This is a genomic window from Vibrio sp. 10N.222.54.E6 (genome assembly GCF_041473955.1).
Classification (GTDB): domain Bacteria; phylum Pseudomonadota; class Gammaproteobacteria; order Enterobacterales; family Vibrionaceae; genus Vibrio; species Vibrio tasmaniensis_A.
In genome coordinates this window covers 180006-237676 of the sequence record NZ_JBFRTD010000010.1, presented here as the reverse complement: position 1 = coordinate 237676, position 57671 = coordinate 180006, and the positions used below count along the sequence as shown (strand labels likewise).

Annotated in this window: 51 protein-coding genes and 1 pseudogene (2 of these 52 cut by a window edge); 25 read left to right on the top strand and 27 right to left on the bottom strand. The window is 44.2% G+C overall.

Annotated features, from left to right (window positions below; genetic code table 11):
• Positions 1–68 carry the beginning of an ABC transporter ATP-binding protein gene (locus AB4513_RS05970; RefSeq protein ID WP_017104133.1) on the bottom strand. Its footprint begins 700 nt before the window's first position, so the window shows 68 of its 768 coding nt (coding positions 1–68); it begins with the start codon at positions 66–68; the stop codon falls past the left edge of the window.
• Positions 69–220: 152 nt separating this feature from the next.
• Between AB4513_RS05970 and AB4513_RS05965 the strand changes: the two genes are divergently transcribed.
• Complete coding sequence (locus AB4513_RS05965) at positions 221–1426, top strand: MFS transporter (RefSeq protein WP_102257813.1); 1206 nt, start codon at positions 221–223, stop codon at positions 1424–1426.
• Positions 1427–1545: 119 nt separating this feature from the next.
• Here AB4513_RS05965 and AB4513_RS05960 read toward each other — a convergent pair whose 3' ends face one another.
• The 4 genes from AB4513_RS05960 to AB4513_RS05945 form a co-directional block, all read right to left on the bottom strand.
• Positions 1546–2232, bottom strand: coding sequence for a hypothetical protein (locus AB4513_RS05960; protein ID WP_102257814.1), 687 nt, complete (start codon positions 2230–2232; stop codon positions 1546–1548).
• A complete protein-coding gene (locus tag AB4513_RS05955) occupies positions 2135–3736 on the bottom strand; it encodes an IMCp domain-containing protein (RefSeq protein ID WP_198592098.1) in 1602 nt (533 codons plus the stop codon). The genes AB4513_RS05960 and AB4513_RS05955 overlap by 98 nt, the downstream gene beginning before the upstream one ends.
• A complete protein-coding gene (locus AB4513_RS05950) occupies positions 3736–4713 on the bottom strand; it encodes a hypothetical protein (protein WP_102257815.1) in 978 nt (325 codons plus the stop codon). Before AB4513_RS05950 ends, AB4513_RS05955 begins: the two co-directional genes overlap by 1 nt.
• Positions 4714–4932: 219 nt before the next feature.
• Positions 4933–6642, bottom strand: coding sequence for an amidohydrolase (locus AB4513_RS05945; protein ID WP_102257816.1), 1710 nt, complete (start codon positions 6640–6642; stop codon positions 4933–4935).
• Positions 6643–6964: 322 nt separating this feature from the next.
• Here AB4513_RS05945 and AB4513_RS05940 point away from each other — a divergent pair, with 322 nt between their 5' ends.
• Positions 6965–7483: a lipocalin family protein gene (locus AB4513_RS05940; protein WP_009847187.1), complete on the top strand. Its 519-nt coding sequence runs from the start codon at positions 6965–6967 to the stop codon at positions 7481–7483.
• A 98-nt stretch (positions 7484–7581) separates the two neighbouring features.
• On the opposite strand, the gene AB4513_RS05935 is transcribed toward AB4513_RS05940, so the two are convergent.
• A complete protein-coding gene (locus AB4513_RS05935) occupies positions 7582–7956 on the bottom strand; it encodes a hypothetical protein (protein WP_009847186.1) in 375 nt (124 codons plus the stop codon).
• Positions 7957–8026: 70 nt separating this feature from the next.
• Complete coding sequence (locus AB4513_RS05930) at positions 8027–8332, bottom strand: monooxygenase (RefSeq protein ID WP_012604433.1); 306 nt, start codon at positions 8330–8332, stop codon at positions 8027–8029.
• A 156-nt stretch (positions 8333–8488) separates the two neighbouring features.
• Here AB4513_RS05930 and AB4513_RS05925 point away from each other — a divergent pair, with 156 nt between their 5' ends.
• Complete coding sequence (locus AB4513_RS05925; RefSeq protein ID WP_102257817.1) at positions 8489–9400, top strand: LysR family transcriptional regulator; 912 nt, start codon at positions 8489–8491, stop codon at positions 9398–9400.
• Between the two features lie 22 nt (positions 9401–9422).
• Here the strand turns inward: AB4513_RS05925 and AB4513_RS05920 are convergent, their stop codons facing one another.
• Positions 9423–10037 (bottom strand): TetR/AcrR family transcriptional regulator, encoded by a 615-nt coding sequence (locus AB4513_RS05920; protein WP_004736309.1) that lies wholly within the window; start codon positions 10035–10037, stop codon positions 9423–9425.
• Positions 10038–10273: 236 nt separating this feature from the next.
• Here AB4513_RS05920 and AB4513_RS05915 point away from each other — a divergent pair, with 236 nt between their 5' ends.
• Together AB4513_RS05915 and AB4513_RS05910 are read left to right on the top strand one after the other, a co-directional pair.
• Complete coding sequence (locus AB4513_RS05915) at positions 10274–11389, top strand: efflux RND transporter periplasmic adaptor subunit (RefSeq protein WP_102257818.1); 1116 nt, start codon at positions 10274–10276, stop codon at positions 11387–11389.
• A gap of 8 nt (positions 11390–11397) precedes the next feature.
• Positions 11398–14496, top strand: coding sequence for an efflux RND transporter permease subunit (locus tag AB4513_RS05910; RefSeq protein ID WP_102257819.1), 3099 nt, complete (start codon positions 11398–11400; stop codon positions 14494–14496).
• 91 nt (positions 14497–14587) lie between these two features.
• Here AB4513_RS05910 and AB4513_RS05905 read toward each other — a convergent pair whose 3' ends face one another.
• From AB4513_RS05905 to AB4513_RS05885, 5 genes are all read right to left on the bottom strand, one after another.
• Positions 14588–15076 (bottom strand): hypothetical protein, encoded by a 489-nt coding sequence (locus tag AB4513_RS05905; RefSeq protein WP_102257820.1) that lies wholly within the window; start codon positions 15074–15076, stop codon positions 14588–14590.
• 168 nt (positions 15077–15244) lie between these two features.
• On the bottom strand, positions 15245–17221 hold the full coding sequence (locus AB4513_RS05900) for an alkyl sulfatase dimerization domain-containing protein (RefSeq protein ID WP_102257821.1): 1977 nt from the start codon (positions 17219–17221) through the stop codon (positions 15245–15247).
• A 255-nt stretch (positions 17222–17476) separates the two neighbouring features.
• Positions 17477–18466 carry an efflux RND transporter periplasmic adaptor subunit gene (locus tag AB4513_RS05895; RefSeq protein ID WP_017096900.1) on the bottom strand — a complete coding sequence of 330 codons (990 nt, stop codon included), beginning with the start codon at positions 18464–18466 and terminating at the stop codon, positions 17477–17479.
• On the bottom strand, positions 18466–19107 hold the full coding sequence (locus tag AB4513_RS05890; RefSeq protein WP_017096899.1) for a hypothetical protein: 642 nt from the start codon (positions 19105–19107) through the stop codon (positions 18466–18468). Before AB4513_RS05890 ends, AB4513_RS05895 begins: the two co-directional genes overlap by 1 nt.
• A gap of 633 nt (positions 19108–19740) precedes the next feature.
• Complete coding sequence (locus AB4513_RS05885; protein WP_017096898.1) at positions 19741–20670, bottom strand: hypothetical protein; 930 nt, start codon at positions 20668–20670, stop codon at positions 19741–19743.
• Positions 20671–21000: 330 nt separating this feature from the next.
• Here AB4513_RS05885 and AB4513_RS05880 point away from each other — a divergent pair, with 330 nt between their 5' ends.
• The 4 genes from AB4513_RS05880 (at position 21001) to AB4513_RS05865 (ending at position 24614) form a co-directional block, all read left to right on the top strand.
• Positions 21001–21936 carry a LysR family transcriptional regulator gene (locus tag AB4513_RS05880; protein ID WP_012604424.1) on the top strand — a complete coding sequence of 312 codons (936 nt, stop codon included), beginning with the start codon at positions 21001–21003 and terminating at the stop codon, positions 21934–21936.
• Between the two features lie 217 nt (positions 21937–22153).
• Positions 22154–22531 carry a lactoylglutathione lyase gene (gene gloA, locus AB4513_RS05875; protein ID WP_012604423.1) on the top strand — a complete coding sequence of 126 codons (378 nt, stop codon included), beginning with the start codon at positions 22154–22156 and terminating at the stop codon, positions 22529–22531.
• A gap of 14 nt (positions 22532–22545) precedes the next feature.
• Entirely contained in the window at positions 22546–23643 is a 1098-nt protein-coding gene (locus AB4513_RS05870; RefSeq protein ID WP_102257822.1) for an alkene reductase, read from the top strand.
• Positions 23644–23753: 110 nt separating this feature from the next.
• Positions 23754–24614: a DMT family transporter gene (locus AB4513_RS05865; RefSeq protein ID WP_102257823.1), complete on the top strand. Its 861-nt coding sequence runs from the start codon at positions 23754–23756 to the stop codon at positions 24612–24614.
• Between the two features lie 94 nt (positions 24615–24708).
• On the opposite strand, the gene AB4513_RS05860 is transcribed toward AB4513_RS05865, so the two are convergent.
• The 6 genes and pseudogenes from AB4513_RS05860 to AB4513_RS05835 all read right to left on the bottom strand — a co-directional run bounded on the left by AB4513_RS05860 (position 24709) and on the right by AB4513_RS05835 (position 27801).
• The gene (locus AB4513_RS05860; protein WP_017101603.1) at positions 24709–25137 is read right to left on the bottom strand and encodes a MarR family winged helix-turn-helix transcriptional regulator; all 429 of its coding nucleotides are present in this window, start codon (positions 25135–25137) and stop codon (positions 24709–24711) included.
• Positions 25138–25154: 17 nt separating this feature from the next.
• Positions 25155–25259: pseudogene (locus AB4513_RS05855) on the bottom strand (hydrogenase); the annotation flags it as partial.
• Entirely contained in the window at positions 25260–25754 is a 495-nt protein-coding gene (locus AB4513_RS05850; RefSeq protein ID WP_012604419.1) for a peptidylprolyl isomerase, read from the bottom strand. It lies immediately after the preceding pseudogene.
• A gap of 238 nt (positions 25755–25992) precedes the next feature.
• Positions 25993–26592, bottom strand: coding sequence for a thiol:disulfide interchange protein DsbA/DsbL (locus AB4513_RS05845; protein WP_009847171.1), 600 nt, complete (start codon positions 26590–26592; stop codon positions 25993–25995).
• A 91-nt stretch (positions 26593–26683) separates the two neighbouring features.
• Positions 26684–27043: a hypothetical protein gene (locus tag AB4513_RS05840; protein WP_102257824.1), complete on the bottom strand. Its 360-nt coding sequence runs from the start codon at positions 27041–27043 to the stop codon at positions 26684–26686.
• 149 nt (positions 27044–27192) lie between these two features.
• A complete protein-coding gene (locus tag AB4513_RS05835) occupies positions 27193–27801 on the bottom strand; it encodes a TetR/AcrR family transcriptional regulator (protein ID WP_009847169.1) in 609 nt (202 codons plus the stop codon).
• Positions 27802–27968: 167 nt separating this feature from the next.
• Between AB4513_RS05835 and AB4513_RS05830 the strand changes: the two genes are divergently transcribed.
• A complete protein-coding gene (locus tag AB4513_RS05830) occupies positions 27969–28955 on the top strand; it encodes a glycosyl transferase family protein (RefSeq protein ID WP_017096890.1) in 987 nt (328 codons plus the stop codon).
• A gap of 238 nt (positions 28956–29193) precedes the next feature.
• Here AB4513_RS05830 and AB4513_RS05825 read toward each other — a convergent pair whose 3' ends face one another.
• Positions 29194–29424 (bottom strand): hypothetical protein, encoded by a 231-nt coding sequence (locus AB4513_RS05825; RefSeq protein ID WP_009847167.1) that lies wholly within the window; start codon positions 29422–29424, stop codon positions 29194–29196.
• A gap of 286 nt (positions 29425–29710) precedes the next feature.
• Here AB4513_RS05825 and AB4513_RS05820 point away from each other — a divergent pair, with 286 nt between their 5' ends.
• The 4 genes from AB4513_RS05820 (at position 29711) to udp (ending at position 35380) form a co-directional block, all read left to right on the top strand.
• Positions 29711–30127: a CBS domain-containing protein gene (locus AB4513_RS05820; protein ID WP_009847166.1), complete on the top strand. Its 417-nt coding sequence runs from the start codon at positions 29711–29713 to the stop codon at positions 30125–30127.
• 188 nt (positions 30128–30315) lie between these two features.
• A complete protein-coding gene (locus tag AB4513_RS05815; protein ID WP_009847165.1) occupies positions 30316–31779 on the top strand; it encodes an MATE family efflux transporter in 1464 nt (487 codons plus the stop codon).
• A 171-nt stretch (positions 31780–31950) separates the two neighbouring features.
• On the top strand, positions 31951–34308 hold the full coding sequence (locus AB4513_RS05810) for a zinc/cadmium/mercury/lead-transporting ATPase (protein WP_009847164.1): 2358 nt from the start codon (positions 31951–31953) through the stop codon (positions 34306–34308).
• 313 nt (positions 34309–34621) lie between these two features.
• Positions 34622–35380, top strand: coding sequence for a uridine phosphorylase (gene udp, locus AB4513_RS05805; protein WP_009847163.1), 759 nt, complete (start codon positions 34622–34624; stop codon positions 35378–35380).
• A 327-nt stretch (positions 35381–35707) separates the two neighbouring features.
• On the opposite strand, the gene AB4513_RS05800 is transcribed toward udp, so the two are convergent.
• Entirely contained in the window at positions 35708–36874 is a 1167-nt protein-coding gene (locus AB4513_RS05800) for a DUF1887 family protein (RefSeq protein ID WP_009847162.1), read from the bottom strand.
• Between the two features lie 196 nt (positions 36875–37070).
• Positions 37071–39062 (bottom strand): methyl-accepting chemotaxis protein, encoded by a 1992-nt coding sequence (locus AB4513_RS05795; protein WP_009847161.1) that lies wholly within the window; start codon positions 39060–39062, stop codon positions 37071–37073.
• A gap of 276 nt (positions 39063–39338) precedes the next feature.
• Between AB4513_RS05795 and hinT the strand changes: the two genes are divergently transcribed.
• From hinT to AB4513_RS05760, 7 genes are all read left to right on the top strand, one after another.
• The gene (hinT, locus tag AB4513_RS05790; RefSeq protein ID WP_009847160.1) at positions 39339–39689 is read left to right on the top strand and encodes a purine nucleoside phosphoramidase; all 351 of its coding nucleotides are present in this window, start codon (positions 39339–39341) and stop codon (positions 39687–39689) included.
• A 228-nt stretch (positions 39690–39917) separates the two neighbouring features.
• Positions 39918–41309, top strand: coding sequence for a COG3014 family protein (locus tag AB4513_RS05785; RefSeq protein WP_009847159.1), 1392 nt, complete (start codon positions 39918–39920; stop codon positions 41307–41309).
• On the top strand, positions 41309–41692 hold the full coding sequence (locus AB4513_RS05780; protein ID WP_009847158.1) for a YcfL family protein: 384 nt from the start codon (positions 41309–41311) through the stop codon (positions 41690–41692). The genes AB4513_RS05785 and AB4513_RS05780 overlap by 1 nt, the downstream gene beginning before the upstream one ends.
• A 139-nt stretch (positions 41693–41831) precedes the next feature.
• Positions 41832–42422, top strand: a complete 591-nt coding sequence (lpoB, locus tag AB4513_RS05775; RefSeq protein WP_009847157.1) for a penicillin-binding protein activator LpoB — start codon at positions 41832–41834, stop codon at positions 42420–42422.
• Positions 42423–42574: 152 nt separating this feature from the next.
• Positions 42575–43441: a phosphotransferase gene (locus AB4513_RS05770; RefSeq protein WP_009847156.1), complete on the top strand. Its 867-nt coding sequence runs from the start codon at positions 42575–42577 to the stop codon at positions 43439–43441.
• 96 nt (positions 43442–43537) lie between these two features.
• Positions 43538–44077 carry an alpha/beta hydrolase YcfP gene (gene ycfP, locus AB4513_RS05765; protein ID WP_009847155.1) on the top strand — a complete coding sequence of 180 codons (540 nt, stop codon included), beginning with the start codon at positions 43538–43540 and terminating at the stop codon, positions 44075–44077.
• A gap of 512 nt (positions 44078–44589) precedes the next feature.
• A complete protein-coding gene (locus AB4513_RS05760) occupies positions 44590–45879 on the top strand; it encodes an NAD(P)/FAD-dependent oxidoreductase (protein WP_009847154.1) in 1290 nt (429 codons plus the stop codon).
• Between the two features lie 111 nt (positions 45880–45990).
• Here AB4513_RS05760 and AB4513_RS05755 read toward each other — a convergent pair whose 3' ends face one another.
• The 4 genes from AB4513_RS05755 to AB4513_RS05740 all read right to left on the bottom strand — a co-directional run bounded on the left by AB4513_RS05755 (position 45991) and on the right by AB4513_RS05740 (position 51542).
• A complete protein-coding gene (locus AB4513_RS05755; protein WP_009847153.1) occupies positions 45991–46536 on the bottom strand; it encodes a GNAT family N-acetyltransferase in 546 nt (181 codons plus the stop codon).
• 137 nt (positions 46537–46673) lie between these two features.
• A complete protein-coding gene (locus AB4513_RS05750) occupies positions 46674–47441 on the bottom strand; it encodes a peptidoglycan binding protein CsiV (protein WP_009847152.1) in 768 nt (255 codons plus the stop codon).
• A 63-nt stretch (positions 47442–47504) separates the two neighbouring features.
• Positions 47505–50966, bottom strand: coding sequence for a transcription-repair coupling factor (mfd, locus tag AB4513_RS05745; RefSeq protein WP_102257825.1), 3462 nt, complete (start codon positions 50964–50966; stop codon positions 47505–47507).
• 6 nt (positions 50967–50972) lie between these two features.
• Positions 50973–51542 carry a hypothetical protein gene (locus AB4513_RS05740; protein ID WP_009847150.1) on the bottom strand — a complete coding sequence of 190 codons (570 nt, stop codon included), beginning with the start codon at positions 51540–51542 and terminating at the stop codon, positions 50973–50975.
• A 227-nt stretch (positions 51543–51769) separates the two neighbouring features.
• Here AB4513_RS05740 and lolC point away from each other — a divergent pair, with 227 nt between their 5' ends.
• Genes lolC through lolE form a run of 3 tightly spaced genes read left to right on the top strand, consistent with a single transcriptional unit; the run spans position 51770 to position 54908 of the window.
• Positions 51770–52978: a lipoprotein-releasing ABC transporter permease subunit LolC gene (gene lolC / locus AB4513_RS05735; RefSeq protein WP_170962710.1), complete on the top strand. Its 1209-nt coding sequence runs from the start codon at positions 51770–51772 to the stop codon at positions 52976–52978.
• Positions 52971–53663 (top strand): lipoprotein-releasing ABC transporter ATP-binding protein LolD, encoded by a 693-nt coding sequence (gene lolD / locus AB4513_RS05730; protein ID WP_009847148.1) that lies wholly within the window; start codon positions 52971–52973, stop codon positions 53661–53663. The genes lolC and lolD overlap by 8 nt, the downstream gene beginning before the upstream one ends.
• Positions 53664–54908 (top strand): lipoprotein-releasing ABC transporter permease subunit LolE, encoded by a 1245-nt coding sequence (gene lolE / locus AB4513_RS05725; RefSeq protein WP_009847147.1) that lies wholly within the window; start codon positions 53664–53666, stop codon positions 54906–54908. It abuts the gene before it with no gap.
• Positions 54909–55120: 212 nt separating this feature from the next.
• Here the strand turns inward: lolE and AB4513_RS05720 are convergent, their stop codons facing one another.
• Positions 55121–55633: a DUF2062 domain-containing protein gene (locus AB4513_RS05720; protein WP_009847146.1), complete on the bottom strand. Its 513-nt coding sequence runs from the start codon at positions 55631–55633 to the stop codon at positions 55121–55123.
• Between the two features lie 215 nt (positions 55634–55848).
• Between AB4513_RS05720 and AB4513_RS05715 the strand changes: the two genes are divergently transcribed.
• Positions 55849–57671, top strand: the 5' portion of a protein-coding gene (locus tag AB4513_RS05715) for a DNA internalization-related competence protein ComEC/Rec2 (protein ID WP_372069756.1). Its footprint extends 310 nt past the window's final position; 1823 of the gene's 2133 nt are visible here — the first part of the coding sequence; the start codon lies at positions 55849–55851; its stop codon lies off the right edge, out of view.

Below are 57671 nucleotides of genomic sequence, written 5' to 3'. Positions count from 1 at the left end.
GTCAAAGTCGTTGGCGAAAGGATTTTCTTACCGTCGATTTCGAACGAGGCATTGGTAAGTGTGTACATAATGCAATATGAAGTTGAGTTATGGGCTGCTAGCCGCTAATGTAACACAGTGAAATCAAAATGATAATTATTCGCTAAATCAATCTGTTTATCATTGTAATGTGCTCGTGCCCACTACGAACCTACCAACCTTATCTAGCGCCTTCGAGTTTATGTCTGTGATACAAAATAAAAAATTTCAACTATTGGCTATTGGTCTTGCTTCGGCTCTTATGGGAATTGGGCAAAACGGCTTACTCGTTTCCCTGCCTTTTCTTGTGGAACAGTCTTCATTTAGCTTGCCTACGTGGTCGATTCTTATCGCAATAGGAAGCATATTATTTCTGCCATCTGCGCCTTTTTGGGGAAGGCAGAGCGACAAATATGGACCTAAACAAGTCGTCATTCAGGCATTGGTAGGCATGGCCGTCAGCTTTGCTTTTTTGTTTTTTTTTGCGATGAATAGTGACCAAGAAAAGGCGCTAGTGTTTTGTTTGATCGGACTGGTGGTGGCGCGAATAATTTATGGTTGTACGGTGTCTGGAATGGTGCCCGCGAGTCAACATTGGGCGATATTGTTGTGTGGTGAGAGAAACCGTTTACAGGCTATTACTTCGGTGAGTCTTGGCCTAAGTGTTGGTCGATTAATTGGGCCTTTGGTCTCCATTTTAGCGTTAAAGTTATCGCCTTTTGCTCCCCTGATCGTGATGATCTTTTTGCCGTGTGTTGCTTTACTTGTCACGATGTTGTTACCAACCCCTAAAGAAGAAACTCGGAAGGCAGAAGGAATAGGGCAAGCACCTTGGTTACCGAATAAAACATTACTGCCTTTTTTATCTTGCGGGATGTTGTTGTGTGCCGCAGTCGCGTTGTTGCAATACAGTTTTTCTCCACTGATCTATTCGATCACCCGTTGGCCTACCGATCAAATAAGTGACACGATCGGGATTCTTTTGACTATCAGTGCTGCCTGTACTTTTGCTACTCAACTCTTGGTTATCAAAAAAGAAAAGCTGACACCGTTTGTTATGTACCGTTGGGGGGCATTGGGTTTGCTTGTCGGCTTTGGAGTGTTCTTGATTCCCAGTATGTGGGCGTTAGCTGTGGCGATGGTACTGACAGCGATTGGCGCAGCGTTGCTTGTTCCTGCTTACACGTTGTTTGCCACTGAAAAGCAAAGTGGTACACCGGGCGCAGCCGCAGGGTACATCGCTATGTCTCATACTCTAGGCTATGGCGTCGCTTCATTACTTGCGTTTACTTCAACCTTGAACCCTCAGTATCCCATCTACTTATGTGGGCTATTTTCTCTACTGATTTTCGCGACGACTTATGTTGTAAAAATAAAGGGAAATACCAAGCTCGCTGAGCAAGCTTAATGGTGATTGTTTAAAATTTGTGGGTACGTACTGATTATTTATTTACGTATTGAGGATCGTTTAGCATGGAAAAGCCCGGTATTACTCCGGGCTAAGTAGTCATTTATGCGTCAATAGTTTTATTGCTCTATGAGGTCTGGAATCTCGTCAACGCCACTTTCTGCTATCGTTGGAGCCCCTTTAACAGTAACACCATCGCAACTAACGTAAACTTTTCCATTTCTTCTTACTTGAGTACATTCTTCCGGAATCACTTCCTTTTCAACGGTTTCAGTAACGGTTTCTGTTACTGTTTTTATAATTGGTTCTTCTGTAACCAATCTAAATAAGTAGTAAAGTCCTAAACTAGCAGCTATGAAAATTGCTAGGAGTAAAATAGCCAGAAAGGCTACTTTTAGCCAACGTAGCGCTTTGTCTACTCTGCTGTTCCAATTGTTATTGTTGCTATCTTGTTGAGCTTTTGATTCAGCAGCAATTGCTTTTGCGTTTGCTTGCGCTGCACGGTTGTTAGCCTCCGCTGCTTTTCTCTTCTCGTTGGCAATTTGAAGCTCTACATGCGAGTTTCTGTTCTTAACTTTGTTTAATTTCGACTTCAGTTCTTCGGCTGTCGTTTCATTTTGAACTTGCTTAATTTCAGTAGACGATTCGTTAGAAAAAAATCCTTCTGAATTTACTTTTGGATTTTGATCGGCGTTAAGTGTTTGTTCATCAATTGGTTGTGCTGAGTTCTCTGTTTGGTTCGTGAACTGAGATATTATCTTCTGTCTCCGAATTTCGTGTAGTTGTGTTAAGTCGAGGCTGCGCATTAATTAATTCCTCTAGTTCTTTACCGGTTATATCTGCAGGTACTGGAATAATTCGTTCATGAATAATCACTTGCGGATCGTTAATGAACATAGGTTCAGGTATTGTTTTAATTTTCTCTACATACACAGGAATTTCTGTTGGAACTTCTACAATTTTATCTACTTCAACAGCAATCTCTTTTACGACTATTTTTTCAACTTCTACGATTCTTTCGACTTCAACTTCGACTTCTACGATTTTTTCGACTTCAACAATTTTTTCGACTTCTACTTCTTTTTCAACCTCGATCTCAACAATTTTCTCAACCTCGACTTCAGTTGGAACTTCTTTGATCTTCTCTACTTCAATGTTTTTAGTCTTTTTCCGGCGATGCGCCCAGACTTGAAAGTATCGGATCATTTTTTTATAGACCAGCTCGCGACGAGATTTCCTTTTTCTTCTCAATTTGAAGCTATCTGCGAGGTTCGCTAAGCTTGTTTTTTTCTTACGAAGCATTCTGGAACGAATGTATCTAGTAATGCTTTGCAGTAGCATGTGCCTTATTTTTTTGCTTTCTAAACGTTTTTCACGCGCAATTCTATTTTCTTCAGAATTTAGCGATAAGAAGAGGTTTAATAAAAAGTAAACAGGATAAATAAGCCCGGAGACAAGCATCATGAAGAGGTCGAATGGCTTTTCAACTTTTACTCCGAATGGAGAAAATATTGATAAAACAGCTTTTTCGTATGCTGATTTTTTCAGAATGAATCCAGATTCTGTCCCTGCAAACTCATTCATACTCAAAGTGTTCGCTAGCTTTCGCTTGTCTATTTCGCTTTGAGATGAATCTAAGTCATCTTGAAGTTTTGAAAGCCTTTCTTGATTTTGATTTCGTGTAATATCAAGGCTTTGAACGTCACTAGCGATTCGATTTGATTGGTTTTCAAAGGCTAATACAGATGAAGCACAGTCAGGAACGGCAGAGCAATCTATAGCTTTTAGACGCCGCGCACTTGCTTGATCGTTTAGAATTTGGATTTGATTGTTTTTTAGTGAGATTTGTTCATTGATAGAGGCTTGGACTGCTCTAAGTTCTGTCAACTGTCTCTCAAACTTATTAACATTTTGATTTAGTGTTGCTAAGTATTCTTCATTGTTTGAAGTAAGTTTCTTCGCTGCCTCTACTTTACGAATCTCTTCGGTCGCCAAAGAATCTAGGTAGCTATTTACACCTGAATAGCAAAGGAACCAAAATGCTGGAACCAAGGCAAACATAGATATTTTTAGAACCCGACTTGATACGCTCCATTCTCTGATTACAGCTGATGTCCAAGCTAGAACTGCAATTTCTGCGCAACCAAGTAAGACTCCAAAAGGAGAAATTGGGATGAATGGAATCAATGGCTCTGCATGAAATAATACTTCATAACCTTTGACGTTAAAAAGAATAATCATTGCTCCCATGACGAAGAGCATAACTCTAAGCCATATATGTTCAGGTAATTTTATTGTGTTAATGGGCATCAATATTTCTCTACAGGAATATAATTGTCGATATTGTTGGTTTTGAGTATCAGCATTTCATCTCGACCGTACTCAGACATAAATTTGTCATACAAGCCTTTGTTACCATCTATAGCTGCCCAATAAGCTTGGTATTTTTTATAAACCTCATCAATAAACTCAGGAGTATCCGCAACTCCTGGAATATATGGACGGTGAAATCCAACTTCGGCACCTGTTTGAATGTACTTTGTAGAACCAGCTGCATAAATGAAACCGCAAGTTGAATAACAGCGCATGTATTTATCAGCGTCAGTATTCCAGTTATTTTGGAGTATATATTCTCCAATTTTTAAGCCTTCATCTAGTACACCACCAGGGCTATGAAGCATAAACCTTTTTAAATCAACGCCTTGGCTTTTATAGTGTTCGACATAAGCAATGAATTTTTTGAAAGCGCCAGGCACGATAGGACCTTCACCATACAAGTAAGAACCCTTACTATCTTCGCCAATCATGAAGTTGAGTTTCTTTGAGTGACGTAGTGGGTGTTTATACTTTTCAGGCGCATAAAACTCAGGGAAAACTAAAGGTTGGTGGCTAGAGTTATTGTTTTCTTTTTCTACTTGTAACTTCTTTGGTGTCTTTTGTTTCTGCTCTAATGGTTTTTCATTTGCTAATTTGGGCTCTTTTTTTATAGCGTCTTTCTGTTTTTTAGTTTCTTTTGGATCTTCTGCGGTAGAGGCCTTCTGTTTCTGCGAAGGTTTGGGAATCGACTGAGTCTGCAGATTGTCCTGCTCTTTTTCATGTGACTCTAGTGAACTTTGAGAAGCCGTACTTTCCGTTGTGGGAGCCTGTATATACGTATTGTTAGGCGTAGTGTCTTTTATGTTCGTAACATCGTGTGATTTTTCGCTACTAGAAGTAATAGCTTTATCTGTGCATGCGGATAACAAAATGCTCAGCACAATGACTATTGCGCCAATCAGTATTCTCATGTCAAGTAAATCTCAGTGGAGGTTAATTATTGCGCGCACTATACGGTGTAGCGTATGCAATATCAATAACGTATTTGGACAAATATAACGCCTACAGATATTGATCTTATAATTGCATTCACTTGTTACCTTTATGTTTTAATATTATTGATGCTTTTTTATGTTTGTGTTTTTTGGTTGTCTTGGAAAAGATAATGTTCAGTGATTATTAGCTATTTTTTACTTACCTTTGGTTATACGCTCGAAAACCACATCCCCTCTTAACACTGTCATCAACACCTGAGTCTTGGCTATTTGTCTTGCCGATACTGTAGTGATGTCTTTGTTGAGAATCGCGAAGTCCGCTGATTTTCCAACCTCAATAGACCCCGTGACGTCTTCGATACCAAGGCTCTTTGCTGCATTGAGCGTGTAAGCGTCGATAGCTGTGTAGATATCAGTTAGGCCTGTTTTACCCATGATTAAGCTATTTGCGATTCCAACTAGAGGGTTGATGTCGTGTACGTTCCAGTCACTGCTCAAGGTGATATTGGCATCAGTCTTAAGTATCGCGTCTAGGTTCATCATGGCTTTGGCACGGCGAGCACCAAGGAAGGCTTCAGCCCATTGGTGTTGATGCTTGGCTACATAATCGGAACCGACTTGGAAATCCGCCGAGACATTGAGTTGCTTAAAGCGGGGAACGTCTTCATCATTGATCAGCTCTACGTGGGTTAAGGTATAAGGTTTTTTCGAGCCTTGTTTACGCACGCTTTCAATCGCATCTAGTGATTCACGAACGGCACCATCACCAATCGCATGAATGTGCGCACTAAAACCGATTTTATCTAGCGCGGTTAGCCACTCTTTCATCTGTGCTGGTGGAATGTAGTTTAGGCCATTGGGAGACTGTGGCAGATAGGTATCTAAATAGGGCGCGAGTGTTTTTGCTGTACCATTAATGAAGATGCCATCGCTGTACATTTTTACCTGATCGACGAGCAACAGACGGCTTTTATCATCTGAATACATCTTCTCGAAGACTTCTAATTGCGAGGGTATCGCCATTGATGGGTAAACCCAAGGGCGTAATGACACGCGAGCCGTCAAATCTTGGTTTTGCTCCGCTTCTAGCCAAACGTCATACCAGCCTCGTTTCCAATACATCCGGCCGTCACCGATGGTGGTAATGCCGTGCGCAGCGGCTTCTTCAAGACCGAACATTAACCCTTGGTAGCTTTGTTCAAAGAGCTCGCTTTGGCTGTTCCACGCCATCTCCATAATTTGGTCGCCAGCGTTATCTAATAAGATGCCATTGAGCTTGCCGCTGTCTTGGTCTTTTAAATATGCGCCACCTTGTGGATCAGGTGATTGTTGGCTGATTCGAGCGATCTTCAGGGCTTTAGAGTTGACCCACATCGAGTGAGAGGTTTGCTCCATAAGCACCACGGGACGATCAGGGAAGATGCTGTCGATGATCTCAAGTGGTGTGTATTCAGAGTCGCTGTCGAGTGTCGACTCAAGAGAAAAGCCATAACCCATCAGCCAGCCTCGACCATTGGTTTCGGCATTGATTTTACACGCTTCTAAGTAAGGGATTTGCTCTTCTAATGTGGCTTCAGAGTCTAGTTCGCAATTGCCACCCAGCTCTGAGGCGGCTTCAAACACATGGTTATGATTATCAATGAACCCCGGCAAAACAAAGGCATTCTCCAAGTCGATGACATCGGTACTCTGACCTTGAAAAGATTGCGCCTGAGCGTGGTCACCGATGAAGATGATCTTGCCTTTATGGGTAACGATCGAGTCTGACTCGCGATGCCCATATATGTCGGCATTGGTAAAGATCTGGTCTGCGGTTAGGCTTTGAGAAAAAGCCGATGGCACAGAGACTAGGCTAGCGAATAATGCAATCCATGCAGTGCGTGGCAAAGTGAGCTTATTGTTCATTGTTATTTATTCCATGTTCCACTGTTTAGTAAGTATAGAAAGCGAGAGGTAAGAATCATATCGCGGATTTTTAATAATAAAGTGTCCATAGTTGCTCTCCTGATTAAGTTAACTTGCCGTATATTTTGCGGTGACTCCGACTCAATATCGAACATCAATGAAACACCATTGATTCATTCGCAGACTAAACAATTCACATAAGATTCTGAATAAATTACAGTTAGGTGAACTTTAAAAATGGATTTAACGTATTACCAAGGATGTAAGTTTATGTTTTCACAAGGCTTACTCGCATTACTAATAAAAACAAGCCGAGGTTAGGATGAAAAAAATATTATTGCTGCTTAGTGTGATTCTATTGGGTGGTTGCGTGGGCATGCCTGAAACAGTAAAGCCCGTTCAACAGTTTGAATTGGATAGATACTTGGGCAAATGGTACGAAGTGGCTCGTTTAGACCACTCGTTTGAGCGTGGCTTAGATAACATCAGTGCCGAATATAGCTTGCGTGATGATGGTGGCGTTAAGGTGATTAACCGCGGCTATTCGGCGGAAGATGGCGAATGGAACGAAGCGGAAGGTAAGGCGTACTTTGTCGAAGGCAGCGATCAGGGTTATCTAAAAGTGTCGTTCTTTGGCCCCTTCTACGGAGCTTATGTGGTGTTTGAGTTGGACAAAGAGAACTACCAGTACGCGTTTGTTTCGGGCCCAGATACCGACTACTTGTGGTTACTTTCAAGAACACCAGAGGTTGCACCAGGAGTGATGGAGAAGTTCAAAGCGATGTCTAAAGAGCGTGGCTTCAATACTGATGAATTGATTTACGTTGAGCACGGTAAATAAGCTGAGCGCGCTAGGTTAACGACAGTTGATTGAGAAAAAGGAACAGATGATGAGTGCATCTGTTCCTTTTTTATTGGTTTGGTTTGGTTTTGTATGAACTAGCCTTGTCGACGAACCTGCAACACGCTGAGCACCGATAGTGAAAGGAAGAACGCCGGATCACTCCAGCCGAAGCCAACAAATATTCCTGTAAATGCCGCATACAATGTGATGATGGCGCCGAGCATATTTGTAACCACCAAGCCTTGGATGAGCTTTTTAGCGGACAAGCCAGGTTCAATGTCTCTAAGCAGCCAGCTTATTGCAGCGATACCACCCAAAAATATACTGGTGTGTTGAGAGAGAAAGTACGCGTACTTATCATTGATCTCTACGCCGTACATGGGCCACATTACCGTTGGGATAAAAAACAGTGCGATGGCAAACCCTGCGTAAATAATGCCGTGTAGGCTAAGAAAAGTTTTGTTGTTCATTACGTATCTCTCTATTTATTACTTAGCTATTCAGTATCTTTGTTGTCATTCAGCGAATGAACAAGTTTGATTAACCGTTGATTGGGCCTTTATTAATGGTAGTTAATGGCTGATTGACGTCAAAAATCACACCACGCACTTCTTCAACACCCATCTCTTTTAAGCGAGCGCTATGCATCGCTAGGTAAGCCTCTGCACTGAGTTGGTCTTCAAAAAGATAGACACCACCGCCCAGTCTTTCAGCTTCGTTTTCTGTCCAGATTTTCCAGATCATACCCGGTTCGTTGTTAATAGACTTTGCTAGGTCAACGAGTGCGTTTGACATCTCTTCACCAAATGGGCCGCTAAATTCAAAATCGACTTGTAATAATTTCATGGTTATTTCTCCAAACAGTTACTTGGTATTGCGCTGAGACTCATGGTCATTTCGCAAAACATAGGAGGCTTGATTGCCTGTTGAAATAGATATTACCTGTAAAAAACAGACAAAAAAGTTCATAATATAGTTACTAACTGTCAGGATTTTAGACCGATGAGATTGAAAACCACCCTCGACCAATGGCAAACCCTTTACGAGATTGACCGCGCAGGCAGTATTCAGGCAGCGGCACTGCAATTGAACAAGAGCCATACCACGCTGATTTATGCGCTGAGAAAATTGGAGGACCAATTAGGCGTGACTTTAGTGCAGGTTGAAGGTCGTAGGGCGGTCTTGTCGGAGGATGGGAAATCACTGTTGCGCCGTGCAAGCAGTATGTTGGAACAAGCTCGCGAGCTAGAGTTGATCAGTGAACAGCTAGCGAAAGGTGTTGAGTCTGAAATTGTGGTTGCGGTTGATCACTTGTGTTGTCTTGAGCGTCTTTATCAACCGATGGCTGCATTTTTGGCGGAGAACAACACCACATCGATACAAGTGATTGAAACATCACTGTCTAAAACAACCGAACTGGTGACTCAAGAACTGGCCGATGTGGCTATCATCAACTTGCCTATTACTAATTACTCAGCAGAAGCCTTTGGTTTTACGATGATGGAGCCCGTTGTCGCAAGTTCGCACTCTTTAGCTAACGTGTCATCTATATCACTAAACCAGTTGTCGTCGCTGCCACAAATTGTGGTGCGGGACTTAGGTGCTCAAGCTAGTCAAGGCAGTAAAAAGCAAGGGAACAAAAAGGATGTAGGGTGGTTGAAGTCGAGTCAGCGCATTACGGTGGATAATTTCGATCATGCGTTTGGCGCGGTAGAGCAGGGAGTCGGTTATTGTCGACTACCAAAGCACATTGTTGAAAGTCGAGGAAGTGACAAGCTCACTGTGTTGAATGTCGAAAATGGCAGTGGGTATCACGTTCCGCTGCACCTGACTTTACCAAAAGGAGCCAAGACAGGCCCTGCTGCTAAACGTTTCTATGAGTTACTTCTTGAGTCAGTTTCAAATGCGAGCTAACGGCGACATGAACCTTGAACGATTAACGAGGCTGATTGCCGTTTAAGAACAGCGCGACACATTCGCGAGTGTAGTGAAGTCTTTCTTCTTCAGATTCTCCGCTATCGTGTCCGAAGAATCCCCAATACGCCGATTTGCCGTGAAACATCAACAACAGTTGGCGTGCTGCAATGACTGGCGAGCTTGATGTCGACAGTGTGAGATCACCAGAGTCTATTTTCGACTGCAAATAATCAGCAAGTAACTTGGTGGTTTTCTGAGGGCCAGTTTCTAAATAGATAGAGGCGATCTCTGGATGCGTATTCGCTTGGCTAATGGCATTTTGAAAGGTTTGTCTAGATTGTTCATCAAGTAATAAATCCTGAAACTTCACACCAAATTTCACCAACTCATCACCCACCGCAGCATCCATATCAAAGGCAGCAGGACTGAGTTCTCGCTCCGCACACTTGGTTTGCATGCAGGTTTCGAAAAGTTCGTCTTTGTTTTTAAAGTGAGAGTAGACCGTTTGCTTAGAAACGTTCGCTGCTTTGGCTATCTGATCCATATTGATCTTGAAGCCATGTTCAGAGAAAAGTTGGCTGGCTGCGGTTAAGATCTGCGATCTTTTCTGTTCACTCTTGATGATTTTAGTCACGTGCTTGCTTCTCGTTACTTAGTGTTGTCTCGTTACCTAGTTTGTCTCTTTGCTTGGTGCCTGTTGGTGCTCAGTTCTATGTGTCTCGTTTTACGCTAAGCATTATGCTTTTTGTGATGGTTTTATCAATCATTAACGATGAAACTTATTTTTAACACAATCAAACTAGACAGTCTAGTTTGATTTGGTTAGTCTAAAAAAAGAACATAATTGAGTACCGCATAGGAACAGTACGTATGTATAAATTGATGAAGGGAAGCGCAGTGGCAGTGGCGTTGTCGGCTTTTCTTGTTGGATGTGGCGAAAAGGAACAAGCCCAAGAGTCGGTTGATTCAACCGCTGAAACGGCATCGAGCGTCCAAACCATTTTAACGGTGGAAACGATGGCCTTGGCGCGGTCTTCCTCTTATGCAGTTCAGCGTGAATATGTCGGTGTGGTTAAGGCGGGTCAGCAGGCTAATTTAGGTTTCGAACTGGCGGGCAAAGTAAACGAGATTCTGGTGGATGTCGGTGACACAGTCACAACGGGTCAGCCGTTGATCATACTGGATACCCAACTTTTGGAAACCGAGTCTAGCCAACTGAAAGCGCAGGCTGAAGAAGTCAAAGCTCAATTGAGTTTGGTGGCTGCGAACCTTAAACGTCAACGTTCATTGAAAGCGAAAGGCTTCAGTGCCGAAGCTGAGATTGATTCGTTAACCAGTGAGCAACGCGTGTTACAGTCGAACTTACTGCGTATTGATGCCTCGGTAAAAGGCAATCAATTGAAGCTGGTGAAATCGACAGTTCGTGCGCCATATTCAGGGACCATCGCAACACGCTTTGTCTCGCTTGGAGATGTAGTGAATGTAGGGAATCCAACTCTTACACTGCTTGCCTCTGAAGGGAAAGAAGCCTTTATCGGTATTCCTGCCCATCAAATGAAAAAGGTTACTTCACTTTCCGCCCCAAGTATTCGCGTCGGGCGAGATGAATTCGCTGTGAGACTGTTGAATCCGGGCGCAATGGTCGACACACAGTCTCGCAGTGTCGGTTTGCGTTACTTGTTTCCTGAACAATCGTCGGTGTTAGAAGGGCAACTTGCCTATTTGAAATTTGATGAGCAGATTGATGACCAAGGCTACTGGGTGCCATTAACGGGTTTGATTGATGGATTGCGCGGTGTGTGGAACATCTTTGTGATTGGTGAAGACAACAAAGTTGAGCGCCGAAGTGTTCAGGTGTTGTTTGCCAACAATCAACAAGCGTACGTGAGTGGGGCGATTGAAGACGGTGAACAAGTGATTGCCAGTGGCTTACATCGTTTAGTTCCTGGACAAACCGTGAAGCCAGCAAGCGTTACTGCTGAATAGGAAATAGCATGAAAATCATAGAGACTATTTCCAACACTCGACTGCTTATCTTAATGACCGCACTGCTGATGGTGAGTGGTATTTCTGCGTTCATGACGTTGCCACGTGCAGAAGACCCAGTCATCATCAACCGTTACGCGAACATCACAACCAGTTTCCCCGGAGCCAGTGCCGAGCGTGTTGAAACCTTGGTAACAGAAGTTATCGAGAACAAGCTGCGTGAGCTGAGTGAAGTTAAACTCGTGAGCTCAACCTCAAGGCCGGGCGTGTCTATTGTCACCTTAGAATTGAATGACACCATCACTGAGCCTGAGCCAGTTTGGTCTCAAGCTCGCGACAAGCTATCTGACATCGAATCCATTTTGCCTGCGGGCTCTCATTCTCCCGATCTCGACAGTGATCATACCTATGCTTTCACAACTATCGCATCTCTAACCTGGTCTGGTGCAGGTGAACCTGACCGATTAACACTCGGGCGCTATGCCAAAGAACTCGCTAAGCGACTAAGAACTTTGTCGGGTACTGAATTCGTTGATGAATACGGGATGCCACAAGAAGAGATTCAAATCAGTTTACGTACGGCCGATGCCGCCGCGTTGGGGCGTTCAAGTGCCAATATTGCTGAGTCGCTCGAAGGGGCAGACGCCAAGAACTCCGCCGGCGAGTTAGTGAGTGCTTATTCTCGCTTTGGCTTAGAAATTAAATCTGAACTCGATTCTATTGAACGGATTAAGCAAGTGCCAATAGCCACTGATAGCAAAGGTCACATCATCCGTATGGAAGACATTGCTTCTGTGAAACGTGGTGAGAAAACCCCACAAGACCAGATTGCCATTATTGATGGTGAGCCGGGTGTGATTGTCGCGGCAAGAATGCATCCTGATCTGCGAGTCGACAACTGGACGTCGCGAGCTAATGCTCTGATTGGTAAATTTGAGCAAGAGTTACCAAGTAACGTTAAGGTGACGGTGCTGTTTAATCAGCAAGGTTATACCGAGACTCGCTTAGACGATTTAGGCAAAAGCTTGATGATCGGTTTTGGTCTGATCTTGATTGTTCTGTTTGTCACTTTAGGCGTGCGTGCCGCGATCTTAGTCGCCATTTCTCTGCCGTTAACCTCATTATTGACCTTGTCGATCATGAAAATGACCGGTGTGCCGATTAACCAAATGTCGGTGACAGGCCTAATTGTGGCGCTCGGGATCATGGTTGATAACGCGGTGGTGATGGTCGATACCATTCAGGCGTATCGTTTGAAAGGGCAACAACGAGCAGAAGCGACCATGAATGCGTTGAAGCATTTATGGGTGCCGTTATTAGGCTCAACCTTAACTACCGTGTTGGCGTTTGCCCCGATTATCTTGATGCCGGGTGCATCGGGTGAATTTGTCGGTGGTATTGCGATTACCGTTTCTTTCTCATTGGTCGGCTCTTACATCATCTCGCACACCTTAATCGCAGGCTTAGCGACCAAGCTATTGCCGAAACAACTCAGTGATGTCGACAAGAAAGGGCAGCACCATTGGTACATGACGGGTTTGAGAATCCCGGCTTTGACGCGCTGGTTCTCATCTTCTGTCCGCTTTGGTGTCACGCATCCAATCATCACGATTGCTTTGGTGTTGTTGGTTCCGTTTACCGGTTACTGGAGTATGTCTCAGCTGACTGAGCAATTCTTCCCGCCATCAGACCGAGACATGTTTGAGATTCAGGTTTATATGCCACCTCAAGCGAGCATTTATGCCACTAAAAACACCTCTGAAAAAATCGACGATATCATTCATCGTTATCCTGAAGTGGAGCGTATCGATTGGCTCGTGGGCGCAAACTTCCCATCCTTCTATTACAACCTGCAAGCAAGGCAAAATAACGCGCCGTACTTCTCGCAAGCCATGGTGAAAACAGAGAACTTTGACCAAGCCAATGCGCTAATTCCACAGTTGCAAAAGGTGTTGGATGAAGAGGTGCCGGAAGCACAAATCTTGGTACGTAAGCTTAACCAAGGGCCTCCATTTACCGCGCCCGTTGAACTGCGAGTGTATGGTGAAAACCTCGATACGTTGAAAGCGATTGGTGAGGATGTGCGATTGATTTTGGCGGGTGTTCCTCATGTGACGCACACAAGGGAAACGCTGCAACCAGGTACGCCGAAGGTGTGGTTGAAGGTTGATGAAGACACCGCAAAGCTGAATGGTATTTCATTGAACCAGTTCGCAGGTATGCTGCAAACTACGCTGACAGGTCGTGAAAGTGGCTCTGTGATTGAAGGCAGTGAGTCGGTACCAATCCGTGTTCGTGTGGCAGATGAGGCGCGTGAAAACTTGGCTCACTTAAGCAATATTCGTTTGCCAATCAGTTCAGATGTCTACTCGACAGGTATTAACGTATCGACACTGGCCGAACTTGAATTGACGACCAGTCGCGGCGCGATAACCCGCCGAAATGGGCAACGTGTGAATACCATTGAGGGCTACATTGAAGCAGGAGTCTTGCCTCAAACCGTGCTTAATGAATTCCAAAAACGCCTAGCAAGCTATCAGATGCCATCGGGTTACACGATTGGTTTTGGTGGCGAATCCGCTGAACGAGATAATTCAGTCAACAGCCTTATCTCGAATGTCGCCGTTGTGGTGGTATTGATGGTGTTGGTGGTGGTGATGTCGTTCAACTCTTTCCGAATGAGTAGCATCATCTTCATGGTAGCAGGATTGGCTGGTGGCCTAGGGCTGTTGTCGGTGTGGATCTTCGGTTATCCGTTCGGCTTTACGGTAATCATCGCCATGCTCGGGATTGCGGGCTTAGCGATTAACGCTGCCATCGTGATTCTGACGGAATTGAAACTCGATAAGCAAGCCTCATCAGGCAATGTGGATGCGGTCGTTGAGGCAGTGATGTCGTGTACTCGCCATATCAGTTCAACCACAATTACAACCGTTGGTGGCTTTATGCCGTTGATTATTGCTGGTGGTGGTTTCTGGCCTCCATTTGCAGTCGCGATTGTCGGCGGTACAGTATTAACCACGCTTATTTCGTTCTACTTTGTGCCTGTGGTTTATCATTTGATGACTAAAAATCAGCGTAAAAACATAGTGACTCAAGCTGCGTAACTGTTTTTCAATTTAACTGCTCTTCAATTACCCATAATCGAGCCGTATCTGGTTCGATTATGGTGTTGTTCTCTCACTAAATTCATTCCAACTACCCTTCAAAAATATCACTAAGCCAATCTTCAAGTTGCTCTCGTTTATCTTGTGGGCCATTGATGATCACCAAACCGTTTAGTGTCGCGTGATCCCAAGATATGGTGCCAGTAGCTAGCGCATCGAACACATCGAGTTCCGTAATCAGTAATAGATCTTCCTCTGTAGGCAAAGTATCTCGACCTGACACATCGACACCTTTCTCAAGTTTAACTTGGCTGTAATGACCTTTAATTGCTTCGAATAAGTTGAACTCAATTTTGCTTGGGTGGGGTTTCGCAAGCGCAGCCTTGATGGCAAAGAGTCGAAAGTGATCCGGTTTATTGAGGTTGTTGAATTCATTGTCTTGTCTGGCTGTGATGACGTTGCCAAAGACTTCTAGTGAACCGGGCTCTGTCACTAAACTAAATCCTGTATCTTGGTGAAGACCACAAGCGAAAGTTAGGGAAGATGTGAGTGAAAGAATGAGAGCAAATCGTTTTAGCATGTGTGAACCTTAAACGAACTAGGGCAGTTTTCTTACTTCAACAATAGATCGAGATTGTTGAATGAAGGTTGCGAACTGTACCAATAAATAAACGATAAAGGGACCACAATAGGTCCCTAAGTTATCGGCTCGCCATCCTTAGCATGCCTTTGCTTGGTGTATATCTAATTAACGAACGATTAGCATGATCTCTTCTGGAGTCATTGGCTTATCGAAGTAGCTCATGAATTGACCGAAGCCTTTGATGTCGCCGTTCGAGAACTTGAATGCACCAGACTGTAGGTTGCTACCAATCACTTGTTGAGCGTTTGGACCCGCAATCAAGATTTGGTTCAGTACTGCACGAGTGGTGTCGATTTGAACGTCTGCGCCTTTTACTGCTTCTTCGTGTAACTGAGCAATACCGTTACGGATTTCGATAGTGAATGCTTCGTTCGTATCAGAGAAGTTGTACGTTAGCATCATGTTCACGTCTAACGAGTTTTCTGCGATAAGCGTTGAAGTCATCATGTCGAAGATCTGCTTACTTGGTAGCGCAGTAAGCACGTCAACAGAAGCGAAGCTGATCATGTTTGAGAAGTCACGTTTGTTCTCTAGTTCAGCCGCCGCGTTAAGCGCCCAGTTACGCCAGTTGATGTTCACTTGGTCTGCAGCCCATGCTTTGTAAGCTTGTGCTTTCATCTCGCGAGCTTCCATATCTTGCTTGTTTACCGTGATTGGGTAAGAAAGAATTTCTGCTGCAAATGTGTAGTTTTCAGCCTTAATTGCTGCTTGTGCAGTCGTAAGGATGTTCTCACGGCCGCCCATGATCTCTACGAACGCTTTAGCACGTTGCTCGTAAGCCATTGGCTCTAATTGCCATGGATCTGCTTCGAAGAAACCGTTGTAACCAACGTAGATCTGACGAACAGCATGTGCAACGGTACCGTAGTGCTCTCCTAACCAAGGGTGCTCAGCAAGGTGCTTAGGAAGTTTAACGACTTCAACTAGCTCGTCCGGCGTCATACCTTTGTTCATGTAACGGATAGTTTGGTCATGCGTGTATTGAATCGCATCACGGTAAGCCGTTAGTACGTCAGCTACCGCTTCTTTACCTTCAACTGGACGACCGTGAGAGTTAATCATGATCTCAGTGTCGAACTTACGCATTACGTCGATGCCCTTGAACCACATTGATGGGTCACGGAATTTAGTACCACGAATAGTGTGAAGATTAGGGAAGTTCTCTCCTTGAAGTACTTCCGCAGCGTGCAGGATTTTCTGATCTGGGAAGTAAACCACTAACTCATCTTTCGTTTCAGATGGCACGTTCTCAATGTGCATTTTCACGCCAGCGATTTCGATTTCGATGTGGCTTTGGCTTGGTACAAGCAGGTTTGGTTCGATGAACGAAATAGCACCTTGCATGAAGCGTGGGCCAAGGCCGTCATTTACTGTACCGTGCTCACCTTCTTCTACGTGCTTAGCACCTGTGTAAGAAGTGCGGTGACCAAATAGAGTACCTAGGTTTGAAGACCAGTTAGCCACTGCAGCTGTTAGGCCTTCTTCAGCGATGATTTTTACTTCACCTGATGCTACTTCTTCGTCAGTAACCCATGCACGCACGCCAGAGATGTGGTCGATGTGGTTGTGAGAGTAGATGATTGCTTTAACCGGTTTGTCTGTGATTTGACGGAACTGCTCTTTAACCGATTGAGCCATTTCTACTGACTCGCCTGGATCAACAATGATGATGCCGTCAGTACCTTCAATCATGACTGGTGTGTCTAGACCGAAGCCGTAACCAAGGTAAATATTGTCATCTACTTGGATGATAGCTTGGTCCATTTTACGACCATGCTTGGTTAGGATTGGATGAACGTGGTCAGATTCTGCAGTGTAAGCTAGAGAATCGCCCGTTTTAGAAACAACCTGGATACGTTCGCCTTTACCCCAGAACATGTTTGACTTGTGTTCGAATAGAACCTCGCTTTTGTAGCGTGCATCAAGATCGATGTTTTGGTATTGAGCTGCGTTTGCCGTTTGAAGTTCTTGGCCTACTTTTGATACTGCTTCAACAGTGGGTGTTGCTGATGCAAAACCAGAAGCAAATAGAGCGCTTGCGATAGCAACAGGAAGAGCCATTTTTTTGAATGTATTAGTCATGATAGTGACCTTATATTTGGATACAGGAATTGGATTTCTTGACTCAAATAATAGAGAGGATAGAGGTCGCTATCTACACGCTAATAGTATTTCGATATATCGCTTTTACGATGATTGGGTTGTTATTTATATTGATTTTTCGATTTATATCGAAGGTTAAATTAGGAAGATTGGTTTGTGATAGATACAAAAATGCCCTGAAAACCAGGGCATTTCTTAAAGAACTAAAAGTAATATTTTCGATTATCTAAGTGCTTACCAAGCTCCTAAGTAAGACTTATAAGATTGCAGGCGAACTGTTGCTGCACCGATAACATCAATAAAGCCCCAGAACGGATGCGGTTTCTCAGCAGAAATCCAAGCCGCACCAGCCGCACCGATTGGGATATCGAAACCTTCTGGTTCGATGATCTCAAGAACGATGGTACGGCCTAATCCGTTACTATTTCTTACAACGTGTTGACCAACACTCTGTGGGCCTTGAAATGGAGAAATAGCCGCTTCGCCAGTACCGGTTGTGAAGCTGTGTACTTTTGCTCTGAACACGTGACCTGGGTATGCATCAACGAAAAACTCTGCGAAATCGCCTTTTTGAACATATCCGTAAGTTTGATCAGAAACTCGCATTTCTAAAAATTTCTTGTTGGTGTTGTAAAGGTGCATGTTGCCCATGACTGAACCTTCGGCAATGTTGACAATCGCGACTTGTCCATCAAACTCAGCACGAATCGTCTTTTTCTCTTGCGCCCAGTTCACTTTTTGAAGATCGGCAACCAATGAATTAAGTTCAGCGTTCATTACACGTAGGTCAGAATCGTATTTCTCAACATCACGCGCATTAAAGATTTGCGGTGATGTTTCAGCACGCTCAAGATCTCGTGTCATCTGCTTGATCTGTTCTTCCTTCTTAACAATGGCAGATTCGATCTTTGCTTTGTCAGCTGCAGAGTTAATGTCGACGAGTGTGTAAAGTACATCGTTTTCTTTTACTCGTTGGTTGTGGTCAACATGGATTTCATCAATTTGTTGGCCAAATACAGGCGACATTACCGCGTGTGGTGCTTTTACTGTGGTTGAGTTCGTTAAATCAACCGGCGCCCACAAGCGAGAAATAACCGCCAATACCGCAAGAATCGTTACGCCGCCAATGGCAGCCCACGTGTAGTTTTTGAAGTTCTTCTTCAGTGCGCCTGTCGCAAACAGTGACCATACAATTAGGATGTATGGAATCATCATCTCTTTCATTATGCGACCTCTTTTTCTGTAGGGGATGGTTTTGTTGGAGTCTTTTCTTCTGAAGCCTGTTCTTTTGAAGGCTGAGCTTCTGAAGACGGTTCTACTGGAGACTGTTGTGTTTGAGACGGCTCTGTTGCCGATTTTTCAGGTGATACGTGGACTGCGGCTGCCTCTGAATTGGTCGCGTCTTGTTTAGGCTGCACACCACGGCGAATGACATCACTCAGTGATTGACCAATATGTTTCCAGTTCGCTAGCGCGATAACCAAGGCGATAACCCAGAATGTTTTGCTGATGAAGAGCCCGCAAAGTGACAGTGCAAACACGATCTGTACGTGAGCGCTTTTGTGTTCTTTTGCTTTATGCACACCCAGTTCATGCAACTGCCACATGCCGTAAACACCGGCTAATACCACAGCAATGGTCACCGAGAACAAGTAACCAGAGAAGTACTCCATCTGGAAGAAGTTCATCATCATTTCATTGGGATGATTGTTGAATTGAGACATGTCGATGTCTTTAGAATGGATAGTGCCTAACGGTGCAAGAGCCCATGCACCAGCAAACATTACCGCCATAAACAGGCAGAATTTAATCAAGACCATCACAACGGCCCAGATTTTCTGGAAAATGATTTTTATAAAGTTCATATCTCAACCTACATCAATAAGAAGAGAGAATTTGCAGCCTAGAAGTCACCTTTAATGACATCTTAAAAAGTAGATGTCTATTATGTGGGTAGATTAGTGCTCATAATAAACAAAAGTAATAGATGATATTTAAAGTGATATTGCACAGTCCAGACAACCGATTCTCGGTATCAAGAAGCGAATATGCTTCTCTACAAATCAATCTTTATTATTTGTCAGCAGACGTAAATGAAATGGCTATGAAGCGTTCGAATTAATATTCGCGCGGCTTTCTAGCGACTGTTTTTATTACGTGTATTACCTCGACAATCGAGGGGCTCTTCCATGACAATTGACATACCAAAGTAAAACATTTGTCAGTTTTCTATTTGGGCTGGTGATTGATTTGTTAGCAGGATAATAGGAAGAGTTTTGACCAGTATCTACCCAGAATTACGATTTGATAATATCGTAATTACGATTAGTAGTTATAACTCTAAATCGGTAAAGTGATTTATTTGAAAAGGCTCATATACAGATAGAAAACATTGTTCATTAACTTGGTTTGGATCATAGAAGTCGATGAAAAGTACTAAAAAGGCTGGCCTAAAATATTGAATAAATTAGACCAGCTCTAGGGAGGATTTTAATCGATTATTTGAACGGGTTTAATGTAACAGGAGCAATAAAGAATTTTAGGTTCCAATCTGGTGCATATGGCACATACTCAGCTGGATTGGTCGTATTAACATTTGCGTCTGGTTTCATTACGTAATATTGAAGTTCTACACCCCAACGAACAGGCATCGGTCCAATCTTAAACATATCGATATAGCCTAACCCGACAGGTACAGTAAATTGGTCGGAACCATCTTTTGTCCAATCAATTTGAATATTAGGCGTCATACCAATTAACGCGGTGTTGCTGACACGATAGTTTAAGAAGTACTGGATGTCCGCTTGATTGGTTGATTCAGTAACGCTGTCGCTACCGCCTACATCCCACCATTGCTGAGCTAAGAAACCAACGTTCCAGCTTTCAATACTTGCTGGGTTACCGGTTTCTTTACCAAGGCGAGCGACCATTGCCGCAGGGCCTACTTGCCATTTATCTTGGGTTAAACCATCAGTACCAGTTGGCATGATCACCGTTGGACCAACACCCCAAATCCAGCCGTCATCACGGTTAGGCGCTGCCATTGATAGAAAGACGGTGTCTCCCATGCCATTTGTACGACCTTCAAAGAAATCACCGTCTTCACGGTCACCTGGTGAACTGTAGTGGTTGGCTACCAGACGGTTCACCAAGTTCCATTCGCCATCCATGATAGGAACAGGCATTACTGGTTGAAAGCTGAAACGGTTTTGCATTTCATGGTGGCCATCTTCTTTCTCAAGAAAGGTGTAATCATTCTGAGTGATTAGCATCCATACGTCAGATACCGGGTTAGCCGATTTTTTTGCGGCTTCCTGAACTGAGAGTTGTTCCTTTTCAGCCAACGCAGAACCAGAGTAAGCGATAGCCGCACCGCTTAAGAGTAGGGAAATTATTTTAGTGTTTTTCATATTGATACCGAGGGTCATTATTTTGGTGCCATTGTAGTATTCACAAAAGGAATGTATACGTACCGAACGGAAACTCAGTGTCATGTAATTTGAGACAATGTTGTGATTTTAAAGCGCGCTGCATGAGGTGCGCCCCATTATTACAGGGTTTTCGGAGAGGGGATGGCTTTATTGTCTCAATATATGAAGGTTTATTGAGGATTGATGAGTGTGAGTAAAGTCTGGTTAATATGCTTTTTATTAGTAAAATAATCGATGCGTTATACCTTTAACAAATGTTTTTATTGACGATGTTTAATCGTTTTTACGATAGCATGGTATTTATGGTCGCCTAACGAGTAATAATATATGAGCAACGAAATCCCCAATTTCAACCTACTTGCTGTGTTTTCTGCGGTGATGGAGCAGGGCAGTTTGAGTAAAGCCGCGGATCAACTCAGCACTAATCAATCGACCATTAGTACCGCATTGGCACGACTGAAAAAAGAGATAGGCCAAGAGCTTTTTGTTCGTAAAGGACGAGGTGTTACGCCTACTTCTTATGCTCAAAGTTTGTATGAACAAATCAAAACGCCGATTCATGAATTGAATGATGTATTTCAGTCGATGGCTAATTTTGATGAACAATCCTCTGAACGTAAGTTTGTGATTTCTTCACCTGAGCACTTACAGTGGATTTTACTCAATAGTTTTGCTGCGCTTCCTAATCAAAACCTATCGCTAGAAGTCTTTGACCAACCAGACAGTGATGAGCGTATTTACGAAGACCTTTTGACTCAAGAGTTCGATGCAATGATCGATATTGTGGTACCTGAACACCCAAGCATCGTTAGTGAAACTCTATATGAAGGCGAGTTTGTGATCGTGTGTAGAGAGGATCACCCGAGAATCCAAGGTGAAATCAGCGAAGCGCAATTCATGAATGAAAAGCATGCCGTATTAGATAGAACACGGCGTAAAGTTCGCAGTTTAAATCACTACACATCATTGGATTTATCTAAGCGTAAAATCGTGTTTCACGGGCGCTCACTGTTCAGTAATATCTTGCTATGTAGCCAATCGGATTACATCACCGTAGTGCCTTTATCTATGGCTGTGCAGTTTCAAGAAAGGCTAGGTTTACAGTTGTTTAAGCCACCTTTTGAATATCAGCCTATATCCCACTATTTGATTTGGTTAAAGAAGCAGAATAATGACCCTGCTCATAAATGGTTCCGAGAACAAGTCATCAGTACATCAGATGCGATGTCGAAGACGCTTAAAGATAGGCGTTTACGGTTTTAATTGAGAGTCTAACTCGAAGGGAAGCAGTGGCTTCCCTTTTTTGTGTCATTGAGTTCGTGCTAGTCATAATATTCATAACAAAAAATTATCACATTGAGAATTTTTGATAATTTCCTTAATTCCTCGCTGAATCGTATTATTTCACTCAGAGATTAGTGGATAACCTCCACTCAAAATCATAACGGCGCCATGCTTGTGGTGCCAATAAGGGTGAAATATGAAATTCCTACACACAATGATCCGAGTTGCTGATTTAGACAAGTCTATCGAGTTCTACACCAAAGTATTAGGCATGAAAGAGCTTGAACGCCACGAAAACAACGACTACCGCTACACATTGGTTTTCGTTGGATACGAGCAAGGCGGCACGACTATCGAGCTAACGTACAACTGGGACACTAATGAGTACGAGATGGGCAGCGCGTTTGGTCATTTGGCATTGGGTGTGGAAGATATTTACGCCGCATGCGACAAGATCAAATCACTGGGTGGCAACGTCACTCGTGAAGCGGGGCCAGTAAAAGGTGGCTCAACGCACATCGCATTTATCACAGACCCAGATGGCTACCAAATCGAACTGATTCAACTAGGTTAATCGAGGATATAACAATGACAAACGCACTATTTCAACCAATTCAACTTGGTAATATCGAACTTAAAAACCGTATTGTTATGCCACCGATGACGCGTTCTCGCGCAACGCAACCTGGCAATTCAGCAAACGATATGATGGCGGCTTACTACGCTCAACGCGCTTCTGCAGGTTTGATTATCGCTGAAGGCACACAAATTTCACCTATGGGTCAAGGTTACGCTTGGACTCCGGGTATCTACTCTGATGAGCAGATTGCGGGTTGGAAAAAAGTCACCGATGCAGTACATGAAAAAGAGGGCGTTATCTTCGCTCAACTTTGGCATGTAGGCCGTGTAACACACCCAGACAACATTGGTGGTGAACAACCAATTTCGTCTTCTGCACTTAAAGCAGAAAACGTAAAAGTATTCATCGATAATGGCACTGATGAGCCGGGTTTTGTGGATGTGGTTGAACCTCGTGAGATGACGAAAGAAGACATCAAAAACGTGGTTGGTCAATACCGCCAAGCGGCTTTGAACGCGATTGAAGCGGGCTTTGATGGTATCGAACTTCACGCCGCGAATGGTTACTTGATTAACCAATTCATCGACTCTGAAGCAAACAACCGCACTGACGAATACGGTGGCTCAATTGAAAACCGTTTACGTTTCCTAGGTGAAGTGGTTGAAGCTATGGTCGCAGCGATTGGTGCTGACCGTGTAGGTGTTCGTCTTGCTCCGTTCACATCGTTGAATGGTACGGTTGACGCTACGCCAGTAGAGACTTATACAGCGGCGGCGGTGCTACTTAACCTATACAACATTGTTTATCTGCACGTGGCAGAAGTCGATTGGGACGACGCACCTGAAACGCCAATAGCGTTTAAAGCAGCGGTTCGTAAAGCTTACAATGGCGTGTTGATTTACGCAGGTAAATACGACAGCGAGCGCGGCGAAAAAGCGGTTGCTGAAGGCGTAACTGATATGGTTGGTTTCGGTCGTCCATTCGTCGCAAACCCAGATCTACCCGCTCGTATTCAAAATGGTTACCCATTAGCAGCGCACGATCCAAACACATTGTTTGGTGGTGCTGAAAAAGGTTTAACGGATTACCCAAAATACGCAGGCTAAAAATAGCTGCCTGAAGCAGAGTATTGAGATAATATCTCGATCCTGTTGAATGTTTATAAAAAGCAACCTTGCAGAGTCGGGTTGCTTTTTTTGTTATTGGACCAAGTAAGATGATGAAAGCGATGCGCGGAGAGCTTTATCTCCTATTTGCTACCTTGTTAGCTGGGATTGGATGGATTGCATCTAAGCTGGTGGTGTTAGAAATGCCTGGTCCAGTGTTCATTGGTGTGCGATTCTTCGTCGCGAGTTTGATTCTTTTGCCATTTTGTATTCATCACATTCGTAAGCTTCCGCTTAAGCAGGTACTTTCTCTTTGCGGCGTTGGCTTGTTGCTGTCTGCTTCATTGCAAGTCTGGGTGTATGCAGTATCGATGACGGAAAGTTTGTCGGAAGGAGCGTTTATCATGAGCTTAGCTATGATCATCGCGCCGTTTGTCTCTTGGATTATATTTCGAGTTAAGCCTAATCGTGCCTTCTGGATGTCATTTCCAATTGCGATTATCGGTATGTTGCTACTGACCCTAACTAACGGTTGGCACGTTGAGCAGAGTCAGCTCTATTTCCTATTAGCATCGATGTTGCTTTCGGTTCACTTTGTCATGAATAAGCGAGTGATTACTAATATCAAACCTATAGCTTCAATTTGCGTTCAGCTTTTTGTGGTGGGTGTTAGTGGGTTAGCGTTTGCTTCGATGACCACTCAACCAGAGTTTGAAATAACTCAAACCTTAATATTCTGGTTTATCGTCTCAGCGGTTGTCGCGACATCGATCCGTTACTTATTGCAAACTGTCGGTCAGCACTCCGTGAACATGGAAGTGGCGGCATTGATCATGATTCTTGAGCCGGTGTGGACATTGTTATTGAGTGTCAGCGTGTTGGGAGAAACGGTTGAGATGCAAAAGCTACTAGGCGGAGCGGTAATTATTGGTTCGTTATTTTGTTATATCAAATGGTCGAGACGAAAATAAAACACTCGGCGCAAGGCCGAGTGCTCGTTGGTTGTTAGCGCATGTTTATAGCTCATTAAGCATGTACTAGCAGTAAGCTCCGGTCACAGTAAGATCAGATTGCTGCGACCATCTTTTGAAGTAGCTTGATCATCTGCTGTTGTTCTTCAGCGTCCAACTCATTCATCAGTTCTTTGTTTAAACGAGTAGGGATTGGAATCAACTGTTCTTCGAGTGCTTTCCCTTTTTCCGTTAAGTAGATTCTGAAAGAACGACGACTGTTTGGATCGGCTCTGCGTTCAACCAGCTCAAGCTTTTCTAGCTTGTCTAGTGTGCGAGTCGTCGTTGAATTCTCGACTTTGGACTTTGCCGCGATATCACGCTGAGTAATACCTTCCTCTTCCCATAGGCACATCAAGGTTGGCCAGAGCGCAATGGTTAAGCCATGTTCTTTCAATTCTGTGTCGAAATCTTTGCTCGCTTTATTGGCGATCACGTTGATCATCCAACCAAAGCTATTTTGCCTATCAAATTCTTGTGACATCCGTCAGTACCTAATTCTTACGATGACATTACAACTATTGTCATCGTAACTAATACCGATGCAATTAGCACCAACATTGCTTCGTTATTTGATAAAAAAGCGAATTGACTGCTAATTTTGAATTAATCGCGAATCGTGACCTTGGTAATCACAATATCTTCGCAAGGTACATCTTCGTGTCCCCAGCGAGTAGTGGTTGGTGCAAGCGCAATCTTGTTGACCACGTCCATGCCTGCCGATACTTTGCCAAACACTGCGTAACCCCAACCTGCGTTGCTGGTCGCGGTATGGTCAAGGAAATCATTGTCGTCAAGGTTGATAAAGAACTGCGCCGTTGCTGAGTGTGGTGCGTCTGTACGAGCCATTGCCACTGAGCCAATCACGTTCTTTAGTCCACGATTTGCTTCATTGACGATAGGTGCGTGTGTTGGCTTCTCTGTCATGTCGATAGTGTGTCCACCACCTTGAATCATGAAACCCTCAATCACACGGTGAAATGTGGTGCCTTCATAGAAGCCTTCTTGGCAGTATTTAAGGAAGTTTTTTGAACTTACTGGCGCTTTCTCAAGGTTAAGTTCAATTTCGATGTCGCCAAAGTTAGTGGTCAGAATAATCATAAAGGTGCCCAATGTTCGAGTACTAATATTTTGAGTACTACAGAGTAGTGGATGACGTAATAGGGTGCAGTATATGAGAAATAACGACGGATGCCAGTGAACAGTGATTCTGACGTGTATTCAAGGGCGATCTGAATGATCTTCGAGCGTGCCATCGCGCGTTCACTTCATTCGTATAGACAAGAAAGCCAGCGAACAGGTCGCTGGCTTTGGAGGTTTTAAAGATTATTGCTTTTGATTAAAGCGTTAGAAGGTAATTCACCAGTTGGTTGTACTCTTCGTAGCTCTTGATTTGATCCGGTTTTACGATGTATTTGTTGTTAACTAATACGCCTGGAACGCCAGTTAATGTGCTCGCATCAAACTGCTTATCAAAACGCTTCTGCATTGAGTTAACTGCGAAACCGTTGTAGGCCGCATCAAACTTCTTCGCATCGATACCGTTATCAATGAAGATCTGGCGCAGTTCCGCTTCGTTTCTTGGAGTCTGTTGCTTCTCGTGAATTTTGGCGAACATTGCTGGAACCATATTGTCTTCAGCGTCGAGTGCAATCATGGTCGCGTAAGCTTTTGCCATAGGCACAGCCATGTCGTTGCCCATAAACGCTACGTGCACTTTTTGAAAGCTTGCTGATTCTGGTAGATCTTGTTTAAGGAACTCAATGACGCCTTCAAATTTGTAGCAATGAGGGCAGTAAAACGAGAAGAATTCGGTAACGACTGGCTTATCTGCTTTCGCTACGTCGAGGATCTTGTAGTGAGTACCTTCTTCAAACTGAGCGGCATTAATTGAGGCGCTCATGATCAGAGCTGCGAATAGGCTAAATAGCTTTTTCATGTGTTATTTCCTAAATTTGGATGTCATTGTTTACAGCGATAGAGCTGTATTAGTAATACGTTGGCAAGCGTTGCCAAACAGGGACAAACAATTAAGAAATAGGAGGGCGATAAGGAGCTTGTGGCGACATGATTGCCTTGTGTGAAGGCTCTTTCTCGATCAAAGCCAATGAACCAATTTGGGTATCAAAAGACTCTGACACAATCAACGGTGGCATTTTAAGCAAGCATACAGAGCCACAGCAGTGGTGTTCTACATTGGGTTGCGCGCTGGAATATGGGAATGAGTCACTGGTGTCGAATGAGGAATCGGTGTTCAGCGATAAGGTTGATTGATTTTGAGTTACCTGCATAGCATTGGCGTTCGCGATACTGTCCACACTGACGGTGGCCACTAACATAGCGAATAGCATAAAAGCATGTACCCAAATTTTGCTTATCAACTTTGGCATGGAATATTGGTCTTTGTGTCCGAATTAAGGTTGGTATGAATCACATTCTGCAACCGCTAAACAGGAAAGCGTAGAACGAGCGCATGATACATCACTCGTTTGTGCATCTCTAATTAAACCCAACAAAACTTAGCAGAGCTCAACTTTTATTACGCTTGGTACTGTTTAAGGAACATCTCGACGCTGGAATTAATGATTATTTGCTTGTGCTGCTTATCAGGAGAGGGCGCATGACCAATGATCTGTGGCCAAAATGCAAAAGATTTCAGCAGGGCGATAAACTGAGTGGATGCAAACAATGGGTCGAGTTCAACCAAACGCCCATCAGCCAATGCCGCTTTGATCCAAGTCGTCAGGCCGCTTTCTGCTTGAGAATATTTTTCCATCGCTTGATGCGCGAGTTCTGCGTTATGAAAATATTCAGAGAACAGTACGCGAGATAAGTCGATGAAACCTTCAGACTCGAGAAGCTCAAGTTCTTGGTTGGCTATAGAGGTAAGTTGTTCATCTAGCGGTTGTTCGGCTTGATAGGGGAACTGAGTCGCTGCGAGTGTTTTGCTCCAAATGCTGTCTAAAATCTCATCCAGTAGCAGTTCTTTACTCGCAAAGTGATTGTAAACCGTGCGCTTTGATACTTCCGCGCGGCTCGATATTTTATCCATGCTGGTGGCTTTATAGCCATGCTCGGTAAACTCTGCGATGGCAGCGGCCACGATAGATTCGCGTTTTCTTTGGCTTAGTGTTTTTTTTACCGTCATCTGGATATTACTCAATATGTCGCGGTTAGCATTGCATACTCTAATTTTACACCAGTAAGTTTACTTTTAGAATACCAATCAGTGTATTGGTAATTAGCACGCTAGCACCTGAATCGCTTTGCAATGAACTGCGGGTGTCATAGAATCGAAAACGTATTCGAATTTTATTGATATCAACGGAAGAGAATAAACAATCAATGAGTAGTATTTTAGAGTGTATTCGTACAGTTGGACGAGGGGAAAGAGGTCGTAAGCCTTTGTCGTTCGAACAAGCCTACCGCATCATGGATGAGTATTTAAGCGGAGAGGTCGGTGACGACCAAATGGCTATGCTACTGATGTTGATTCGTGTGCAGAATGAAACCAATGAAGAAATCGCAGGCTTTGTAAAAGCGTTTCAATCTCGAGTGCCAGACTTAGGTGCTGATATCGATTGGCCGTGTTATGCAGGTAAGCGTAACGATAACGCCAGTGGAAAGCCTTGGAACCTGTTGGCAGCAAAAATTCTAGCTGACAACGGCTATAAAGTATTGATGCATGGCTACATGGACAAACCCAGTGGTCGTACGCATGCCGAAACGCATTTAGAATGTGTCGGCGTTCGCAGCGCGCAAGATCCGCAAGACGCAAAGCAGATTCTAGAAGCCGATGGTATTGCTTACTTGCCTTTGGCGAACTTCGCCCCACAAGCTCAAACTATGATTGGTTGGAAACATCGTTATGGACTGAGAACTCCGATTAATACCGTTGTTCGTGCATTGAACCCTGGTGGTGGACGTTTAGGCTTGCGTGGCAGCTTTCACCCTGGATTCCCACAGCTTCATGCAGAAGTTGAGCATGTGATTGGCAATAAATCCCACTCGGTGATTTCATTTAAAGGCATGAATGGCGAATCAGAATACAACCCCAAGGTAAGCCAAACTGTCTGGATGAGTTCTCCTGAAAAGGTGGAATCTTTCTACTGGGAAGGCACGATGAATGCTGAGCTGCCTCTACCTTCTGAATGTGTACTGGGTACACCGGAAGATGAGATGGAGCTGATGGCGAATAGTGTTGTGGATAGTATGACGGCAATTTTATTCGCAGAAACGCACGATAAGGCTGAAGCTTACTCAAAGGCAGCGCGTTTGTGGGAAGCCTATTGCACTCGTTAGTAGCTACTAGCCAGTCGTTAAGAGCTAGCAAATAACGTATAGCGATTGAAATCGTGAATGAGAAGGTCAGCGAATGCTGGCCTTTTTCGTATATTTACCGTGGTAGGTATTCGCTGTTGAATTAAGTAGGCAATCATTGTCAAGGTGATTGCCTACTCATAACATGTTATTCAACGGTGTTCTGTGCTGTTGACCATGCAGCTTAAGCTTGCCGAACAAGAAATGCGTTATGACTGCGCTATTTTAGGAATAGGTCGAAGTCGATCTCTTGTTCTCTTCCGTATTTAACCAGTTTCACTTTCAAGTTGTGTTCTGCTGCAAGATCAATAGCTAAGTTAGACATGCGCTTTATCTCATTAAAACAGCTTGAGATTAGGGGCTTTTCTTGGTTGTCGACAGTAGCGATAAGTGTGTTCTCTGTACCTTCGTTGTCTGCATAAACATACGCGTACATGTTGTTGTGTTGCATAAATTACCTAAGCTGAGCTTTTTATTATTAGTGTGATGAAGGTTACAGTATTTATGTATTCAGGCTAGCTTATGGGAGGAATCAAAGGTAAGAGTTTGTAAGCGGTGTTTAAATTTTTGCTTCATAGGCATGCGTGCAAGCCTTTTGTTACCTCGTTTTTTGCTTTGGTAGGTTTTGCCTATCAATAAAATTGTTGAAATCCATTTAGTAAAATCAAGATTTTAGACAACAATTAAGGTAACACGATAGAAAAATCGATAACAAAACGTATTTTAGGGAGAACGCAATGCATTCTATTAAAGTGAAAGATTACATGACGCCGCAGGTTGTGACATTCACTCCTGACATGCCGTTAAGTCTCGCGTTAGACAGAGTAATGCGCAGCCATCATATGGGTGGTCCAGTCATTGATGATAATGAACAAGTGATTGGTTTCCTTTCTGAACAAGATTTACTCGAGAAGTTAGTGAAGGTGAGCTATTTCTGCCAAGACACGCATATTGTAGGTGATTGTATGTACCAAGAAGTTCTCTCGGTATCACCTGAGTTATCCATTATTGAATTGGCAGATATGATGCAAGTTGGAAAACCCAAAGCTTATCCGGTACTCGATAACAAAAAGCTAGTGGGTATGATTACTCGAACCGATGTTTTGAGAGCAATCGGCAAGAACTTAGATGAATGCTTTAAACATCAGGTATAGTTTTAAACATCATGTATAGTGGTGTGTTAAGAACGATTATTTTTCTCAATACCCTCAATTGAAAAGGCGCACTAGCGCCTTTTTTCTTTGTAGAGCTTTTCTTGGTGGATCTTTTTTGTAGATCCCTAGTTTGTGGCTGACTAGCTTATAGAGCTTTATTTTGTGGTGTTCCAACTTTTGGAGGTTTCATGTCAAATCAAACTGCGAAGTTTGTAGAAGGTTCAACGATGCGCCACATATTGGTGATGTCGGGGGCTGGCTCTGTTGGTTTGATGGCGTTATTCGTGGTCGATTTACTCGATATGTTGTTCATCAGTATGTTGGGACAAGTCGAATTGGCCGCGGCTGTTGGTTTTGCAGGCACACTGACATTTTTCTCTACCTCCGTTTCGATCGGTACTTCTATTGCTATGGGTGCGTTGGTTTCCAAAGCTATTGGTTCAAAGAATCAAGAACACGCTCGAAACCTCGCTACTAGTATTATGCTGACTGCTTTTGTCATCAGTTTGACGATTACTGCGGTGATGTTCGCCTATATCCCAGAGCTACTTGCTGCGATTGGTGCAAAGGGGGTTGCCGCAGAGCGGGCGCAAGCTTACCTGCAAATCTTATTGCCAAGCGGGCCATTTCTAGCGCTAGCGATGGCTGCGGGTGCAGGCTTGAGAGCTGCAGGTGATGCCAAACGTTCGATGTGGGCGACCTTGTCGGGCGGTATTGTTAACGCGATTCTCGACCCTTTGTTTATTTTTGGTTTTGGTTGGAACATCGAAGGGGCGGCTATCGCTTCTGTCTTTGCTCGTTTTTCGGTGCTCTTTTTCTCGCTTTACCCTTTGATTCGCAGTCACCAACTGGTGGCTCCCCCTTCTCTTGTACAATGGCGCATTAATATTCGACCAATATTGGCTATTGCGCTGCCTGCTATTATCACCAATACCGCAACGCCTATCGGTAATGCGATTGTAACGACGGGGATTGCACAATACGGAGAGGATTTTGTCGCGGGCTTTGCTGTGATAGGTCGTCTGACGCCGGTTTGTTTTGCGGTTATCTTTGCTTTGTCTGGCGCTGTGGGCCCTATCATTGGGCAAAACTTTGGTGCAGAACGAATGGATAGAGTAAAAGAAACACTCAACAACTCATTGTTGGTTACTACGGCGTACACCATCGCCGTTTGTATTCTCTTATACTTTGTCCAAGACTATGTGATCCAAGGCTTTAGTCTACAAGGTGATGCAGCAATTATTGTTGCCGCATTCTGTACCTATGTAGCGTTGACCTTCACCTTCAACGGCGCACTGTTTGTTGCCAACACGTCTTTTAATAACTTAGGTAAACCGCTTTACTCGACAGCACTGAATCTGGGTAAAGCCACTCTCGGTACATTGCCGTTCGTTTACTTAGGCTCGCAATGGTATGGCGCATTGGGTGTGCTGTATGGGCAAGCCTTGGGCAATGTTTTGTTCGGAATACTCGGTACCCTAGTGCTTCGCTATCATATTGCCGAGCTTATGCAAGGTTCCCAAGTTGATCCTGTAGAAGACGATGTGTCGATAGTCAGCTTGAATACACAACCATTCTGTTCACATGATGCAGTTCTTATTGATGATGTATCGGCGAACAGAGAAGAGTGTAAAGAGCTCAAGTCGCAATAACAGCGACACTCCAATATAGATTAGTTGGTTTGTAAATTTCTTCTTGGTTTTGGACAATTTGTTCTTGACCTTGGAGTAGTCTCCAAGGTTTATACTTTTGTTGTACTTAAGGTTCTGTTGCTCATGAGTGAGCAATAACCTCAAGGCTTTTGAGTATTAAGGAGATACATTATGTGCGCAAAACACGCAGCGTGCCGCTCAACAAAAGTGGACGTTCAACCACAAGCGACTGGAGCAAGTTGCTCTAGCCCTAAAATTTCAAGCATTACCGCAGCAGGTACTTCATCTTCATGTTGCAGCTCTTCTGCTACTGCGTCTTCATCGTCAGGAGATGATTGTTGTGGTTCAGACAGTGGAGAAGAAGACAGTCAGTCCTCTACTCAAACTTTAAATGCCCAATTTTCTAAAAGTTGGTTGGTCTCAGGAATGGACTGCCCAGCTTGTGCTAAAAAAATAGAGAAAGCTGTTAGTAACATTGAAGGTGTTATTCAAGCCAAAGTTCTCTTTGCCACCGAAAAGCTAGTTGTGAAATTCGACAATGAAAGTCTTGCCGACACCATTGAACAGGTCTCTATCAAAACGGGCTTCCCTCTTTCGGAAGTTGGTTCTAAAAAAGAAAAACAGCACCCCGAGACTTTTTGGCAAGCTCATATCCAACCTAATTTACAAATTATAGCGATTGCAGCCGCAATGCTCTTCGCAGCACTGTTGAAAAGTACTTCTCCTCAACTAAGTGAAGGTTTGTTTACCGTAACCTGTTTGCTTGGTTTGTATCCAGTGGCCAAGAAAGCAGTTCAATTGGCACGTTCAGGTACGCCGTTTGCAATCGAAACCTTAATGAGTGTTGCCGCGCTCGGTGCTTTATACCTTGGCGAAACAGCTGAAGCTGCGATGGTTCTGTTACTGTTTTTGATTGGTGAGCGTCTAGAGGCATTTGCTTCATCAAGAGCAAGAAGTGGTGTTCAAGCCTTAATGGCATTGGTGCCAGAAAATGCCACCAAGATTATCAACGGCGAACGTGTTGACGTTGCAGTAAGTGAACTTGCTCCTGGTGACGTGATTGAAGTGGCGGCGGGTTCTCGTTTACCTGCTGATGGTCAACTTATTACCGACGCTGCGAGCTTTGATGAAAGTGCGCTAACGGGTGAGTCTGTTCCTGTCGAACATATCGAAGGCAACAGCATTATGGCTGGTGCTGTGGTGGTCGATAAAGTCGTTCGTATCACCATCACGTCAAAACAGGGTGAGAACGCGATTGACCGTATTCTTCACTTGATTGAAGAAGCAGAATCTCGTAAAGCACCGCTTGAACGTTTCCTCGATAAGTTTAGCCGCTGGTACACACCACTAATGATGTTGGTGGCTCTGTTGGTCATCATCACCCCACCATTGCTGTTCGCGCAGCCTTGGGAAACCTGGGTTTACCGAGGTCTAGCTCTATTGTTGATTGCTTGTCCGTGTGCGTTGGTTATCTCGACACCTGCTGCAATTACTTCTGGTTTAGCAGCCGCAGCGAAACGTGGCGCATTAATTAAAGGCGGCGCGGCACTCGAGCAGTTAGGGAAAATTCAAACGATTGCCTTTGATAAGACAGGTACGCTGACTGAAGGTAAGCCTCAGGTTACGGATATTCAACCTCTATCAGGTTGGAAACAAGACGTGATGCTTCGTGTAGTTGGGGCGATTGAAGTTGGTTCGACTCATCCTTTGGCGCAATCGCTTGTCGCTAAAGTTAAAGAGCTGAATGTTGAGATCCCTGAGTCACACAACAAGAAAGCGCTCATTGGTAGCGGTGTTGAAGGCGATGTCGATGGTGTTAAGTATCAGGTTTTATCACCGTCTAAAGTCACGTTCGCTCTTGGACCCGATGTGGTTTCTCAGGTAGAAGCATTAGAAGGCGAGGGCAAGACGGTTGTGGTTGCTCTTGAGCTTAAAGATCTAGAAGAGTCAACAGAACAAGCTACGACTGTGATTGGTTTGATTGCTTGGCAAGATACGTTACGTAGTGACGCTAAGCTTGCGATTGAACGACTTAATGACTTGGGTATTCAATCAATCATGCTCACAGGGGATAACCCACGAAGCGCAGCAGCGATCAGCAGCAAAATTGGTATGCAATATAAAGCGAGCCTGCTTCCAAGTGACAAGGTGTCTTATGTTGAAGAGTTATCTCAACAGTCACATGTTGCTATGGTCGGTGATGGCATCAACGATGCGCCAGCAATGAAAACGGCGAATGTCGGTATTGCTATGGGTGGTGGTACTGATGTTGCGCTTGAAACGGCAGATTCAGCACTGACTCACAACCGTTTAACTGAGCTGCCCGCGATGATTGAATTGTCGCAAGCGACTATGAATAACATTCGTCAAAACGTAGCACTAGCGCTCGGTTTGAAAGGTGTGTTCTTGGTGACCAGTTTGCTTGGTATTACCGGGCTTTGGGTTGCCGTTCTTGCAGATAGTGGCGCGACAGCTCTGGTGACACTCAACGCACTGCGCCTGCTTCGATTCAAGTCTAAAGCGGATTAAGTTCAGCTCTCAGACATAGACACTCTTAATTTTAAAAGCGTCTTATATAAGAAGCATCTCGCATAAAAGCGCCTTTAGCGGTCATACGTTAAAGGCGTTTTTTGTCTCATTAGTATGCAACGCAGCCGTTCGGATTGCTTATTTTTGTGATGCCAATCGGTTTTTCGTGAAACCTGAAATATTGTTGCGATCATTGGTGTGATGTTCGTCACTTCATTTCATTATGAGCTTGGTTAGAGTGTGTTCGTACCCCACGAATTTACTATGAGCTTAAATAAGGGTAAAAAGCCCAATAAGCCAAAAGGAGCGAACTATGTCTCAAGCTGTTTTCCACTTAGGTGTTACTGAAGCAGATCTTAACGGTGCTACTCTTGCGATCATTCCTGGTGATCCTGCTCGTGTGCAAAAAATTGCAGAAGAGATGGAGAATCCCGTATTTCTTGCGAGTCACCGTGAATACACGCTTTACCGCGCAGAGCTAGACGGTAAGCCAGTTGTTGTATGTTCAACAGGTATCGGCGGCCCATCTACTTCTATCGCAGTTGAAGAGCTTGCTCAGCTTGGTGTTCGTACTTTCCTACGTGTTGGGACTACTGGTGCGATCCAACCTCACGTAAACGTGGGTGACATGATTGTTTCTACGGGTTCTGTTCGTCTAGACGGCGCTAGCCTGCACTTCGCTCCTATGGAGTTCCCAGCAGTTGCTGATTTCGAAGTTGCTACAGCAATGAAAGCAGCAGTTGAAGAATCAGGCGCAGCAGTTCACATGGGCGTAACCGCTTCAAGTGACACTTTCTACCCAGGTCAAGAGCGCTACGACACGTTCTCTGGTCGCGTGGTTAAGCGTTTCCAAGGTTCTATGCAAGAATGGCAAGACATGGGTGTTCTTAACTTCGAAATGGAATCTGCAACGCTACTAACAATGTGTGCAAGTTCTGGTTTGAAAGCAGGTTGTGTTGCTGGTGTGATCATCAACCGTACTCAAAAAGAGATACCTGATCACGAGACACTAAAAGTAACGGAAGCGCGCTCAATCAAAGTGGTTGTAGAAGCTGCTCGTAAAATGCTTTAAGTTTTCAAGTGCTTTAAGTCTTAAAACGACTTCAAATTTTGAAAATGGCCACATCGAATGATGTGGCCATTTTTTTGCTTGTTTACAAGTCCTTTGAGCTTTTTACCTTGCGAGCTTTAGACTTTGCAAACGTAGACCTTGTGAGCTCTAAACCTTGTGAACATCTAGATGCTGTAAAGTTTAGACCTTGTTAATACGGGCGGGGTAGTGGATATAAGTCATTTACTACGATTGGCATAATCGTTACGGGTACAAAAAAGGCGAGTGACTTAAGTGGTCATTCGCCTTTTTGTTTTTTGAGAATTCGATATGTTCGAGTTTCTTAAATTAGCACTCTAAATCTTCATCACCACCGGCAGCGGTAAACCATGCCGCGAGATGTGTTTTAAGATCTTTTAATTCGTCAGGGCCAATCAATGCTAGGCCAAGATCTTCTGCTCGTGTGATGTCATTATGACGAAGAGGGCGGAAGCTCACCAACATTGCACGGGCCTGTAGGCCACCTAGCAGGTCTCTGAGCGATTCCAGCTTGTACAAGGTATCATCGCCATCATCTCGCATACCTTTGGTCTTACACTCGATGATGTGCAGCTTATTGTTCACTACAGAAGCAACATCAAGCTCATTACGAACTTCGCGCTCACCGAGCTGACGATAAACCTGAACATTCAAAGAGCGATCTTGAATGGTCGGCATGTCATCTTGGATCTGCTTAACGGTGCTATGAACCAATGTCTCAAGCCATTCGCCGTTTGAGAAGCGTCGCGCGTCTTCATTGGCAAACGTCAAAATACCATTGTCATAAGTGGCAATCTTAGCTTCAACCAAATCGCTCAACAGCATGTTCAGCTCGCGATAACCTTGTTGCTTCTCAGACAAACCCACATCAAGTCTCTGTTCTTTACGGCAGGTCGTTGCAAGGTAGTTCAATGTAGCAAGGCCTGGGCCTAATTCTAATGCGTTACTTGCCCAACGCTCACCCAGTTCATAAAGTTTTTGGTCAAGTTGCGGAGACAGTTGTACATCGCTGAATTCACCACGAGCACCGAATACCGTTAAGTAGTCATCGATAGTGATGCGGTCTTGAACTTGTGCGTCTTCTTTACCATTCGGGTAAAGCCAGCACAGTTTGTCACTGTTTGGTTCAACAACAAAGATTGGCCAGTGGTAAGTACGAAATACTTCGTAGACAGACAGTAGGCGGTGACGAAGGCCACAACTTGCGTTGAGCTTCACTTCTTGTCCCCGAGCTTTTAAGTCTTCTGCAAGGTTTTGGATCGATTCTTTAATTGCAGAGGTGTTTACGATAGTTGGAATCTCGAAAAATTCACTCGTAATATCACGCTTCTGCAAAACGCTGTCTAAGCGTTGATAGATACTGATTTGATTTTTGTCACCGATGAACACGATGTGAGTGCTGATCGTTCGGTTGTCGAGTAGTGGGGTGATCAACCGAATGGGGTCTTGATCGATAATGCCAACATGAACAGCCATATAAATTCCTTAATAGCGGCTCGCTCATAAAGGTGAAAGAAAAACGGGAAGCAGCAAGCCTTTATAATCATATAATGACAAAGCTCATAAAAAACAAGGGCAACCCTTGATAAAAGTTGCCCTTGTTCAATTAGTTATCACTATTGGGTGAGATATCCCAACATTTCAGGTGAATATCTATTGGTTCTTCGTTTACTTATAGCTTGAATTGATGAACTAAATCGCCTTGCTGGTTTGCCAGAATTGTTAGGTTTTGGCTTGCCTCTGCAATTGATGACATCGCTTGATAACTCTTATCAGCAATCTGGTTGATGTCTTCAATGTTACGCGCGATATCACCCGAAGTTTCACTCTGCTCAGCCGCGGCTTGAGAAATGTGCGTACTCATTCGACTGATTTCTAGAATCAATGCCTGAATTTCTTCCATAGCACTATTAGCACTTGAAGCTTGTTGAACCGACATATCCATATCGCTCATGCAGCTTTCAATCACATTGCTTGCTGTTTTAGAACTTGATTGTAGGTTACTGATCATGGTCTCAATTTCAGACGTCGATTGAGTTGTCTTTTGTGCCAGTACTCGGACTTCATCTGCAACTACAGCAAATCCACGGCCTTGTTCACCTGCGCGCGCGGCTTCGATTGCTGCGTTGAGTGCAAGTAGGTTGGTTTGATCTGCAATACCACGAATAACATCGAGGATAGAGCCAATCTGGCTACTCATTTGTTGTAGCTCGCCTACAGCACCCACGGATTCAGTCAGGCGCACCTCAAGTTGATTAATGGTACTGATGTTGGTGTTCATGACCTGACGACCTGATTCAGAAGCCGATTCTACTTGTTGAACCATAGTTAACGAGCTTTGCGCGCTGTTTGCTACTTCTTGTACAGAGTGAGACATTTGTGTCATTGCCGTTGCGACAGTTGCTGTTTGTTCACGCTGGCTGTTCAATTGAGCCTGTGTCTCAGAAGAGGTTTTTTGGTTTACGCTTGCAGTATTGGTTAGGTCATCTGAAGCGTCATTCAGTTTCACCAGAATATTGTGCAGGTTGTCGGCTAAGGTATTGATGTGACGGCTTACTCGGCTGAATTCGTTGTCGTATCGAATATCGATACGCTGAGTCATATCTCCTTCAGTCAGGCCTTCTAATGTACCGAGGATACGCGTTAGTGGCTCTCTTACACTATGTGCAATGTGGTAACCAATTGCTGCAGCGAATACGGTGACAACAATGCCAATTGCAATCGCTTTGAATAGACCGTTGTCGTAGATGCTGCTCGCATCTGCTAATGATGAGTTGAGTTGCTCTTCCGCTGTGACGTTGAAAGAATCCAGTACCGCCATTGCTTGGTCGACTTCAACGGCTAGATTAGCAATGTTGATGTACAAGGCTTCTTTCGCTTTCAGATAGTTATTATGTTTATCTAAAACACCGCCTTTTTGTCCCACGTCTTTGGTGAAGTTTTTAACCGATTCATCGAAAACATTTTTTATCGCAGGCAATTGTGTCGCTAAGCCACGGTACGCGTAGTTTAGGTGGGTAACGGCCTTTTTGTTTTGGTTGACGGCTTTTTGTACGAAGGCAACATCAGAACTTGCTAGTGCATCAGAGGTAATCACCTCGGCGTCTTGTAGTTTAATAAAGTAGCTCTTTGCCATCACTTTTACAGAGATGCTTTTTTGGTCGGCAACGTACTCTTTCATGCCAACGGTCAATTCTGAATGTAAGCGTTGGAAATCACGTGATGCTTTTTGTACTTGCTCTTGCGCCTCAAACATAGCGATATAATTGTTCATCGCTTCATCTGCTTCGGTGAAGTAACGTTCTTCCATCGCTCTTAATTGCGTGATGCGCTCAGTGAGCGAGGTATTGTCTTGGCTTGCTGTTTCTAGGCTACCTAGAACTTCAGAAAAAGCGTTTTGTGATGCAGCAAACTCTGTACGCATTGCAGACATACGCTCAGAATTTTGTGTGGTTAAGAAGTCTTTAAATGACTTGTCAGCGGAAAGTAATTGGACACTTGTTTGGTTTGAAAGCGCAACCAGCGGCAATGAGACTTTTGAGACGCTCTCAAAATTGCTATGTATCTGATTCATGCTGCTCATCATGATGGTTATCGTGACTGCGAACATGATGATGATCAGTGCGAAACCAGCGTACATACGCTTGATCACAGATCCCTTCATGACTTTCTCCCTAAATAAATGTGGACCTAATACCAGGTCAAAACAAAACTAACAAAATTATCAGGATTCTATTGAGCTCGGCTTACGCATTTTATGACGCACACGTCAAAAATAGTCCTTTGTCCTAGCCAATATGCCGTTCTTGAGAGGTAAGGCGTGTTTTTTTTTGATTTGAACGGTGTTTTTTATTATGCTTTAAAGCAGGTTTATTGTGGTTTGATGCGGCATAGCGCATACTCAAAGCATTAAAAAATAAATGTTTTATCGGAGAGACACATGGCTGAAGAAACCATTTTTAGTAAGATCATCAATAAAGAAATCCCAGCAGATCTACTATACCAAGACGATTTAGTAACCGCATTTCGCGATATTAACCCTCGTGCTCCTAGTCATATTCTAATTATTCCTAACAAGCTGATTCCAACAACGAATGATGTTGAAGCGGAAGATGAAGCAATGATGGGACGTATGTTTACTGTTGCTCGTAAGTTAGCAAAAGAAGAAGGCATTGCAGAAGACGGCTATCGTCTTATTGTGAATTGCAATTCTCACGGTGGCCAAGAGGTTTACCATATTCACATGCATTTGGTTGGTGGCCGCCCGCTTGGCCCGCTTTTAATGAGTTAATTAAAAGGCTAATAAGCTAACGAAACAGTTAATGATCTCGTTAATACAAGTTAATGGTTAATTAACATAAACAGCGAGTTGGAAAATTTGTTGTTTGTATGCCAACTTTTATTTTTATCTGTTGTCTGAATATCGGCATCGATTAGGTAGAGCCTAAAAAGCAAGGTATCCACTTGCTTAAGATCCTTTTAACAAAGTTGGCATTTTAAACATGCACGGAGACGATAAGTGAAGCACCAGTTTAGATTCGCTTCCATTGCCCTGTTATCGGCGTTGACAGCGGGTTGTGCGAATATGTCGGCAGGGAGCCTGTTCAGTCATTACAGCGCGCAAAACAAAGAAATTTACCAAGCAGTCAAGTCTGGGGATTATTCAACGGCTCAACAAGAGTTACCAGATTACGTAGCAGGTGACATTCTTGATAACTTTGAAAAAGGTAGAATTAATCTACTTGATCAAAAATATCCTGAGAGTAAGTCGTCGCTCGAACTGGCCGATCAGGCAGTAAAAGATCAGCAAAGTAAAGCGGTGATCTCTGTATCAGACAGTGCAACCAGTGTCGGCGCGTTGGCTGTGAATGACAATATTACCGAGTATGTGCCTGCTGACTATGAGTTGGGTTTTCTGCATTTATATCTTGGTTTGAATTATTTAAAGAAAAACGACTTAGAAGGTGCGGTGATCGAAATGCGTCGCGCTAACCAAGTTCAGGAACAAGCCAAGAAACAACGTGAAGCTGAGTTAGAAAGTGCTGCTAGCGACGCAAAATCTCAAGGGTTGTCTGCCAACGTGGGTAGTATTCTTGCGAATTATCCTGATGCGGGTAAAAAGCTGCAATCTGTGCAAAATGCGTATCTGATGTTTTTGTCTGGCCTGCTTTACGAAGCATCTAACGATCTGAACAGCGCTTATGTGGACTATCGACGTGCTTTGGCCATCATGCCTGATAACCAAGAAATCATCGATAGAACCATGGCAACAGCTGCTCGCTTAGGCATGCGACAAGATTTAGCAACACTGAAAAAGCGCTACAAACAGTCATCTAAGTTAGGGGCAAGCGAAGGGCGAGTAATTGTGCTTCAAGAACAAAGTGCAGTTCAAGCGATGGACAGTTGGCGATTAGATTTGCCTATTTATGACAGTCGCGATCAGGGCGCAATATATTCTCTGGCGCTGCCATATTACCCGCGCCAAAACGTAGAACGTTTTTCTGCGCTACGAATCAGTGGGCAACCGTTGTCTGAGCATTTGATTACGGATGTGAATGCGATGGCGCAGAATGATTTATCTGAACGTATGACGAGCATTGTTATTCGCCAAGCGTTACGTGTGGTCGCGAAAGATCGCATCCGTAAAGAAGCAACTCAAGGTAACGATGTCGGTAACATTTTGTTCAATGTCTGGAATGCATTCACGGAACAACCAGACACTCGAAGCTGGCAATCTTTGCCTGCGGAAATAAAGACCAGCACGTTTGTAGCAAACAGTGGTCAATATACGTTAGAAGCGGGCGCTAAAACGTATGACTTTGATATTCGAGAAGGGCAGACCACTTTGGTGTGGATTTCTCGACAAGGAAACAATGCAACAATGTGGCATAAACAGCTAGGGAGGCTGTAATGAAAAAGTGGTTAGTGAGCTTAGCAGCGGTTATGGCTCTGGCTGGTTGTGCTGATAATACAGCTGGCGTAAGGGTAGATAGTCAAACTCAGAACGTTTTCTTTGGTGATAAGGTATTGGGTAGCCGCTTACAGGTTGAAGATATCCGAACTGACCTCGTCGACGGTCATACGCGAGGAATCGTGCGTTTAAACAGTAACTATAAAGGCGATCAACATATCCTTTATCGCTTTTACTGGTACGACGATGCTGGTCTTGAGGTCAACCTAAAGCAAGGCCCTTGGAAGCAAGCAATTGTTCGTGGCTTTGAAAGTATTTCGTTGTCGGAAGTGTCGGTAAATCCGAAAGCGACTCAGTTCAGAGTTCAGTTCAGAGAGCAGTAAACTTTCGTTTGGAACCGCTCATATTTAGAGTGGTTCCAAGCTTTATAGCAAAGACGAGATAGAACGGGTCTAAGGATTCGAAAATACAAAAATTTAAGAGAGTGGGTAACCCCGCTTAGTGATTAGTTAAGGAAACAAAATGAAAAAGAGTGTCATTGCGCTACTAGGTTTAGCGGTTATTTTAGGCGGTTGTTCAAACAAGGTAAGCTACGGTGATGCACAATCAGTAGAAACCACGACAATCGATTTCGGTTCAACTGACCTTCAAACGATTGCGGGCGAAATGGTCGATAGCATGATGGCGTCTGGTTCTGTGTCTTATATTACTCGTGAGCAACGTCCAATCGTGTTCGTAGAGCGAATCAAGAACAAAACAAGTGAGCACATCGATACTGAGTCAATCACTGATACCATCAGTACTAAAATGCTGAACTCTGGTAAGTTCCGTTTCGTTGATATGGACCGTGTAGAGTCTGTTCGTGAACAATTGAATTTCCAAAATAACGATGAGCTTGTAAATCAAAGCTCAGCAATCCAATTTGGTAAAATGGTTGGTGCTCAGTACATGTTGTACGGCAACCTATCAAGCATCGTTAAGAAAGCGGGCAGCGACGAAGACGTATACTACAAAATGACCATGCGCCTAATGGATCTTGAGTCTGGCTTGATTGAATGGGCTGACGAGACTGAAATCCGTAAGCAACAATCTAAGAGCTTGCTGGGCTTTTAATTAAGTTTACTTGGCTTAGTCATGCCTCAACGCAGTACATGTTATTTGCTGTGATTGGTATTAATGAAGAGGCACTGGCTTTTGGTCAGTGCCTTTTTTGTAGGGAAATTAAGACGTTTATAGGGCAGTTAAGACGTTTATAGGGAGTAAATATGGCGATTTTTTCTTGGTCTGAAGCAAAGCTTCTTGATACCAGTTTGAGTTCTCTTGATGGCTACTTTTCTGAGCCTCCAATCAGAGCACAGACACTGACAGGTGGGTTGACTAATCGATGTTGGAAATTGGTTTTAGCCGATGGCACCGCGTATGTTTGGCGTCCAATTACCCCCATCACCAAAGCGTTCTTCATCTCTCGCCATGAAGAGTATCAAGTACTGTCTGCTATTGAGCGTCTAGATATCGGACCAAGTCCGATAGTGGTCAATGAGCAAGGCTTACTGGTTGAATGGATCGCGGGTGAGACGTTGTACGAAGGACTCGAGCAGGATGATTTACTGAAGACGCTGATCTCAGTGCATTTGGTTAATACTGCGCGACTGCCGCTCCAACCGTTCAGCTATACGGCTCGAGTTGACCACTACTGGCTTCAGCTTGATGCGGTTCATAAGACTGAAACCTGCACCAAGATTTATCAAGAGTGGCGCGTGGCTCCAAGTATCCCAAGTGTAGGCCTGTCTTTGTGTCATTTTGATCTCGGTGGCTATAACCTTGTGAAGAATCAAGATGGGATTAAGATCATTGACTGGGAATACGCAGCGCTAGCAGACCCAAGGCTTGATCTTACGCTGACTATTGCTGTTGCCCGATTACCAGTTATAGAAGCTGTTAATAAGTACTGTCAGCTAAGAGGTATCCATGATCCCCAATCTTGGCTTGACGGAGTAGAAGCCTGGTTACCAAGAAGCCAAATGATGGCAATGCTGTGGTATTTACTTGCTCATCAGCTATGGGGCGATGACAGTTATCTGCGTGAAGCAGAGGCTCTTAGTCACACTTTATGTAGCTATGATCACGTTTAGGAAGTGAAAAATATAATTTCAGAGGTCTTCCCTTTAAAACCTTGTTTTTCGTGTTAGATTGATCAAAACGTACCAATATTCAATGGGGGAGGTACAATGATTATCTATCTACACGGCTTCGACTCAACAAGCCCGGGCAATCACGAAAAAATACTGCAGTTGCAATTCATTGATGATGACGTTCGTTTCATCAACTACAGTACTTTGCATCCAAAACACGATATGCAGCATCTGCTTAAAGAAGTGCATAAGGTGATAGAGCAATCCGATGATCCGCATCCCATTATTTGTGGTGTAGGTTTAGGTGGTTTTTGGTCTGAGCGTATTGGTTTCTTATGTGGAATTAAGCAGGTGGTGTTCAACCCTAATCTGCATCCTGAGAATAACATGGTGGGTCGAATTGACCGTCCAGAAGAATACGAAGACATCGCAACTAAATGTGTTGCTCAGTATCGTATGAAAAACAAAGGACGCTGTTTGGTAGTGTTGTCTCGTGAAGATGAAATCCACGACAATACCAAAACCGCTGCCGCGCTAGAAGATTACTACGACGTAATCTGGGATGAGAAAGAGAGTCATAAATTCAAAAAGATCTCTCAACATCTTCAAGCAATGAAAGCGTTCAAAAACGCTTAATCAATCTGGATGCTTTATAAAAGCAGTGCTCAATGAGTGCTGCTTTTTTACATCTGAACTTTTGCGTTCGTGTTTCATAAAGCGGTTATCGCTGTTTTATCTGTGAGTTTGCGCATTTATAGATCAGTTTGCGCAAACGTTAACTAATTAGTCGCGAATCCTCATTGAGGGTAAGGATTTTTTTGTTGCGGTCATCTTTTTGCTATATATAATGTTCCAAAGCAAAATATTTTGACAAATATCAAAAAAAATTGAGAGCGAGTGAAAAAACTTGTCCATAATTTGTGTTCTGCCTCTCAGGTAGTCACCTTTTTTATCCATGTGAGCAAAACAACAAACCAATACTTGTTGTTTGTAACCCCTCTAACTACTCGGTGAGCTGTCGTTATTCTTTTTCGCGGTAATCCAATTTGTAACAGCCTTCGCATTCAAGGCCGAGTAGATACATAGAATTTATCGGTTGGAGTAATCGAGCCGAACCCCATTTATTCATTTTGTAGAGGATTGTCACTGTGACAAAAATTATCGTAGTAGGCGGTGGTGCTGGTGGTTTAGAACTAGCAACTAAGCTAGGCCGCACTTTAGGTCGTAAGAAACGTGCCCAGATTACTCTGGTAGACCGTAAAGCAAGCCACCTATGGAAACCATTACTTCATGAAGTAGCAACGGGCTCACTGGATGAAGGTGTTGATGCATTAAGCTACCGTGCGCACGCAAAAAACCATTACTTCGATTTCCAAATGGGCAGCCTGAACGACATCGATCGTGAGCGTAAAGTGATTGCACTAAGCGAGCTTACAGACGAGCACGGTGAACTGCTGATGCCAAGCCGTGAACTTGAATACGATATTCTTGTGATGGCGCTAGGCTCAACGTCAAACGACTTCAACACTCCAGGCGTTCGTGACAACTGTATTTTCCTTGATAGCCCAGAGCAAGCACACCGTTTCCGTACAGAAATGAACAACCAGTTCTTAAAGCTTCACGCTAAGAACGGTCAAGGCACGGTAGACATCGCGATTGTTGGTGCTGGTGCAACAGGTGTTGAGCTTTCTGCAGAGCTACACAACGCAGTTAAAGAGCTTCGTACTTACGGCTTCGGCGACCTAGATTCAAGCAAGCTGAACGTAAACCTAGTTGAAGCGGGTGAGCGTATTCTTCCAGCTCTACCTCCTCGTATTTCAAGTGCAGCACACTCTGAGCTAACCAAGCTTGGTGTGAACGTTCGTACGAATACGATGGTGACTCAGGCGGATTCTGACGGCCTAACAACCAAAGATGGCGACAAGATCCCAGCTCAAATCATGGTATGGGCAGCAGGTATCAAAGCACCAGATTTCATGAAAGATATCGGTGGTCTTGAGACCAACCGTATCAACCAGTTGGTTGTGAAGAACACGCTGCAAACAACTTTGGATGACAACATCTTTGCTATCGGTGACTTGGCGCAATGTACACAAGCAGATGGTTCATTCGTTCCGCCACGTGCACAAGCGGCTCACCAAATGGCAAGCTGTGCATTTAGCAACATCATTGCTAAGTTGAACGGTCGTGACCTGAAAGATTACATCTACAAAGATAAAGGCTCGCTAGTTTCACTAAGCCGTTTCTCTACGGTAGGTAGCTTGATGGGTAACCTGACGAAAGGTTCGATGATGGTTGAAGGTCGTATTGCTCGTGTGGTGTACATCTCTTTGTACCGCATGCACCAGATGGCGCTTCACGGCTTAATCAAAACATCACTGATGATGCTGGTTGGTCGTATTAACCGTGTACTTCGTCCAAACCTAAAGCTTCACTAATCAGGTAAGCCTTTAAGGTCATTACGCTGATAATAAAAAAAGAGCTCTTTGGAGCTCTTTTTTGATCGTGTCGCTTACGTGCTATCGCAGGTGTTGAACTCATTTCTGCTGTTAAGACGTTGGAGGCAGCACAGAATAAACCACGCCATCTTTGGGCTTACCGTTAAACAGAAATCGATTCTTGGCAATGGTTTCTCGCTCAGCGCCACACTTCTCTATCAACTTTTGGCTGGGTAGGTTCTCGGTATCGCAGACAATCTCCAAACGCGTTAACTTGAGTTGCGCGAAACAAAATTCAAATAGGGCGAGCATCGCTTCTTTGGCGATCCCTCTCCTTTGAAAGTCATCACCCACCCAATAACCTAAACTCGCCATATTAAAGGTGTGGTAAAGCTCATTAATCGCAACCATACCGACTAACTTATCGCTTTTTCGTTCAAAGATGCCAAAGCCAAACGCATCGGCTTTCACCCAGTTTAAGCGAGTCGCCAGAATAAACTTCTCGGCTTCGACGATAGAAAACTCGCTATGACACCAGTCGACCCATGGCAACAAGCTAGGGGAGGACTTAACCAGTTGAGAAAATTCTTGAGCATCTGAGGCCTCAATGATTTTAAGGCTAAGATTTTGTGTGTTGATCTGAAATTCAGGGCTCATAAGACGTACCAAGTAACGTGTAAGTACTGAACAAAGAGAGTCAGTACAGAATAAAGATAGATAGCACTTAATAAAACGCCCTCACTAGGAGGGCGGATTGAATTATTTATATAATTATAGCCGAATCGGCAAGTAACTTACTGCGCTACACGTCTAACTTGAATTACCATTCCAAGAAGTGGGTGGTCAAGGTAGTGAGTTTCTGTGCTGCGCATACGACGTTTCTGGTCCATGCGGTAGCTCTTAAGGAACTCTTGGACTTCAACCGTCGGAGAAATCTCAGTTAGGTTGCCCACTTGGACGTTGCTTTCTGCGCCACTTACTGGTGAATCTAGCTCGATTTGTTGCTCTTGTAGAGTTACTTCACGAACGCTTGGCGCTTTTAAATCTAATGTCGTTTCAGCGTATAGGTAGTGCTGAACGTAGATTTGCAGCTTGCCGTCTAATTCGTAGAGTGGCTTATCAATGGTCTCTTCTTGGAACCCATCAGCGCTGCCTGTAGTGATTGCGCCTTTTTCAGAGCCATCAGCATTAAACTGTTTAGAGAAATCTTTACCTGCTTGAATATGGAAAACAGGTGCAGAGCTCTTACCTTGGTCGCCTTGACGCCAAGCGGTATGCATCAGAACTTCAAAGCCAGCGTGTTTACGTAGCTTGTCTTTCTGAGGCGTTAACTTGTATTCCGAGTAAGGTAGCATTTGAACGCCTTTCTTTGCTCGGTATTGGGTATCTTGAAATGAACCAACGCGTTCAAGTGAAATCTTAGGCTGTGTATTTGGCCAAGATTCGTTCACCTTCTCTGCATCAACAGCGCGCTTAAAAATGATCACTTCTATATCAAATTGTCTCTGCGCCAAACTTGGCAGTGAGACGAACAATAGTAGCAGTGGGATCAGTCTTTTCATTTTTACTCCGTCTTCCAGCCGAACTACCGGCTGGATAATTTATATGTGCAAGTGGATTGGGTCTTATGCTGAAGGCAGCAAGTTTTGTCTGAATTCGCCCAATAAATCACTAACAAATTGAATTCGTTTCCGTCTGTCGACCAATGGTATCGTAAACTTGAACTTTGTTGGTCCTTCCATTGAAAACTTTTGCGGTTGAGATTGCAACAGTTTAACAAGGTAGGCCGGGTTTATGTCAGCATCCGGGTAGAATTCTAAGAATCCCCCCTTATCGTGAGCTTCAATTTTCTTCGCTTTGATAGACGCTGCGGCTAATTTTAGCTCAGAAACTGATAACAAGTTCTTGGTTGCGTCAGGCAGAAGGCCGAAGCGATCAATCAGCTCGACTTTCAACTCTGCCAATTCGTCGGTGTCACTCACACTCGCAATACGTTTGTACGTTGATAAGCGCGTGTTGATGTCTGGGATGTAGTCATCTGGCAATAGTGCTGGCAAACGCATCTCAATTTCAGTTTGTTCACTCAGTAGGTCATCAAGCGATGGCTCTCGACCTTCCTTCAATGCTTCAACCGCTTGTTCAAGCATCTCCATGTACAAGGTGAAACCAACTGACTGGATTTGACCACTCTGTTCATCACCTAACAGCTCACCCGCACCACGAATCTCTAAATCGTGAGTTGCTAAGGTAAAGCCTGCGCCCAAGTCTTCGAGCGAAGCAATCGCATCCAATCGCTTGATCGCATCTTTGGTCATTGCTTTAGGGTGTGGCGTTAACAAGTAAGCATAAGCTTGGTGGTGAGAACGACCGACACGACCACGCAATTGGTGCAGCTGTGCTAAACCAAGGTTATCGGCTCTATCCATCAAGATGGTATTTGCCGTTGGTACGTCGATACCGGTTTCGATGATGGTTGTACACACCAACAAGTTAAAGCGCTGGTGGTAGAAGTCATTCATGATGCGTTCTAGTTCGCGCTCACGCATCTGGCCATGAGCCACAGTAACGCGTGCTTCTGGAATCAACTTCTGTAGTGACTCTGCTGTTTTCTCAATCGTGTCGACTTGGTTGTGCAGGAAGTAAACCTGACCACCACGCATGATTTCACGCAGCACCGCTTCTCTGACGATGGCATCATCACTTTCGCGAACGAAGGTTTTAATTGCCAAGCGTCGTGCGGGTGGTGTAGCGATGATCGAAAGGTCACGCATGCCACTCATTGCCATGTTCAGCGTTCGCGGGATCGGTGTCGCAGTAAGCGTTAGGATGTCGACATCCGCACGCATCGCTTTCACTTTCTCTTTCTGACGCACACCAAATCGGTGTTCTTCATCGACAACCAGCAGGCCTAGGTCTTTAAACTTAATATCGCTCGAAAGCAGCTTGTGAGTCCCTACCAAGATATCGACCTTACCGTCGGCGACATCTTGCATGATCAACTTCTGCTCTTTAGCTGATTTGAATCGGGATAGAACCTCAACACGAATCGGCAAGTTGGCGAAACGGTCACGGAAGTTCTCGAAGTGTTGCTGAGCAAGTAGGGTAGTTGGTACTAACACCGCCACTTGTTTGCTGTTGTCGGTACAAACGAATGCTGCACGCATCGCGACTTCGGTTTTACCAAAGCCAACATCACCACACACCAAACGATCCATGGCTTTTGCTTGACACATATCAGACATAACAGCATTGATGGCCATCGCTTGGTCATCGGTTTCTTCAAACGGGAAACCAGACTTGAAAGTCGCGTATTGGCCGCGGTCGAGCACAAACTTGTAGCCAGGTTTTAGCTCTCGCTTGGCGTAAACATCAAGTAGCTCTGCTGCAACGTCACGGACTTTCTCTGCGGCGCGCTTACGAGCTTTCTGCCATGCTTCACCGCCAAGTTTGTGTAGCGGTGCAGAATCTTCAGCGCCACCAGAGTAGCGGCCAATTAAGTTCAAAGAGGCAACAGGCACGTATAACTTGGCATCGTGTTGATACTCAAGTGTTACGTATTCGGTTTTCATCCCACCCGCTTCAAGTGTTTGCAAGCCGATATAGCGGCCAATACCGTGGTCAATGTGAACAACGGGTTGGCCCGGTTTAAGTTCCGCAAGGTGACGGATTACGGTGTCGCTGTTTACGCTTTTTTTGTCTTTTTTACGACGCTGAATAACGCGATCACCCAATAGATCACTTTCACAGACAAGGGCGATGTTTTGCTCTTCGTGGATAAAGCCATGCTCAGCAGAACCTAGGATCAGGGTGAACTTATCTTTACCTTTAATTGCCGCGTCGAGGTTTTCAACTTCGCTTGGACGAACTTTGATGCCTCGAAGCAATTCACTCAGAGCTTCACGGCGGCCTTCAGACTCAACCGAAAAAACAACCTTGCCATCGAAGGCTTCAGTGAACTTTCTTAAGTTAGACAACGGTTCTTTATTCTGATGCTGAACGCTGAGATCAGGCAGAGGCATAACCGGAAGGTTTGTACGCCCAGCTTTTTCTTCAATCGTGTCTAAGCTTAGGTTGACCTGTGGCTTCTGTTTGAAGTGTGCGAACAGCTCGTCTTTCTTTAGCCACAGTTGTTCAGGTGTCAGCAGCGGTCGTAACGGGTCAACACCGCGTTGCTCGTATCGGTGAGAAACGTCCGTTAGGAACGAATCTACTGCAGTCTCGACATCACCTAGAATCAGGAGTTGCGCTTCATCGGCAACATAATCAAACAAGGTTTCGGTGTGCTCGAAGAACAGCGGTTGCCAATACTCAATACCAGCAGGCCACGTGCCTTTAGAAACCTGCATATAAACCGATTCTGGTTCACGGCGCGCATCAAACTGTTGGCGCCAACGAATACGGAAATCTTCAATCGCTGTTTCCGAGGTTGGGAATTCGTGAGCAGGCAGCAGTCGAATCTCAGAGATGTCTTCGATAGAGCGCTGGTTTTCAGGATCGAAAGTACGGATCGTGTCGATCTCGTCATCGAAGAAGTCGATACGATACGGGTCTTTGCTGCCCATTGGGAACAGGTCGAGAATAGAACCACGGCTAGCGTATTCACCCGGGCCAAACACTTGGTCAACATAGCGATAGCCCGACTTTTCGAGTTGCAGACGTAATTTCTCTAGTGAATAGAGATCGCCTGTTTTCACCATTAACGTGTGTTGTAGTAAGAAGTCGCGCGGTGACTGGCGTTGCAATAACGTGCTGATCGGAACGATCGTGATGCCATCTTTTAGCGTTGGCAGTGCGTAAAGGCGTGCTATACGATCTGAGATGATCTCTTGGTGCGGCGAGAAGCTATCGTATGGCAGCGTCTCCCAGTCAGGAAATAACGCAACTTCATGTGCCGTAAACTGTTCAATTTCAGATTGAAGCTTGAGTGCGATCTGAGGATCAGGCACTGCAAGTAAAGTATGGCTGTTATGCTGCTCCGCTAGTTTAGCGATAGTAAGCGCGAGAGATGAACCAACTAGGTTACCGATGTGCTTTTTGTCACCGGCACCTTTGAGCTTAGGTAGTGTGAAAATGGATTGTTTTGTCATGTCTATTTACTTGTTATCTCGTTCTAGAGAGCGTTGACGTAAGAGCTTTTGTTGTTGATGGAGCGCAGCCTTGATCAACAAGTCTTGGTCAGTATCACGAAGATGAGCATATTTGAATTTGATTTCGAAGCCTGAATCTTTAGGTTCGCTAGCGAAGACCTCCGCGTAGCAATAGATAGCGGCGGCAGGGTGCTCGATAAAGAGCTTTGCTTTAACTAAGCGACCCGCTTCGATATCTGTTTTGGAAAAACACGAGAACTGACTCGCGCCAAATGAATACGTATGGGTACGAAATTGTTCATCATCTTGTTGCGATAACATAAAGCTCAACAAGAGGTTTAATTTAGAGTTCTGTGCATCCAATAAACTGATGACATTCTTCAAGTCGCTGTTTTTCAGTTCGTTGCGAGCACTGTCAGCTAATAGATCCAATTGGCTAAATTCACTTGCCACTACAAAAGGGGCAGGGATCTCCGATTCGAACTGAATCTGAGAAGGTAAAGCGAAGTTACTGTCCATTGGCTCAATATTAGCGGTAAGGCTGTGGTGAACGGTAAAAAACTCTTGTTCTGTCATGCGTTAGTTCCTTGAAGTGATCTATTGATTATCGCTATGTGGCCGCAGTAATCAAGGTCAGTTAATTGAAAGTCTCAAATAGTTGTTTGAAAGTTAGCTATTTGACAAGGTTCTGTTTTTCAAGCCTAACTAATTGAGTTAATTCACTCTATATTTTCAATTAACCCCTACACAGTAACGGCAATACCCGTTACATTAACCCGCATCTCCTTTAGATGGTTCAAAGTATGTTTCATCCTATTTCATTGTTTGTTGGCCTGCGTTATTTGAAAGGCCGTTCCGGTGATCGCTTTAGCCGTTTTGTTTCTTATATGTCGACAGCCGGAATTACCATTGGTGTGCTGTCTCTGGTTACTGTTTTGTCGGTAATGAATGGATTCGAAGCGCAGTTAAAAGACCGAATTCTTGGTGTCCTTCCTCAAGCCGTCGTTTACGAGCAAGGAGGCACAACGTCACTTTCTGCTCAAGCACCTAGCTTTGCGGAGCAAATGTCGCTCAATGGCCACGTAGAACCTATTGTTCGCAGTGAAGCGGTGATCCAAAGTCCTGCTCAGTTATCTGCGGGCTTGTTAATCGGTATTGAGCCAAATTCAGATGACCCTCTTCAGAATCATTTAATTGCTGGCAGACTGTCTTCACTCAAAGCTGGTCAGTATCAGCTTTTCCTTGGTCATACCTTGGCAAGAAACTTGAAAGTGTCTATGGGCGACAAAGTTCGCTTAATGGTCACCAGTGCCAGCCAATACACACCGTTAGGGCGCATACCTAGCCAACGAAATTTTACCGTAGCTGGCATTTTTAACACGGGTTCGGATATCGATGCTCAATTGATGGTGACAGATATCAACGATGCTGGGCGTTTGATGCGCTATAAATCAGACACCATTTCAGGCTGGCGACTGTTTTTTGATGACCCATTTGAAGTGGCAGAACTATCAAACCAACCGCTACCGGAAGGTTGGGTGTGGAGCGATTGGCGAGACCAACGTGGCGAGCTATTCCAAGCCGTTCGAATGGAAAAAAACATGATGGGTTTGATGCTTGGGCTGATCATTGGTGTTGCTGCGTTTAACATTATTTCTGCGCTTATTATGGTGGTGATGGAGAAACTGTCCGAAGTCGCCATCTTAAAAACCCAAGGTATGCGTGATGGTCAAGTCATGGGGATCTTTATGGTTCAAGGTGCAAGCAGTGGTGTGATCGGCGCATTATCTGGTGGCATCCTGGGCGTGATTTTAGCTTCGAACCTCAATACTATTTTAGAGGCGATGGGTGTTGCTCTGTTTTCATTTGGTGGACAGTTGCCAATATTGATTAATCCAATCCAAATTGCGGTTGTTGTGGTTCTGGCTATTGCACTTAGCTTGATTGCCACTGTATTCCCTTCTTATCGTGCATCGTCTGTAAAACCTGCTGAGGCCCTTCGTTATGAGTAATTTCCTTCAATGTAATGATATCCGTAAAACGTACCGTGAAGGCTCGTTAGATACTGAGGTTCTCAAGGGCGTCAGCTTTGAAATCGAAAAGGGTGAGCTAGTCGCTATCATTGGTACCTCTGGTTCCGGTAAAAGTACGTTATTGCATATTTTAGGGGCACTGGATGATGCGTCTGATGGCAGCGTAAGCTTTCTCGGACAAGACTTAGCGTCTTTGAGTTCGAATAAGCAGGCCAAGCTTCGCAACCAGCATCTTGGCTTTGTGTATCAATTCCATCATCTTCTTTCTGATTTCTCAGCGTTAGAAAACGTAGCAATGCCGTTGTTGATAGGTGGAGAGAAGCCAGCGAAAGCTAAACAAGAAGCACAGTTGTTACTTGATAAAGTGGGGCTAAGTCATCGTGTTGACCACCGACCTTCAGAACTTTCAGGTGGTGAGAGGCAACGAGTGGCAATTGCTCGTGCATTGGTGAACAAGCCTGCGCTAGTGTTGGCGGATGAGCCGACTGGTAACCTAGACCACAACACAGCACTTTCTATTTACGACTTAATGCGCGAACTGAACCGTGAGTACGATACTGCCTTTTTGGTTGTGACTCACGATGGTGAACTTGCCGGTAAGATGGATCGCCAACTTCACATGCAAGATGGTTTACTGGTCAACGTAGAAAAAGAGGAGAGCTAAGTGTTTTCTTCTTTATCTCTATTGATAGGCGGCCGATTTAGCCGGGCGAAACAACGAGACAAAATGGTGTCGTTCATCTCCTTGTCTTCGACAATTGGTATTGCTGTTGGTGTCGCGGTAATCATTATCGGCTTATCTGCAATGAATGGTTTTGAGCGAGAGCTTCAATCACGAGTACTTTCTGTCATTCCTCACGGTGAGTTTGAGGGCGTCAATGAACCTGTAACACGTTGGGAGCATGTGATCGAACAAGCGACCCAACATGAAGACGTTGTCGCAGCTGCGCCTTATGTGAAAATTACCGCGCTTGCCGAAAAAGGCAAAGAGCTGAAAGCAATTGAAGTTCGCGGTGTTGATCCACAACTTGAGCAACAAGTATCGAGCCTATCGAGTTTTATCGATAAGAAAGCTTGGAGCGATTTTAAGGCAGGGCAACAACAGATTATCCTGGGCTCTGGCGTGGCCAATGTACTTGGCGCGAAAGTCGGTGATTACTTAACTCTGATGATCCCGACGGTGAATGGTTCGCTTAAGGTTCAAGCACCTAAACGTGTTCGAGTCAAAGTCGTTGGCTTGCTGACGCTTAATGGCCAAATTGACCACAGCTTAGCTTTGATCCCGATCGGCGATGCGCAAGTTTACGCAAACCTAGGTGAGGCTGTGACAGGGGTTTCTTTAAAAGTGACCGATGTTCTGAACGCGAACTCTATTGTGCGTGAGGTGGGTAACCAGCTTGATGTGTATGTGTATCTACGAAGCTGGCAACAGAAGTTTGGCTTCTTGTATCGAGATATTCAGTTGGTTCGCACCATTATGTATCTGGTGATGGTACTGGTTATTGGTGTTGCTTGTTTCAATATTGTCTCGACATTAATGATGGCAGTAAAAGACAGAGCATCAGAGATCGCGATTTTAAGAACCATGGGCGCATCGGACGGCCTTGTGAAACGCATTTTCGTTTGGCAGGGCGTATTCTCCGGTGTGTTAGGTAGTTTGGTGGGCAGTGTAATAGGCGTGTTAGTGGCGCTTAATCTCACGACACTTATCAAAGGGCTTGAAAGGCTAGTTGATCACCAGTTCTTGTCCGGTGACATCTATTTTGTCGACTTCTTGCCATCACAACTCGATATGACGGATGTTGTTGTGGTTTCCGGTACAGCGATTGTATTGAGCCTATTGGCGACATGGTACCCAGCATCACGAGCAGCCAAGTTAAACCCTGCCTCGGTGCTTAGCTCGAAGTAATGCGCTTAGTAATACTTCATGTAGCATGATAGACAAATGGCATACACAAAAAAGGATCCCTGATGGGATCCTTTTTTTTGAATTCAATCTGCATTCTTTACGACTGTGGTTACATCCCAATATTGCAGAGTTCTGCGGTTCATCTGACTTTAACTTGTGTGCGGTTTAAGTGAAGCGCATACAAGGATAGATTGAACGACAAGGAAAAGTTGTCAGTACCTTGCTTGACGCTTCTTCCAACTTCTTACTACTGAGTAACGCCATAACCCGCGAATACCAAAGTAGCCAATCATTGCTGAAACCACGCCACAAATCAGGCAACCCAGTAAGAAAGGAGGCCCGATTGTATTCATTTGCGCCAAGATGAAGTCCCAAGACAATTCGAAATGGAAGGCTTGAGGTGGTACATGCATAACAAACGCCCCGACTTTATAAGCAAAGTAGAAGAGAACGGGCATAGTGACCGGGTTACTGATCCAAACAAGTGCGACAGCCAAAGGTAGGTTAACGCCACATGCGACAGCAAGGCCTGCAGACATAATCATTTGGCTTGGTAGAGGGACAAACGCCATGAATAACCCAACAGCGAATGCGCCTGCCGCAGAGCGACGATTAAGGCACCATAAGTTGGGGTTGTACAAAACATTGCCAAAAACTTTCAATGCTTTCTGACGCTTGATTAGCTCATGGTCAGGCATAAATCGTTTGATAAACTTTCTTGGCATAGGAGGAAGCTACTCTCTTGTTTAACACTTGGTTCTTGATTTCATTTGCTGCGACAGTTGTGTCTGCCAGCTTCTGGCCTGTGATGCCTCATTGGGTTTGGGCACCATTGATGCTGTTGTTACTACTAGCATCAACAAAGTATAGCGTTTTCCGGAGTGCAAGAGGTCTAGCAACAGCATTGATACTAGTTATCTGCCTAGGGAATGTAATTGAAATACAAACGAGTCGCTTATTTCAATCAGGGCAGAATACTACCATAAATGCTTCGGTTGTTAGCCTTTTTAGTGAAAATAGCCACGGTTTTGAAAGCGTAATAGTAGCTAGATCAATTGGCGGCGAAAAATTAATCTTTCCTCAATTAATAAAATTACGTTTGTTTACTCCTTTTAAGTTAACACTCGGAGATGATGTCAATTTATCTGTGTATATAAAGCCTGTATGGGGCAAACTCAATGAAGCAGGCTTTGATTTAGAAAAGTATCTGTTTAGCGCAGGTGTGGTTGCCAATGCAATTTACAGATCTAATACAAAGTATCGCATTCATACCAATAGCAACTTACGGTCCTATTGGTTTGAAAACAGTCTTGAAAGGTTAAGTCAACTGGCAAATCAAGACCTCATTATGGCTTTGAGTTTTGGTTATCGAGACCTTATTCACTCTCAGCGTTGGGACTTACTTAAAAGCAGTGGTTTGATTCACTTGATGGCTATTTCGGGGCTGCATATTGGGATTGCCTTTGGTATCGGCTATCAAGTAGGAAAGGTATTCAGGTTACTATCATCTTCACTTCTTTGGTTGCCCACAATATTCGGAGTCGGCTTAGCCTATTTCTACAGTTGGTTTGCTGGGTTCACGCTGCCCACCTTGAGAGCTTTGGTGATGTGTATTATCGCCAGCTATTTCTTGTGGCGTGGGCAAAATATCAGTTTGTTTCGGTATGTCGCCTTAAGTCTGTGCGTGGTTCTGCTAATTTGGCCATTTTCAGCATTATCGAGTAGCTTCTGGTTGTCTTTTGGTGCGTTAGGTGCCGTTCTTTACATTGCGTTAAATAGTCAGTCATCCGATTCAAACTCAACATTTATCGACCGAGCACTGCAGCTCTTCAAGATTCAGTTAATGCTGACATTCCTGATTGCTCCCTTTTCGATGCTGTTCTTTAATGGGGTCAGCTTAGTCTCTGTTTTCTACAACTTGCTCCTTTTACCTTGGGTGTCGATGGTGGTTATTCCACTATTGTTCCTGGCAATGTTCTTTAGCTTAATATTGGCGCCAGTATCAGGTGGCGTTGGCTTAACTACATTCAACAATGGTTTGTCTGAACAATTATGGATGTTGGTCGACTTATCGCTTGAGCCTCTCGTATTTAGTCTTCCTTTCTCTGAACGATTTTGGTTTCAAGTGGATAATCACACGATTGAGTTGTCTGTATTCCTCATCTTGTTTTTCGGTTTTGTCAGTCGATATTTCAAGCGAGCACTATCTATATTGATTATTACCGTGTTTGTACTGTGGTGGGAGTTCGGCAAGCCTCAACAAGACAAACTAACTATCGATATCTTGGATGTTGGTCACGGGTTGTCTTTGCTCTTAGAAAAGAACAATCAGATTGTTATTTACGATCTTGGTAACGCATGGCCAGGAGGTTCCATTGTCGAATCCTTACTTATTCCTACTTTGAATCAGAGGGGAATTCATGAGTTGGAGGGTATAATAGTGAGTCATTTCGATTCTGACCACGCTGGTGGCTATCCGTCGTTACTTGAAAATTACAACCCTAAGTGGGTAAGAGCCAGTCAGAATATCAGTCAACAAGGACAATCTACGATTCAAGAATCGTCAAATATTCAAGCATGTATTTTAGGAGAAGTATGGACTTGGCAAGGGGTTGCTTTTGAGGTCTTGTGGCCTCCCAAACAAGTGAAGAGGGCGTATAACCCACATTCGTGCGTGGTCAGGCTTTTTGACCCCGCTCTAGAGTTCTCGATGTTACTTACTGGTGATATTGAATTGGTCAGTGAGTGGTTACTTGCACGCGA

Bases quoted from the DNA above. Each gene is read 5' to 3' on its own strand.
- AB4513_RS05895 (WP_017096900.1), bottom strand. From the start codon at position 18,466: ATGAAAGAGATGATGATTCCATACATCCTAATTGTATGGTCACTGTTT.
- AB4513_RS05845 (WP_009847171.1), bottom strand. From the start codon at position 26,592: ATGAAAAAGCTATTTAGCCTATTCGCAGCTCTGATCATGAGCGCCTCA.
- AB4513_RS05915 (WP_102257818.1), top strand. From the start codon at position 10,274: ATGTATAAATTGATGAAGGGAAGCGCAGTGGCAGTGGCGTTGTCGGCT.
- AB4513_RS05810 (WP_009847164.1), top strand. From the start codon at position 31,951: ATGTGCGCAAAACACGCAGCGTGCCGCTCAACAAAAGTGGACGTTCAA.
- hinT (WP_009847160.1), top strand. From the start codon at position 39,339: ATGGCTGAAGAAACCATTTTTAGTAAGATCATCAATAAAGAAATCCCA.
- AB4513_RS05930 (WP_012604433.1), bottom strand. From the start codon at position 8,332: ATGAAATTATTACAAGTCGATTTTGAATTTAGCGGCCCATTTGGTGAA.
- AB4513_RS05905 (WP_102257820.1), bottom strand. From the start codon at position 15,076: ATGCTAAAACGATTTGCTCTCATTCTTTCACTCACATCTTCCCTAACT.
- AB4513_RS05815 (WP_009847165.1), top strand. From the start codon at position 30,316: ATGTCAAATCAAACTGCGAAGTTTGTAGAAGGTTCAACGATGCGCCAC.
- AB4513_RS05960 (WP_102257814.1), bottom strand. From the start codon at position 2,232: ATGCGCAGCCTCGACTTAACACAACTACACGAAATTCGGAGACAGAAG.
- gloA (WP_012604423.1), top strand. From the start codon at position 22,154: ATGAAATTCCTACACACAATGATCCGAGTTGCTGATTTAGACAAGTCT.
- AB4513_RS05755 (WP_009847153.1), bottom strand. From the start codon at position 46,536: ATGAGCCCTGAATTTCAGATCAACACACAAAATCTTAGCCTTAAAATC.
- AB4513_RS05740 (WP_009847150.1), bottom strand. From the start codon at position 51,542: ATGACAGAACAAGAGTTTTTTACCGTTCACCACAGCCTTACCGCTAAT.
- AB4513_RS05890 (WP_017096899.1), bottom strand. From the start codon at position 19,107: ATGAACTTTATAAAAATCATTTTCCAGAAAATCTGGGCCGTTGTGATG.
- AB4513_RS05950 (WP_102257815.1), bottom strand. From the start codon at position 4,713: ATGAGAATACTGATTGGCGCAATAGTCATTGTGCTGAGCATTTTGTTA.
- lolD (WP_009847148.1), top strand. From the start codon at position 52,971: ATGAGTAATTTCCTTCAATGTAATGATATCCGTAAAACGTACCGTGAA.
- AB4513_RS05955 (WP_198592098.1), bottom strand. From the start codon at position 3,736: ATGCCCATTAACACAATAAAATTACCTGAACATATATGGCTTAGAGTT.
- AB4513_RS05910 (WP_102257819.1), top strand. From the start codon at position 11,398: ATGAAAATCATAGAGACTATTTCCAACACTCGACTGCTTATCTTAATG.
- AB4513_RS05780 (WP_009847158.1), top strand. From the start codon at position 41,309: ATGAAAAAGTGGTTAGTGAGCTTAGCAGCGGTTATGGCTCTGGCTGGT.
- AB4513_RS05800 (WP_009847162.1), bottom strand. From the start codon at position 36,874: ATGGCTGTTCATGTTGGCATTATCGATCAAGACCCCATTCGGTTGATC.
- ycfP (WP_009847155.1), top strand. From the start codon at position 43,538: ATGATTATCTATCTACACGGCTTCGACTCAACAAGCCCGGGCAATCAC.
- udp (WP_009847163.1), top strand. From the start codon at position 34,622: ATGTCTCAAGCTGTTTTCCACTTAGGTGTTACTGAAGCAGATCTTAAC.
- AB4513_RS05770 (WP_009847156.1), top strand. From the start codon at position 42,575: ATGGCGATTTTTTCTTGGTCTGAAGCAAAGCTTCTTGATACCAGTTTG.
- AB4513_RS05840 (WP_102257824.1), bottom strand. From the start codon at position 27,043: ATGCCAAAGTTGATAAGCAAAATTTGGGTACATGCTTTTATGCTATTC.
- AB4513_RS05900 (WP_102257821.1), bottom strand. From the start codon at position 17,221: ATGACTAATACATTCAAAAAAATGGCTCTTCCTGTTGCTATCGCAAGC.
- AB4513_RS05880 (WP_012604424.1), top strand. From the start codon at position 21,001: ATGAGCAACGAAATCCCCAATTTCAACCTACTTGCTGTGTTTTCTGCG.
- lolC (WP_170962710.1), top strand. From the start codon at position 51,770: ATGTTTCATCCTATTTCATTGTTTGTTGGCCTGCGTTATTTGAAAGGC.
- AB4513_RS05795 (WP_009847161.1), bottom strand. From the start codon at position 39,062: ATGAAGGGATCTGTGATCAAGCGTATGTACGCTGGTTTCGCACTGATC.
- AB4513_RS05750 (WP_009847152.1), bottom strand. From the start codon at position 47,441: ATGAAAAGACTGATCCCACTGCTACTATTGTTCGTCTCACTGCCAAGT.
- AB4513_RS05935 (WP_009847186.1), bottom strand. From the start codon at position 7,956: ATGAACAACAAAACTTTTCTTAGCCTACACGGCATTATTTACGCAGGG.
- AB4513_RS05870 (WP_102257822.1), top strand. From the start codon at position 22,546: ATGACAAACGCACTATTTCAACCAATTCAACTTGGTAATATCGAACTT.
- mfd (WP_102257825.1), bottom strand. From the start codon at position 50,966: ATGACAAAACAATCCATTTTCACACTACCTAAGCTCAAAGGTGCCGGT.
- AB4513_RS05825 (WP_009847167.1), bottom strand. From the start codon at position 29,424: ATGCAACACAACAACATGTACGCGTATGTTTATGCAGACAACGAAGGT.
- AB4513_RS05940 (WP_009847187.1), top strand. From the start codon at position 6,965: ATGAAAAAAATATTATTGCTGCTTAGTGTGATTCTATTGGGTGGTTGC.
- AB4513_RS05925 (WP_102257817.1), top strand. From the start codon at position 8,489: ATGAGATTGAAAACCACCCTCGACCAATGGCAAACCCTTTACGAGATT.
- AB4513_RS05720 (WP_009847146.1), bottom strand. From the start codon at position 55,633: ATGCCAAGAAAGTTTATCAAACGATTTATGCCTGACCATGAGCTAATC.
- AB4513_RS05835 (WP_009847169.1), bottom strand. From the start codon at position 27,801: ATGACGGTAAAAAAAACACTAAGCCAAAGAAAACGCGAATCTATCGTG.
- AB4513_RS05820 (WP_009847166.1), top strand. From the start codon at position 29,711: ATGCATTCTATTAAAGTGAAAGATTACATGACGCCGCAGGTTGTGACA.
- AB4513_RS05860 (WP_017101603.1), bottom strand. From the start codon at position 25,137: ATGTCACAAGAATTTGATAGGCAAAATAGCTTTGGTTGGATGATCAAC.
- AB4513_RS05865 (WP_102257823.1), top strand. From the start codon at position 23,754: ATGATGAAAGCGATGCGCGGAGAGCTTTATCTCCTATTTGCTACCTTG.
- lpoB (WP_009847157.1), top strand. From the start codon at position 41,832: ATGAAAAAGAGTGTCATTGCGCTACTAGGTTTAGCGGTTATTTTAGGC.
- AB4513_RS05885 (WP_017096898.1), bottom strand. From the start codon at position 20,670: ATGACCCTCGGTATCAATATGAAAAACACTAAAATAATTTCCCTACTC.
- AB4513_RS05850 (WP_012604419.1), bottom strand. From the start codon at position 25,754: ATGATTATTCTGACCACTAACTTTGGCGACATCGAAATTGAACTTAAC.
- AB4513_RS05945 (WP_102257816.1), bottom strand. From the start codon at position 6,642: ATGAACAATAAGCTCACTTTGCCACGCACTGCATGGATTGCATTATTC.
- AB4513_RS05965 (WP_102257813.1), top strand. From the start codon at position 221: ATGTCTGTGATACAAAATAAAAAATTTCAACTATTGGCTATTGGTCTT.